The sequence below is a fragment of the Nocardia spongicola genome, from assembly GCF_047200775.1.
Classification (GTDB): Bacteria; Actinomycetota; Actinomycetes; order Mycobacteriales; family Mycobacteriaceae; genus Nocardia.
In genome coordinates this window covers 1-57,671 of sequence record NZ_JBJZOO010000021.1, presented here as the reverse complement: position 1 = coordinate 57,671, position 57,671 = coordinate 1, and the positions used below count along the sequence as shown (strand labels likewise).

General features: G+C 60.8%; 27 protein-coding genes and 1 pseudogene (1 of these 28 running past the window's edge). 20 read left to right on the top strand and 8 right to left on the bottom strand.

Features of this window, described 5'->3' with window-relative positions:
- The 6 genes from mobF to ACL02S_RS22280 form a co-directional block, all read left to right on the top strand.
- On the top strand, positions 1 to 5,611 hold the 3' portion of the coding sequence (mobF, locus tag ACL02S_RS22305) for a MobF family relaxase (protein ID WP_412804442.1). Its footprint begins 341 nt before the window's first position; the window shows 5,611 of its 5,952 coding nt (coding positions 342-5,952); its start codon lies off the left edge, out of view; it ends in the stop codon at positions 5,609 to 5,611.
- Positions 5,612 to 5,905: 294 nt separating this feature from the next.
- Positions 5,906 to 6,817 (top strand): alpha/beta hydrolase, encoded by a 912-nt coding sequence (locus ACL02S_RS22300; protein WP_412804435.1) that lies wholly within the window; start codon positions 5,906 to 5,908, stop codon positions 6,815 to 6,817.
- A gap of 312 nt (positions 6,818 to 7,129) precedes the next feature.
- Positions 7,130 to 8,662: a hypothetical protein gene (locus tag ACL02S_RS22295; protein WP_412804434.1), complete on the top strand. Its 1,533-nt coding sequence runs from the start codon at positions 7,130 to 7,132 to the stop codon at positions 8,660 to 8,662.
- Positions 8,663 to 8,767: 105 nt separating this feature from the next.
- On the top strand, positions 8,768 to 9,163 hold the full coding sequence (locus ACL02S_RS22290; RefSeq protein ID WP_412804433.1) for a hypothetical protein: 396 nt from the start codon (positions 8,768 to 8,770) through the stop codon (positions 9,161 to 9,163).
- 2,061 nt (positions 9,164 to 11,224) lie between these two features.
- Positions 11,225 to 11,518 carry a helix-turn-helix domain-containing protein gene (locus tag ACL02S_RS22285; protein WP_412804432.1) on the top strand — a complete coding sequence of 98 codons (294 nt, stop codon included), beginning with the start codon at positions 11,225 to 11,227 and terminating at the stop codon, positions 11,516 to 11,518.
- A 695-nt stretch (positions 11,519 to 12,213) separates the two neighbouring features.
- Entirely contained in the window at positions 12,214 to 12,429 is a 216-nt protein-coding gene (locus ACL02S_RS22280; RefSeq protein ID WP_412804431.1) for a hypothetical protein, read from the top strand.
- Between the two features lie 60 nt (positions 12,430 to 12,489).
- Here ACL02S_RS22280 and ACL02S_RS22275 read toward each other — a convergent pair.
- Positions 12,490 to 12,693: pseudogene (locus ACL02S_RS22275) on the bottom strand (IS481 family transposase); the annotation flags it as partial.
- A 97-nt stretch (positions 12,694 to 12,790) separates the two neighbouring features.
- Between ACL02S_RS22275 and ACL02S_RS22270 the strand changes: the two are divergent.
- The 3 genes from ACL02S_RS22270 (at position 12,791) to ACL02S_RS22260 (ending at position 17,570) form a co-directional block, all read left to right on the top strand.
- Positions 12,791 to 13,009 (top strand): hypothetical protein, encoded by a 219-nt coding sequence (locus ACL02S_RS22270; RefSeq protein WP_412804430.1) that lies wholly within the window; start codon positions 12,791 to 12,793, stop codon positions 13,007 to 13,009.
- Between the two features lie 2,731 nt (positions 13,010 to 15,740).
- The gene (locus ACL02S_RS22265; RefSeq protein ID WP_412804429.1) at positions 15,741 to 16,778 is read left to right on the top strand and encodes a ParA family protein; all 1,038 of its coding nucleotides are present in this window, start codon (positions 15,741 to 15,743) and stop codon (positions 16,776 to 16,778) included.
- On the top strand, positions 16,779 to 17,570 hold the full coding sequence (locus ACL02S_RS22260; protein WP_412804428.1) for a hypothetical protein: 792 nt from the start codon (positions 16,779 to 16,781) through the stop codon (positions 17,568 to 17,570).
- Positions 17,571 to 17,600: 30 nt separating this feature from the next.
- Here ACL02S_RS22260 and ACL02S_RS22255 read toward each other — a convergent pair whose 3' ends face one another.
- Both ACL02S_RS22255 and ACL02S_RS22250 read right to left on the bottom strand, forming a co-directional pair.
- Positions 17,601 to 19,511 carry a hypothetical protein gene (locus ACL02S_RS22255; protein WP_412804427.1) on the bottom strand — a complete coding sequence of 637 codons (1,911 nt, stop codon included), beginning with the start codon at positions 19,509 to 19,511 and terminating at the stop codon, positions 17,601 to 17,603.
- A gap of 357 nt (positions 19,512 to 19,868) precedes the next feature.
- Positions 19,869 to 20,645 (bottom strand): hypothetical protein, encoded by a 777-nt coding sequence (locus ACL02S_RS22250; RefSeq protein WP_412804426.1) that lies wholly within the window; start codon positions 20,643 to 20,645, stop codon positions 19,869 to 19,871.
- Between the two features lie 488 nt (positions 20,646 to 21,133).
- On the opposite strand from ACL02S_RS22250, the gene ACL02S_RS22245 reads away from it, so the two are divergent.
- The 3 genes from ACL02S_RS22245 to ACL02S_RS22235 all read left to right on the top strand — a co-directional run bounded on the left by ACL02S_RS22245 (position 21,134) and on the right by ACL02S_RS22235 (position 43,245).
- Positions 21,134 to 21,430: a hypothetical protein gene (locus ACL02S_RS22245; RefSeq protein WP_412804425.1), complete on the top strand. Its 297-nt coding sequence runs from the start codon at positions 21,134 to 21,136 to the stop codon at positions 21,428 to 21,430.
- 314 nt (positions 21,431 to 21,744) lie between these two features.
- On the top strand, positions 21,745 to 41,235 hold the full coding sequence (locus tag ACL02S_RS22240) for a helicase-like domain-containing protein (protein WP_412804424.1): 19,491 nt from the start codon (positions 21,745 to 21,747) through the stop codon (positions 41,233 to 41,235).
- A 390-nt stretch (positions 41,236 to 41,625) separates the two neighbouring features.
- The gene (locus tag ACL02S_RS22235) at positions 41,626 to 43,245 is read left to right on the top strand and encodes a hypothetical protein (protein WP_412804423.1); all 1,620 of its coding nucleotides are present in this window, start codon (positions 41,626 to 41,628) and stop codon (positions 43,243 to 43,245) included.
- Positions 43,246 to 43,330: 85 nt separating this feature from the next.
- On the opposite strand, the gene ACL02S_RS22230 is transcribed toward ACL02S_RS22235, so the two are convergent.
- Complete coding sequence (locus tag ACL02S_RS22230; protein ID WP_412804422.1) at positions 43,331 to 44,965, bottom strand: serine/threonine-protein kinase; 1,635 nt, start codon at positions 44,963 to 44,965, stop codon at positions 43,331 to 43,333.
- 371 nt (positions 44,966 to 45,336) lie between these two features.
- Here ACL02S_RS22230 and ACL02S_RS22225 point away from each other — a divergent pair, with 371 nt between their 5' ends.
- A complete protein-coding gene (locus tag ACL02S_RS22225; protein WP_412804421.1) occupies positions 45,337 to 45,834 on the top strand; it encodes a hypothetical protein in 498 nt (165 codons plus the stop codon).
- Positions 45,835 to 45,901: 67 nt separating this feature from the next.
- On the top strand, positions 45,902 to 46,111 hold the full coding sequence (locus ACL02S_RS22220) for a hypothetical protein (protein ID WP_412804420.1): 210 nt from the start codon (positions 45,902 to 45,904) through the stop codon (positions 46,109 to 46,111).
- A 54-nt stretch (positions 46,112 to 46,165) separates the two neighbouring features.
- Here ACL02S_RS22220 and ACL02S_RS22215 read toward each other — a convergent pair whose 3' ends face one another.
- Positions 46,166 to 47,005 carry a hypothetical protein gene (locus ACL02S_RS22215; RefSeq protein ID WP_412804419.1) on the bottom strand — a complete coding sequence of 280 codons (840 nt, stop codon included), beginning with the start codon at positions 47,003 to 47,005 and terminating at the stop codon, positions 46,166 to 46,168.
- Positions 47,006 to 47,935: 930 nt separating this feature from the next.
- Between ACL02S_RS22215 and ACL02S_RS22210 the strand changes: the two genes are divergently transcribed.
- From ACL02S_RS22210 to ACL02S_RS22195, 4 genes are all read left to right on the top strand, one after another.
- On the top strand, positions 47,936 to 48,109 hold the full coding sequence (locus ACL02S_RS22210; RefSeq protein ID WP_412804418.1) for a hypothetical protein: 174 nt from the start codon (positions 47,936 to 47,938) through the stop codon (positions 48,107 to 48,109).
- Between the two features lie 219 nt (positions 48,110 to 48,328).
- Positions 48,329 to 49,510 (top strand): NAD(P)-dependent oxidoreductase, encoded by a 1,182-nt coding sequence (locus ACL02S_RS22205; protein ID WP_412804417.1) that lies wholly within the window; start codon positions 48,329 to 48,331, stop codon positions 49,508 to 49,510.
- Entirely contained in the window at positions 49,507 to 50,286 is a 780-nt protein-coding gene (locus ACL02S_RS22200) for a 1-acyl-sn-glycerol-3-phosphate acyltransferase (RefSeq protein WP_412804416.1), read from the top strand. Before ACL02S_RS22205 ends, ACL02S_RS22200 begins: the two co-directional genes overlap by 4 nt.
- Complete coding sequence (locus tag ACL02S_RS22195) at positions 50,283 to 50,954, top strand: HD domain-containing protein (protein ID WP_412804415.1); 672 nt, start codon at positions 50,283 to 50,285, stop codon at positions 50,952 to 50,954. Before ACL02S_RS22200 ends, ACL02S_RS22195 begins: the two co-directional genes overlap by 4 nt.
- Positions 50,955 to 51,810: 856 nt before the next feature.
- Here ACL02S_RS22195 and ACL02S_RS22190 read toward each other — a convergent pair.
- Together ACL02S_RS22190 and ACL02S_RS22185 are read right to left on the bottom strand one after the other, a co-directional pair.
- Complete coding sequence (locus tag ACL02S_RS22190) at positions 51,811 to 52,638, bottom strand: helix-turn-helix domain-containing protein (RefSeq protein ID WP_412804414.1); 828 nt, start codon at positions 52,636 to 52,638, stop codon at positions 51,811 to 51,813.
- Positions 52,639 to 52,671: 33 nt separating this feature from the next.
- Complete coding sequence (locus ACL02S_RS22185; protein WP_412804413.1) at positions 52,672 to 54,135, bottom strand: flavin-containing monooxygenase; 1,464 nt, start codon at positions 54,133 to 54,135, stop codon at positions 52,672 to 52,674.
- Positions 54,136 to 55,566: 1,431 nt separating this feature from the next.
- Between ACL02S_RS22185 and ACL02S_RS22180 the strand changes: the two genes are divergently transcribed.
- Positions 55,567 to 55,926, top strand: coding sequence for a hypothetical protein (locus ACL02S_RS22180; protein WP_412804412.1), 360 nt, complete (start codon positions 55,567 to 55,569; stop codon positions 55,924 to 55,926).
- Here ACL02S_RS22180 and ACL02S_RS22175 read toward each other — a convergent pair.
- Positions 55,918 to 56,850: a helix-turn-helix domain-containing protein gene (locus ACL02S_RS22175; protein ID WP_412804411.1), complete on the bottom strand. Its 933-nt coding sequence runs from the start codon at positions 56,848 to 56,850 to the stop codon at positions 55,918 to 55,920. The two genes, ACL02S_RS22180 and ACL02S_RS22175, sit on opposite strands and share 9 nt — an antisense overlap.
- Positions 56,851 to 57,418: 568 nt before the next feature.
- On the opposite strand from ACL02S_RS22175, the gene ACL02S_RS22170 reads away from it, so the two are divergent.
- Positions 57,419 to 57,631: a transposase gene (locus ACL02S_RS22170; RefSeq protein WP_412804410.1), complete on the top strand. Its 213-nt coding sequence runs from the start codon at positions 57,419 to 57,421 to the stop codon at positions 57,629 to 57,631.
- Positions 57,632 to 57,671: the final 40 nt, after the last annotated feature.

Below are 57,671 nucleotides of genomic sequence, written 5' to 3'. Positions count from 1 at the left end.
GCTGCACCAACAACTGCTCACTGAGTTCGTTGACCACAACCTGCGCGCTCCGACCCGCCAAGAGTGGTCGCGTATGCAGGCAGAGGCAGCGCGGCAGTTCCTGACAGACGCGGCTGGGGTTGTACCGACCGAGCAGCAGATTCAAAAGTCCCTCGCCGCGGAAGGTCGACGCAAGCGCAAACCGGTGTCCGGCTATGACTGCGTATTCACTGCACCCAAAAGCGCGGCGGGGGTGTTGTTCGGGCTCGGTAGCCCCGCTGTGCGCCAGATCGTGTGGCAGGCGCACATGGAATCGGTGCACGAAACACTGTCCTATGGTGAGCAGGCCTTCGCTCTGGCAAAACGCGGGCGGGATGGGGTCCGCACGATCGATACTGCCGGCTGGACGGTTGCGTTGTACACCCATTACGACAATCGATGTGGCGACCCGAACTTGCATACCCATGCGGTGATAAGCACGAAGGTGCTGGGCGTGGACGGGCGTTGGAGTTGCATGGATGCGCGGGCGTTGCACGCAGCAGCGTCGATGCTCTCATGTCGTTACAACGCCACGATCATGGGCAAGCTGTCGCGGCGGCTCGGTGTGCGGGTCGAGGAACGATCACGCGGACGAGGAAAGAAACCTGTACTCGAAATCGCATGCATTCCACAGGAATTGAATGATGAGTTCTCCCGTCGCCGCACCGAGATCCAAACCGTCACCGAGCAGTTGGTGGCTGAATACACCCGACGTCACGGCCGCTCTCCCAGCAAGAATGTACAGATCAGGCTCGCTGAAAAAGCGACATTGGTCACGCGTGGCGGCAAGCCACTGCCCCGGACCTTGACCGAGATGCTGGCAGAGTGGGATCTGCGTGCTACCACATGGCTGGCTTCGATCGGAGATGACCGCAGCGGCAAGCAATTCGTCGCAAATCTGCTGGAGGAACCAGCCGGATCCGAGCGGCCACACCAATTTCATGCTCGTTCAGCGGCACTGGCAGCTGGTGTCACGGCCGGTTATCACGCCGTCTGCGCTCGTGACCGAACGGTGCTGCAGGCAGCGGTCGATAACGAATTACAGGGCTACCACTTTGCGACCGCCACGCAGCGAGGCCGTGCGGGCGAGCAGATGTTGCAGCTGCTGGACCCGGATAACCATGTCGGGGTTGTCGCGCAGGTTCGCGATCACGAGATCGCTGAAGCTCGGGTCCGATTCGATCCGGATACGACCGCCCTGGAGGTGATCGAGACCGTTGCTCGTCACCGCGCGACCTGGACTGAGACCCATATCCGTGCCGCGGTCGAGGATCGGGTCGGGGTCTGCGTGTTCGACAGCGATGACGACCAGCGTGCCGCGGTCGAGCAAGTGGTGGCGTTGGTACGCGATCGACACAGCATGTGCCTATCGGTCGATCCCGACCCGGTACCGGCCGCATTGCAACGCAGCAACGGTGAGAACCAGTTCGATGCTCCAGCGCTGACCACTGTGCGCTACACCAGCGAAGCGGTCCTGGACGCTGAAGCGCGGCTACAGCAGGCAGCACACGAACCCAGCCCCGAATTCCTCACCGCCGCCGAGGTCACCGCGGCGATCGCCGCGGTCGAACACGCGAGATCCACCGCACAGGGCACGGGGCACAGGCTGACTGTCGGGCAGCGGCGGGTGGTCGAGCACTTGTGCACCGTCGGAACCCGGCTTGCTGTGGCGGTCGGCCCGGCTGGTGCAGGCAAGACCACGGCGCTGGCCGCAGCGGTAGCGGCGTGGCGGTCGACCGGGCGGGTAGTGCTCGCATTGAGCCCGCAAAAGAGCGCGGCGCAGGTGCTTTCCACGGAGATCGGGATACCCGCCGACACTATCGCAGCGCTGCTGTGGGCTCATAGGCAAGGTACTGCTGCCCCGATTCCGCGTGGAGCGATGATTCTTATCGACGAAGCCGGAATGGCAGCCACCGCCGACTTGGATGCGGTGCAGCAACTCGCCGACGCCGCCGGAGCGGTGGTGCGGTGGGTAGGCGATCCCTGGCAACTCTCGGCCGTGGAAGCCGGTGGCGCACTGCGGCTGGTCTGCGCTGAGACCCGAGCCCCCGAACTCGATACTGTGGTGCGCTTCACCGATCCCGATGAGGCTGCTGCCAGCCTTCATGTCCGCAACGGCGACCCGACCGAAGCGTGGCGTTTCTACTCCGATCACGACCGGGTCCAGTCTGGGCTGACAAGCGAACTGCGTGCACAAATGCTCGCCGCGCACCTGCATGACCTCGATGACGGGGTGTCGAGCTTGATGATGGCCGCCACCCTCGAGGATGTGTTCCGGCTCAACGGCTCAGCTCAGGCCGCCTATGCCGAGCGTGGCGTCGTCGACCTCACCGGAGCATCGACGTGCCTGTCCGATGGACATCGCGGGTATGTCGGCGACATCATCGTCACCCGCCGTAACAAAGGCAAACTACGTATCCTCGGCGGCTCCCGTGATGGCGGGCCGGTCACCAACGGCGACCGGTGGCAGGTGATGACGGTGCATCAGGACGGGTCGCTGACTGTGCTCGGTGCCGACCACCACGGTCGCGTGCACCTGCCTGCTTGGTATGTCACTGCCGATGTTGAGTTGGGTTACAGCTGCACAGTGCATCGCGCGCAAGGGGTAACCGTCGATCGTGCGCACCTGTTGATGGGTACGAGTCTGGGTCGCGCTCTGGCGTATGTGGGGCTTTCGCGCGGACGGTTGTGGAACGGACTGTATCTGTCCACCGACACATTGCCCGACCCACCTCCACTGGAGCGCACCCCTGACGAACCCGCCATGGCCGCTGAGGTTTTCGCGTCAGTGTGTGCCCGAGAAGACGACAACATCTCCGCAACAGAGGTCATGCGTAGCGAGCAGGCGCGGATCGAGGATCCACAGCGGCTGAATGCGATCTATACCCGGGCCTGCCAACTCCTCGGCCGCTCCCGGGTCGAGCGACTGCTGGACCGAGCGCTACCCACCGTGTTGTATCGACTGGTCCGCGACACCGACGGTTTCGACACCCTCGCCGACACCCTCACCGGCGCCGAGCATCTCGGGGTGAGTGCGGGCTGGCTTATCAACAGGATCGTCACCGACAGCGGTGCTGATGAGCAGGGGTACAGTCTGCTCACAGCCCGCGACGCCGCGGCGGTACTGTGCGCCCGCGCCGACCGTCTCCTTGCCGGGCACCTCGATTCCGCAGCATCGGTCCGTGAGCTCGATGTCGATGCCGCGGCACCGATGCCGCCACGCTATCCCGGCATCGACATCGAGCTCGCCGACTACGCTGAGCGGCTGCGGATCCGGTTGATCGGTGAAACCCCGGTCCGGCCGGATGCTCTGCTCCCCCTCGGTGATGATGTCGGCTTCGACACCGCGAATGATCCCGATGTCTCCGCAGATCGACGCGCCCGGTTGATCGCCGAGTACGACTACTATGCCCACCGGCTGAACCTGGATCATGCCCGTCACCTTCTCGATCGGTCGATGCCGACCGCGGTGGTGCATCAAGTCGTCAGCGGCGACCATTGGCCGCAGCTACTGGAAACGATCGCGCTCGCTCACTCGCACGGGCTGGAACCGGGCCAGCTGGTTGCCGACATCACCCGCGGCGACATGGTGGTACTGCTGTCTGCCCACGATGCAGCGGCACTGTTGTGTGCCCGAGCAGATACCTGGATCGCTGCTCATCTCGGTGTCGCCGAAACAGCACCGGCCGATACCGAGCAGCCATTAGTGTCCGTCGCAGCGGCCACACCCGCTGCCGCGTTCCTCAGCAGCGGGACAATTCGGTTCCGTGCTTTGCGTGATCTCCCACGCCCTTCCGGGCTGTGTCCGATGCCACCTGCTCATCCCGGTGCCGACACTGCCGCTATCGATTACGCCGATGCTTTGCGGCGTGCGCTGCTGGAGCTCGGTGCCGAGACCGGCGGGGCAGCCGATACGAGATCCGACGCCACAGCTGATGCGCACCGCGGATCCGGGGAGGAAGTCGACCCGCCGACAGATCCGTTCTTCTTCTCTTGGGACACAATTCACTTCGACGACGACAGCACCAAATCAGCGCCTGCTGTCGAGGACGTCGAGGACGCTGATTCAGAACAGGACGATACCTGGATTCACGTCGAGGATTCTCGCACCGACCAGCTGTACCCGGGGATGGACCCGATCGCGCGTGTAGTGCGGATACACAGCGACCTTCTCACTGCCCACGCTCGCTATATCGAAGCGCGGGACGCCTACCGAGAAGATCGCAGTGAACACCAGCTCGCCGCCACACCTCTGATCGCGCATTGCCGAGAACGCGTTGATGCCTTGCGGCCCTTAGTGGTGGCCTGGCGCGATGCCCAGCAAGATTACGAAGAGGCGCATGTGCAGGCCGCGGCCGCCGAGGACGCCTACGGGCAGGCACTACGGGCGCAACCTGAGCAAGCCGACGACCAATTCTTGGCGTGGTTGCAAGACAAGGTGAACACCAGTACCAGTGACCCAGGTGTGCGCACCCAACTAGACGCAGTACTCGCAGAGTATCGCCATGCAGTGGCCGACCGTGCCGAAACCGAGGTCGACGCCGATATCGCCCAGGCGCGATTGCTTGCCGAAGATGCGCGGAACTGGGCAGAACAACTACGGGACCGCGCGCTCACCGCCCGCCAGCAACTCGAGGACGCCGCGGGAGCCGACGGCGTGGTCGAGGAGGCTGACGTGCACAATATGCGGCTGCTCGCCGACGACCTGGCCATGGCCGCGATGGTCGAAGCCCGTGAACAGGCCCGGCGACTTCCGCCGTATCTCAACCGCGCACGCTGGGAGGCTGCTGCGGTACTGCAGGCCAGTCGGGCGATCACCCGAGCTGAAGCGATCACCGAGGTCGATCGGATCGCTGGGGTATCGTTCGCGTTTTTCGATGAAATCACCGCGCCAGTGGCCCCCTTCCCGTTCGACGAACCCCAACCAGGCACCGTCGAGCCATCACTGGACCCACACGACGAACAATCGGTCGATGACGAAAAAGTGGCGGCACAGATGAAAGCCGACCCGATCCGGTTGCGCAGCGACGCCGACCTCGACAAGATTGTCCGCACACTGCGCCAAACCAACACCCACATATCCCCGCTGTTCACTCCCTCGGTGTCACGGGTGGAGCAAATTCGTGACGCTCATGAACGGCTAGAGCGCCAGGTCACGGCAATCACCGCAGCGCAACGCGCTATAGCCGCTGCCGACGCGGATCCGGATCAGGCGAGTCTGCGTCACCTCGCCGATCTCGCACTCGACTCTGCTGCAGCAGTGGGTGCACCTTCACATCGATGGGAGGTGCTACTGGCCCGTGCCGCTGACACCGGCGCTCTCGCTGCCGAACTGGCGGCGGCCGAGCATGACGATGCCCGCGATCGCCAGCTCCGTGAACACGCCGAGGCGCATGCTGCCCATGCGGCCAACGACCTCGCGGCGGCGATGCTCGAGCAGCGCCGCCGCCGCACCTTGTCCCCTGCCGACGCCGCCGCCGAACAACGTGTCCGTGCGTCCGCAGCACCGCCAGTGGTAGCGCCCCCGGTCACCGAAACCGGCGAGCCGCTGCCCACCACCAGCGAGCAAGTCGACATGAATCTCGGGCTTTGAGAGGCCATCGATGTATCAACCGGGCTGGTGCGCCGTTCCCTGCGAACGATTCGCGAGACCGCGCATGCGATTACAAGCCACACCCCGGGTGTGATCGGCACAGCAGGATCACGTGAACACCGGATTCAATGATTCGGTAGGCGCCCACGCCGAAGGACGCCTGGCCGCAAGGGGTTTCACGCGGTCATAACCGTCGTCACTTTTTGGAGCTCCACTGTGCAATCGTGGTCGAGTCGAACATCGCAGTGCTGGATCCTGGTTTTCACCGTTGTAATCGCCACAATAATGACGGTCGTGGCCGTACCTGCAGCCGCGGTTCCACGCGATGGATGCCGGATGCCGGCGGGCCGCTTCGAGACGCTGGCGGTGCCCTCGGACATGGGGTTGATCACTGTTCAGGTGCAGTGGGCTCGCCACTGCGGCCCGACAGCGCTATATCTGCTCGATGGCCTGCGCGCACGGCCCGATACCAACGGCTGGGTCGCCGAGACTGCGGCACGTACACTCTTCGCCGAGGATGACATCACCTTGGTCATGCCGGTCGGCGGACCTGGAAGCTGGTATGCCGACTGGTCAGCGCCGACCATGGAGCAAGGGCGCTCGGTCACCTACCGGTGGGAGAGATTCCTGACCGTTGAACTACCCGACTATCTGGCGCGATATGGGGTCTCACCCACCGGCAACGGGATAGTCGGGTTATCGATGAGCGCCAGTTCGGCGTTGACGCTCATCGCGCACCATCGCGACCAATTCGCTGCCGCAGCCGCATTCTCCGGCATCTTGGACTGGCATACCCCCGATATGCGTGAAGCTGTGCGCGCTGTCACCTGGCAAGCCGGGCACGACCCCGATGCCCTCGCTCCTCCGGAAAGTCCTCGATGGAATGACCTCGATCCCTACATGGCTGCCCCGAAATTGGTGGGGGCAGCCCTCTATATCGCGGCAGGACCAGGACTGCCCTCCCCCAGGGATTTCAGCAGTATGTCGGCATCCGCCACAGTAGCGGGGGCAATGGGCCTGGAGGCGGGTGCAGCCCTTACCACTCACCGGTTCAAAGCCCGTTTGGACAGTCTGGGAATCGCGGCTACCTACAGCTTTCCTCCGGTCGGTGCCCACACCTGGCGGAACTGGGACGCCGAGCTTGCCCGCGCCCGTCCTTTCCTGGTGGGGGCACTACTCCCGTCCGACCGATCCTCAGATCGGTGACAGTCTCCCGGCGGTGCAGAACCCTGCACTTCAGCAATGGATGCTGGGGTATCCGGTCAGCGCTCTTCTCCGCAGAGGGTAGCGGCAGCTGGGGTAGCTCTACTCTCCTGGCGGCAGAGCTCGGGGTAGCCGGGGCAGTTCGCCACTGCCCCCACCTCATATGCATAGTGTTAGAATTCTAGAATGCTAGTTTCTGACGTTCCGAGGACCTCCGAAGCGAACTCAGCACACACACCCGCCAGAGTCACCCAGACCCATGCGACCGCGAGCGATGCAAACAACCAGATTGCACTCCCGGAATCAGGTGGACCCTTGACCACATTCGCCGAAGGCCTCGACAACGTTGACACCATCACCAGCGATAGCGGTGGAGCCGAAGATGCGAAGCCCCCGCAACAGCCCGCACCGCTCTCCCCTGGGTCCATCACCACCCACACCTCCCTGAGACTCCCGTATCCAGAGCTGGCAGATGAGCTCGATCCCAGTGGGAAGCATCGCCAAAAGCTGGGGACACTCACCACTCGTGCCGAACGAGTGTTCTACGCATGCACTGTGCTCAGTGCCGATATCCCCGTCGAAGTCCTCGGAAAGGAGAAGGAAGGCCTCACAGCGAAAGTGGTCGCCAATTGGCTCATCGCTTTGACCGGCAACACTGGAGACAAGAACACCAAGGTCTCCGGGCCGATGAACAATCCGTGGAAGAAGTGGGCCATCGCCATCCGGTCAGGAAAGGGGGCACCTCCCGAGATCAAGCCGTATATCGTCACATTGCTCGAGCAGATGCGCACGGAGCACGACGGTGCTACTCCAGTCCGCCCAGAATGGCTCGAAACCTTCTCCTTATGGAGTCATGCGCCGCAGAACACCAACAGCCGAAACGGATCTGCAGCACTCACCCGCACCGAGATGCCCCAGTTGGCCACACCCGATCCAGCTGATAACCCAGACACAGAGCACGAAAACAGCGCTGCCGGTGACACCGCACGGCCGGGACAGCAAGACCAGAGCACAAACACCACCACAGGTGAACTCCGCGCACCGCCACGCGAACTGGTGAAGCGTCAGAGCGCAACTACACCAGCCACAGTCAGCGACATCACGAAACGGGCTGAGGACCTGGACGAGCTGTCGGATGCCGAATGGGCCGAGGAACGCAAGCTGGCCGAGTGGGCTCGCCATCAGCTTCGCGAACAGCGAAAAAAGAACATCGCAGCTGACCTGGAAGCAGAAGACCGCCGCCGAGCTACCGAAGCGAAACTGGCTAAAGCCGACCACCGAGATCGCCGCGATACTCGCAAAGCGCTGTCAGCGCTGCGCCGCAAGGCCAGTCCGGGTGCACCGCTGGCGGCATTGCATCGCCTACAGGTAGCCACCAACTTGGGCGCAGCATTCGCTGTGTTCTGCGGCATGGCATGGTCGGCCAGCAACGTACAGCACAATATCGCCGGTGCAGCCACACCCTCCGATCCGCTGTACTGGTTCAGCTACCTCCTCGAAGCGATGATCTCAATCATGCTGGTGCTCATCATGGTCGGCAAACCCATGCTCGTCGAATGGGATGCTGATCCCGAGCACATCGTCTGGGCCGAAATCGGATTACTGCTGATGACCATCGGACTGAATACCTACCCCTACCTGAAGAACTGGGATGCAACAGAAGCAGCGGTCCACAGTGTTGCACCGGTCATGGTCGGTATCGCCCTCGCGATCCACCACAAGATGTCCGAGGGGATAGGTAAAGCGATCAATCGTGCAGCCAAAGAACTCTCCGCAGACACCAACCCCTCGCCAGGAGCCGAGGCGGACTCCCCCACACCCTCGCTACCGGAACTCCGCCAAACCTGACACAGCCCTCCTCAGCCAGATCGAAGGGACAACCATGAGATTTGCGCAATCAGATTGCGGCGTGTCGGTTTGTTGCAATCCGATCACACAGGCAGGATGTGACACATGGGGCAGACACAGAAACACGGCGGCGAGCGAGTGCTAGCTCAGCCACGTCTCGCACCGGGTGTGCATCGGACGATAAAAGGAACAGCGGACGCCGTTTACACCAAGAGCATGGTTGGACCGCTGGTCGCTGACTTGATCGCGTTGTGGTGCGAACGTCCCGCAGACGCGATCGACTTTCACGATGTCGGTGCACTCCCAGCCTCCCGCGCCGTGTACGACGCGCTGTGGCAAGAAGCGTCTGACCGTGGAGTCTCCCTGGAACAGTTGGTCGCGACGATGACCGCGCAGTGGTTACAACGTCCCGACCTGCTCGATCCCTCACATGCCATCAAGAGGCAGCGAACCTTGTCTGAACAGGAGGTCCTGCCGATCGGCGACGACGCTGCAGCGTAACGACACACCACGCGACAACTACAAGACATAGCAACGCCCCCCTGAATAGCTTTTCCGGGCAAAGCAGGGGGGCGGTGCACAACCTCCAGAAGGGTTCTGCAAGTTGAGCAGATCTCACGGTAGCGGTTTGTCCGATGCGATTCAACCTCGACACGCGACTGCCACCACTACCACATTCGAACCAGAGCTGCCCTCGACCATCGGAACTAACCGATCGGCTCATCGAAACAGGCAGCAATCCCCCGGCCAGATCACAGCTGCTGTCCGGCTTCCCCACAGAGCAGGTTGTACAACCACCAGCAGTGGGGCGTGTACAGATTCTCCGACCTCCGGTTCCAGGCAGCGGCTAGACAGCTTCGCTGGACAACTCGCATCTCCAGGAGGTGGCTACATGCGCTGATAGTTCAGCGCCAGAAACCAAACTTCATATCCATCACGGCGACACCCGCCGTGGACACCAGGAAACCCCTTCTGATCCGAGGGGCTTCGCTGGCGAGGGGCCCAGGAAACCCCTCGATCGTCCGACGGGAATCGATTAGGAGTCGATCCCGGGTGTTGCTGTTGTCCCATGAAAGGACTGCCAGGAATGGGCAGCTCTAAGGGTAGCGCATGCCTTGCGGACACTGCGGCAGATAATGATCCGCAACCGGAGGTTTGTGATCAATCCGTCATCACCAGGTCCGGAAAACCCCGCCGGACCGAGCACCTCAACATCGACCAGCGCGGCCGATCGTGGTCAATCCCGGTCGCCTCGAATACCCTCGCGCGTATTCCCGCGTGGACAAGCCGCGACCGGTGGCTGGAGCAATTGCGGTTAGCAGTCCGCAGCGAACACGGCCAACAGCTGTGTGCCGCTCAGAAGTTGTCAGAGAAGCGTGCGGTTGCGGTAGCAGTTGCGTTGTCTAAGGTCGCGTCCAGTGCCACAGGCCGCGACGTCACTGCCTCCAACCGCACCCTGGCGCGCAAAGCGGGCGTCAGCGAACGTGTCGTGTCACGCGCACGACGTGTCTTCAGCGACTTGGGAATGGCCGTAGAGGTAGCACGGGGCAGGATCCTGTCTCCCGCAGAGCGCCGCGCAGCGATGGCACACCATGGCAGCTGGCAAACTCACGCCAGCTCGGTGTGGGTCCTGACTACTCCGCGAAACGTGGCACCATTACGTGCGACTTCCGTTCATCAACGCCGGACGCTCGAACACAGGACCGGCCTCGAGAAGTACACGGTGAACAATCCCCAGGTCAGTGGCCGTGGCGAGCTACCCCCCTTCAGGGGGGTTAGTAGTTCATCTCCTGATAGAAAGTACTCACCAAAGCGCACGCAGGCGCGTAGAGGACAAAATTCCACCAAGAAAACAGCGAGAGCTACCCCTCGACCGCTGAATCTTCAACGAGCCGCTGCTGAACTCGTCCACCACAGCCACGGGCTGACCCATGGCCACATCGGAGCGATCGCCGACGCAATCGCGGCCGCGGGCATCGACGTGACCCGCTACAACGGGCGCGATATCGCCAAGCGACTGACACTCGACACCCAAACTCGTGGCTGGAACTGGCCGAATAGCATCAAAAAGCCTCAGGCATTCCTTCTGTCGCGCTTAACGAAGATGGACTGGACCGCGCCCTCCCCCAGCGAAGAGGCTATCCAGCGAGCAGAAGCAGCTACTACACGCCGCCGCATCACTGTTGCACGGCCACGCTCCTACACCGCTGCAGATGCCACCAGTCGAGCACACCACATGGACGTTATACGCAGAATGTTGAACCGCGAACGAGTTCATCACCGAAGCCGATTCATATGCTCGTAATAACTTGAAGTCGTTGGACATGTCCCTTTGCCAGCGGTCCCTCTCTGCGCGCCATGCGCGTACGACTCGTTCGATCTACTCCCTCTGTTCCGGTGGTAGCTCATCAATCGCAACGGGATCGCGATTGATGTCCAGAACGACCCGTATCGAGAGATACATAGTGTGTCAGACACTTTCGCGTACGTGCCAGCGGCGCTGCGGTCAGCGTGAGGCATCGTATAGCAGAGCCCTACCCTCTACCACCGAGAATGAGCCATATGGATACCTCACTCACAGCTGACAAGCAACGCACCCCGGACACCATCACCCGCGTAAAACCGATCGACATCAACAAGGCCCTCGGTGCTCAGATCCGCGCCCACCGCCGCCGACGCCGATGGAGCCGAAAACGGCTGGCCAAGCAGACCCGATCCAGCAAGAAAGCCATCATGCGGATGGAATCCGGTGCGTACCGCATTACTGTGCGTCGACTCTACGTCGTCTGCAAGGTGCTGCGTGTGGAACCCCGCGACCTGGTTGCCGCGGCGCAAGCCGAAACGGAAATCGGATAAACAGGATGCATGTCGCATAAGTCACGATATTCGGTCACTGTTCCTCAAGTAGGAACTCGATGCAGGACAGCCCGGCGAATCCCACAGAGTTCCCTCGACGTCGCCCGATGGACCATGACGGTCAGACGCCGTGCATCCATGCCTACCACGCTCCTCTACCATCGATAGGGCCACGTCGGTGCCGGGCTCCCTTGGCCCGGCTACTGCGACAATGCGGCTTCCGTCGCACCGAATAGTAAGTAAGAGATCTCCGAATGGCCTCTCCGACAGGGTTCGACTCCCGCGCCATGCAGGAAATCCCGACCACCTATTACACGATAGAGGGCATCCCCGAGCAAGACTGACTCGCTGTGGCTGTAGTGTTCGTGCGAGCAGTGACCCCGATCGCATGCATCGCCCGGTGCTGCCCGCGGGACCTGGGTTGGCCGTTCTCGACACGGAGCCTGTCGAAACTACGCGAAGTACTGATCAACAACGGAATCGCCGAGATCAGCCGCGAAACTCTGCATCAGACCCTTGAAGCCGAGGGGTGTCGTGGCAGGCGGTCAAGACGTGGAGAGCCGGTACCGATCCCAAGTTCACCACGAAGATGAACCAGGTTCTGGATCTCTACAACCATCTGCCTGCCAGCGGGCGAGTGGTCTGTGTGGACGAGTGCTGTTCGTGGTTGGTTTTCTCGCCGGAGTCCGAAACGGTTGCGGGCGACCTACCAGCGCACCCAGGGCGTGCGGCACCTACTCGGTGCTCTGGATCTGGCGACCGGAAAGCTCCACTATCGGATCCGGGATCGTAAACGGTGGCAGGAGTTCCTGTCGCTGCTGAAGTCGCTGCAGGCGCGCTGGCCTGGCGACAGGCTCTACGTCATCGTCGACAACTTCTCCCCGCACAAGCTAGCCGAGGTCCGCACCTAGGCCGTAGTCAACGACGTGGAACTGGTTTTCCTACCGACTTATTCATCGTGGTTGAACTGGACGGGCGACGGCCTTGGTCTGTGCCGAGCCCGCGCCGTGGGCGCGCCAGCCGCCACCATTGGGGATCTTGCCAACCTCCTTGATGTCGACATGCACCATGTGCCCTGGCCAACGGGCGATGATGGGTCGTGGTGCCCGGTTGCCGGCACCGGTCGAGTCGATGAACCTGAGTCGACTGAGCCCCAGATGTGCCAGGTGTCTGGTATTGCCAGCGGCCTACCAGCGCGAATGCCGTCAGCTCACCCAAGCCCGCAAGGCTGCCTTCGATGGCGAGCCCACAGGACCGAATCAGATGTGGTAGTTGGACTTCAGCGAGTTCGAGACCACTACCGGAGGCACGTGGCGGATCGTCGGCTGTAGGGGCTACTGGTTGAAGTACGAGCACCACTGGCATATCTCACCGACGGTGAATCAGCATGATGCGATCGGCGCGATCGAGCTCGCTCTGGCCGCCACCGAGGTCCACCTCGGTGCTGCCGATCTGGACTGCGTCCGCAAGTTGTTCGGGAAGGTTTCTTAGCTCGTCAAGAAATTGCAGGTCAGGACATATGCATTGGCTAGATGCCGCGTAGCGTGAAGATCTACGGATTTGAAGGGGAGAGCCCCGGATCGACCCTCTGGCCGCTCTACGGGCCAATGAGGCCTCAAAACGGCTTTCGGTAGGCAACTTTAGGGGTCTAATCCCGCCTAATCGGACATGTGGCGCCAAGTTATGGCAACTTATGAGCAATGTAGATGCTCAGCATGCTGGCCTCCAGGTTGCAGCCTACGGACTGTTCGTTCTGCTTCAGTCTGTGCACCTGCGTGCAGCGTTACATGTACTGCAAGCAAGTTCAGTTGAGCGCTCTCACGACACGCAGAAATGTCTTCATAGCAGCAGGTGTTCGATGCTGATGTGAACATGCTGAGGCTTATGCGAGTCGGCTAATGCGCTAGACAGAGGGCGTATGTGTCTGCGGACTATCACTGGTAGAGGTCTATGCAGCACGAGACCTTAGGGTAGACCATGTGCTGGCGACGAAGATGCCTTTGGCATCCCAGCAGTATGACGTTAGGTGGAGATAAGCAGGGCAGCTGGACTGAGGAACTCGTCCATGGATGCCAGGAGATTTACTGGTACGGCATTCCCTGAACCGAACTCGTCAATCGACTCGGTCGTAGTTGTAACTGCTAGTGGTAAGTCCGCGAAGAGTTCGCAGTAGTTGGTTCACTGGTTTAGCGTGAATCTGCTGTAGCGATTTGCGCATGTGTGGCCCTCTGGCATGGCGTTGTCCCTCCCTGGGTTGAGTGTATCTCCGTCTCCAGGTTCTCTGTACTCGGCAGCATCGTGGTTCAGGGGTGACAGCTCAGACCTATAGCTCTGACGTGAGTGAGCCAGGAAGGAGTGGCGCGTCTGTCGCACTGGGTTCGCTCGGATGCTCAAGCTGCATCTTAATCTACCTTCTCTGTACAGGTTATAACTGTTGGTTGGGAGTGTGTTCATACTTTGTGAAGTGCACGATGATCACTATCAATACTCTAAGTAGTCCCGCAGTGGATCTGTGTCGCGATGTCGCCGTATGTTTCCGCCAGAACATCCTGGTCGTGGGCTCCCGCCTATGCCTCCTAAGTGGTGCGTCCGAACTTCACGGAGGCCGCTCAGATCAGGAGTGGTCTCCTCGCGCAACGGGCAGGTCATACCTCATCCGCTATAGCAACGCTAGTTATAGAAAGTCCGTGGCCTGCTTCCTTTTACTTGCCGGTGCGTAGTGATGACTCATGTGTTGCCCTCACCGAGATCCCTGGAGTCTGTGGAGTGGCCGATCTTTGATCAGGGCACCGTAGTTCGCTCGAGATCTTCTGATCTCGTAGGATCGGATGATCCTGCCAAGGTATCCGATCTACAGAGTCGACAAAGGAGTGAGCAGATGGTTGGTGTAACGCTCTCTTCGCCAAGTGCACTCGTACCATCCATGATGTCTTGGGCACGATGCGGTGTACTGCCAGTTAGATCCTCACAGCCGTTGGCGGTGAGAGAGGGATTGCTGAGTAGATCTACGGCACCAGCCTGGGAACTTTCCGTTAAGTCCGTGAACAGGGACTTAACCAAGCCTCGGCCTAAGGGGGGCCGCAACGTCGAGTGTGCGACCTTGTATACGACAGTAGATACGACAGTAGATACGACAGTAGGCGTGACGGTAAGAACTCCTATCCATCTCCCCCATTCTGCGGGTATTTGCATGGAAGTCCGTAGAGTCACTCAATGGTCCCGTTCGGGGAACTTTGAATCAACCATTGCAATGGTTGACATGAGCCCACAATACTTGGCATGCTATTCGGTCTACCGAAGGGATGATACTAAAGTCATATGGATGCCCTTGCATAAAGCACGAGTGAAGGGGCATTCGAATAGCTTTAACACTTCAGCATATAAGATATTTTGCTTGACATTTAAATATGACGAAAGCAAGGTATTCGCATTAGCTCTAATTAGGAGCGTTCCAAAGCGGAATTCTGATACAATCTCAGCCGTCTTATATTCCATCTATGCGAAGGGTGCATGTACTGACTTCTGTAAAACATTGTTTACCACCTTCCGGGTGGTCCATAAGTCGTTCACATGAATGGGGTGTGAGTCTCCCGGACTATCCATCCAATCAAATGTATGCAGATGAGCAGATGATTAGTTCATATAAACGTCCCTGATGATTGGGATAAAGTAGGGTTGCAGGTGTATACGCTATAAGAACTATTAGTATGCCTTTTTGAACTCCTATAAGAGGGTGGTCACTATTCCCCCGCGAATGCACCTTAAGTGCAGCTATGCAACGGGTTATGCGATGGTTGCCTATTTCATCTTTGAATCGGCCATAACAGATAACAGCCTAACTGTCTTTAATAGACTAACGCTTAGGGCCTTTGGGAGCGGTTTCAGTAGGGGTTTGTTCACTACCTATCGCAATGCCTCACTGTGTATCTAATGTTATGTCATAACAATGACTTGTCGACATGTCATATCGAAGCACTTGGGAGTAGCCCAATCAAATCCCATAGCAATTATCACTGATAATGACAGATTGATGATCTTACTTATATCCTTAAATTAGATCCATAAAACAGCCTTCAAAGAACCCATATTGAACGCCACTGAATACACCTGTATGATTATCTTAATTTTGTACCCATGAGCGAACAGGCGGATTGTCGACTTCAATCCCCACGTGAAGACCCTCTCTAAGGACTGCTTTAATCCATCGTGAAGTACCAAATGTATGCTGGGTCAAAAGGTAAGTTATCAAGTAGATCTCGTGACATTTTTGGCTACCGAAACACGCGCCAAGCTAGCGGTTGGCTGCATGCGCATAGATCAGGTAACCTCCCTGAGCGTGACAGTTCAAGGGTTGCGCGGTGTTGTCCACGCCGTGAGACGAACGATTCTGGTGGCGAACCGAAAAGGGGGAGTGGGCAAGTCGTCGATCGTGGCCGCGATCGCCGTGTTGGTTGCGAAGGCAGGCAAACGTGTGCTTGTCATCGACGCTGACCCTCAAGGCAACTGCACACAGCGAGACCTTGGCGTAAGGGATGGCGACAACGGCAAGTCGTTGGCTATGGCAATTCAGTATGGTCAGGTGTTGGAGCCGGTACGCGATGTTCGTCCGGGCCTCGACGTAATCGCTGGCGGAAACCTTCTCTCCTTGGCGACGACGATCATCACCAGCAGCAGTGACCATGGAATAGATCCAGTGGCCAACTTGTCGACCTCTCTGACTTCGCTGGTTGACACTGAAGGGTATGACCTGGTTCTGATCGACTCGGCGCCGGGTGAGCTGCAGTTGCTGGATGTCCTCTTGGAGATCGCGACTTGGCTCATAGTTCCCACCAAGGAGGATGAGGCCAGCCTGGACGGAGCTGAGAAGCTCGCTGAGCGATATCTGCGGGCACGGAAGCTTGGAGCGATCGTCGAGTTGATGGGGATGGTGCTATTCGACTGTGATCCGCGAGCGACGAGGCGTAACGCGTCTACGTTCCAGACTGTTCATGAACTTCTCGAAGGTACTGGCATTGCGCCGTTCAAGAGCACGATTCGACATGACAAGGCCACCTCGGTCGATGCGCGTCGGTTGCACTTGACCCCGGCCGAACTTGCCACCCCTCAGCGCAAGGTCGAAGAGGTGTCTGATGAGGATAACGACGAGCCCAAGAAAATGTGGTCAAGAAACCCTGGACCCTTGGCAGCGGATCACAAGCAGTTAACTCGAGAGGTGATCGGGCGCTTGGCGTCCGGCGAGCGTGCGAAAGAGGAAGCGTAGATGGGTAGAAGAGGATTCGCTAATACCGAGGGAGCTTCCGATAACCTCGATGACATTAGCGAGCTGCTGGGTCAGACCCCGAAATCTGCTGCCCCACTGAAGTCTTTAGCTGTTGAGTCAACCCCGCGGCATGTGCCTTCCGCAGTGGATGTTAACGATGATGCTGGTGTCAACGGGGAGGTTGAGGCCACCGACCGCGGCATCGGGTCGGACAAGCTCGATAAAGGGAAGCGGCAGACGCGAGGTGCGACTGATGGCGTAGCTGTCAGCAAACGTAGCAAGCCATCTGCGGCGAAAGCGAAGACGAAGGCCGCATCGACGCCATCCACGCCTGAAGCGCATGTCGACCCTGTGGTAGCAAAAGCTATTCGTCGAGTCACCCACGCGGAGAAAGGTCGTCGGGGTGAGGGGCGAAGTTTCGGTGAAGTGGTCATGGATGCGATCGAAGAGCATGTTGACGAAATCACAAACCACTTCAAGACTCGAGCAGAAACCAAGCGCAAAGGTGGACTGTTCAAGAGGGTCGACACGTCACGGCCTCGTCGGCGCCGACATTCTGAGGCGCAAGTCAAAATTCCGTTGAGTGGAATCATCAACGAAGATGTTGAGTTGATCGACAAACTCGCTGTCGAGTGGGGTGCGGGCAGTCGCAGCGCACTCGTAGACCAGGCATTGAAGATCGAACTGGCTGACACTATCGAGGCCATACATATAGAGGAAGCCGCGGAAGCGGCAACTATCTTGGACGGAGCTGTCCAAGACGCCGAGGATGCAGCCTCCACCGCCATCTGACCTCGTTGAACGAACGTGCCTGCCCTCCTGTCAGCCTAGGACCGTAGCACCGAGCTCGGTGATTAGGAGTTGGAGGGCAAGCATGTCCGTCAAGACGGGAGGAGGTGCAGGACCACCAGGTTCTTCAGACAGGACCGAGCACCACATCGCCTCGTGATCATCCGGCCAGTGCTGCCACGGCGGCACGTGAGTCCTGGGAAGAAGATATTCAGCCGTGATGTCGGGCGGGGCCGTTTCATGTGCTAACAGCCAGTTTCGCCATTCGGCCCGTTCGCGCTGGTAGCTTTCGACGAGTTCGATGCGTGTGTGTTCGAGGCCGTGGATGGTTGCGAGGTCGTCGAGACTGATCGAACCAGAGGTGACTTCGTTGTGGGTGCGAGTGATTAATCCTGCGGTGGCGAGGGTGTCGAGGATGTCGTAGCCGCTGCTGGGAGTGGTGTGGGCAGCGGCGAAGAGGTCAGCGGGGCAGGTGAGGCCTGTGGTGATGAGTTCGTAGATGCGGCGACAGCGCAGGCCGAGGATCTGCCAGCTGTCGTGGATGGGTACCACCCGGATCCGTGACATCGGGGTAGGGGAGAGGGCGCGCCCTTCAAGGCGAGGTGTGACCAGGGCGTATCGGTCGGCGAATGATCCAGAGGCTCGTCGGATACGCAGGATGGGTGCGCCGGGTAGGTCGCGGAGCTCAGCGAGGGTGTCGGCGACGGTAGTGCGTGGCATGAGCCCAGCGGCTAGGGAGATGGATCGGATCCCGAATTCCACAGTCGGTGTGCCTGCGGTTGCGGTGCTGGATAGAGATGCAGCGTATGCGAGGGCCTGCAGTACCGCGAGCACCGTCGAGCGGCGTGCGGGTTTGAACGGATGAGCATCGGCCCAGGCTGTGGCGTATGCGAGCCAGCGCGCGTAGATCGAAGGGCTGGCGTGGTTTTCGTGCTTGGAAGCAGGGTCCCCCCCTGTGTGCTTGTTCTTGTGTCCGGTAACTCGGAATAGGGGTGCGGTTTGTGAGGTCCAGTGGCAGGCGGCGGTCCAATCGCGTAGGAGTTGGCGTTCAGCGTTGATGCCGTATTTGGAGTAGGAGTTGGCGAATCCATGCCAGTTCCCTCCTGCGTAGGGCAGTTGGGTGCGGATGTCGGTGAGGGAGAACCCGCGTAAAGCAGCTGCGGTCAACAGACTTTGGCGAGCTTCGCTGCGGGAAGGCCAACGCCCGTCTACCGGGAGAGTGCCGGTGGTGGCGAACAACTGTTGGGGGGAGGGGATCGGAGAGCGCAGCTGCCAGCATGAGCGCAGATATGCGCTGTCCCCGTGTCCTTCCCAGAGATCGCTGCGTGTACCGATCTTTACAGAGGTGTGGGGATCGCTGTGGCGCAACGGATTGGTTGGGGCTTGGATGCCGCCGAGGTGTTCGATCAGTCTGGTGATCAGCCGGGGATGGCTGCGGTCCAGGAAGGCCTGTTCGGCGTCGGCGAGGCTTCCGTCGAGTACGCGGTAGCCTCCTTCACGGCAGGCCGATCCGGGGACGGTGAGGCAGCCGGTGTCGGGGTTGAGTGCGTGGGTGATGTCCAGAGTGGGGCAGCGTGTTGCAAGCAGTCGCAGGAGCGGTTTCAGCAGTCGTGGTGTCACCGATTCACCATGGGCAAGAGGCACATACATGTGTGCGCCGCCACTGGTGCTGGTGTCGGTGACCGCACGGCCACCGCATGTGCTCATCCATTCCAGGACGCGGGTGATATCCGCGGTTACTGCGGTGGGTCCGTGGGTCTTGGCGTCGAAGTCCAGCGATAGGACCCGGGTACGCCCGACACGGTCGAACAGTGTGACTGCGCCGGGCTGAGCGGGGGGATGTTTGCTCAGACGCGTGGCCCGGGTGTATTTACCGGTGATCATGTCGAGCAACCGCATGGAGCGGCGGCCGGCGATCAGTGGGGCCAGAGCACGCCAGACCATGGCGGGGGAGTCAGTGCCTTCGGTATCAGTTGAGGCGCTGTCGGGTGTATCTCTGTGGCCGCGAGTAAGTACGGGAAAAGGTGCACAGGGGGATGCGTCCGAAGCAGCCCATGCGCTATCCTGAGACTTAGATTCCACTCCAGTCCCTTCGGGATGCGGGATGCCCTCGGACCACCACTTCCGGGGGCTTTTCCGTTTCTATTCGGTTGTCGTGTGTGTATGTGTCGTTTCTATGTCGTTGTCAGCCCTGTCCTTCTGGTTGCACCGTTGACGTTCGGTGGTCCTTGAACTGCGTGCTGCAGATGCACACTCGGTGGTGTGACGTCCCTGCAGCACACAGTTGAGTTCTGCCCTGGCTCAAGTGGATCGGTTACGCGGCGCCCTCTGGGGAATCTGTGCGGCCAAATAGGTCCGAACTTGCGGCCCGTACCAGATGTAGGTGCCGCCGCGCATGATCACCCGCAACGAACGTGCCTCAGGGTGTGTGCGGCAGTGCCGATGCCAGTCGTAGGCATTACGCATTCCTGACTCTTCGGCGCAGCGCCGTGCGGTCCACTCCTCTGGACCAAGCTGAGCGTCGTCGAGTCGCTTGGTCTGCCGGTTGCCCTTACCGGGCTTGTTCGACAACCACTTTCGGTACTCTGCAGTTCGGAACCATCGCATCTGCAGGAACTCCAGCGGAACCTGTGCATCGATGAGTTCGTCAAATGTGATTGGATCGGGCGCGGGGTTGGTGCGTGTCTTCCTCGACACTGCGATCCGGAACGCGTTCACCGAGAACTTCTCGAGTTCAGGCAACTCGGGTTCGCCGCGGGCCGCGCGAGCCTGGTCATCGCGATGCCTGGCTGCTTCGACACACTGCAGTTCTGTCATCAATCCGTGCTGTTCACCCCACTGGGCGGCTTCGGTCTCGAGCCGATCGGCTGGCTGCTTCATCTTCCCGAATGCATGCGCTACCGATGCCGGCCATTTGAGTAGCTGATCTGCACCGATGACAGGTTTGAAGCGATGGTCTTTGGCTCGGCTCATCGCTGACCGGAATGTGATCTCACCGATGTGTTCGCCAGCGATCTCGGAGGCCACCGCGGCGGCCTCCTTGGCTGTCAGTAGATTCTTCCGATCGGTGTAGCCCACTTGCGCATTATATGCACACCCTTTCGTTATGGCGTAAATGCGCTGTGGTGATTTTCTCGCACACCATGTGCTAATTGTTTCGTCATTTTGACATCGATCGTCTTTCGTTGATCGATGCTGTAGCCTGTGCCGGATCGACTGCTAATCAACAGATCTCGCGTGATGAGGATGAGGGGGCGGGTGTATTCGAGTAGGTGATCACACTGGCTGTGATCAGCAGGTATCACGTTATTGTGACTGGCTACTATCTGATGCTGGCGTTTCTGTCGGGTAATGGCACACCAAATGTGTGTTCGCCCCTGCTCCTGAAGGGCTGATTCTCATATCGTCGGGCACCAATATGCCGAGGCCTCATACCCGAAGTCTCCGGTCGAGGTGTTCGTTCGAAGAGGAGTGACCTGTGGCCGAGGTGGAACCAGGCCCAGATGAGCATCGGGCAGAACTCACCAGCAGTGAGCACGTCGATTCAACAGGGAGAAAGTCACCGCGTGAATCAATCCCGGAGCACCAGCGACGCCATCGCGGCGACACAATGGGCAGACCAGCAGCGGTGGCGTCGTTGCCAGGTGCCGGACAACCCATTGGCTGGGGAGATCGTCGTGCGAGTGTGGGGGAGAGTCCCCGATCTGTATTGGCAGATGTTGGCGACAGCGTTGATCGCGCAGCGTCTCGAGGACGGCCAGGCGACGCCGAGGACAGCAGCCGATCCGGTGGCCGTGGAGTTAGAAGTGCAGATCGACCAGGCGTTTCAGGCCCTGAACAGGAACTCGAGCTCAACGAGCTGATCTATCAATGGTCGCAGACCGTGCAAGAGCTGGATCGGATCCGCGCTGACGGTCACGCGTTGCTGGCCAACAGTTCAGCACAGTCGCGACCGAACCCCGAGTTGGCTGTGTTGCGCGGCCACTGGGCTCAGCTACACACACAGCTGCGAGAGCTCGAAGATCATCTGCGGTCGGTCGGGTTGGCTCCTGAGTACATCAATCCCAAGGCTGTGTTGCGGATGGGCAGACCATCCTCTGAGTCTGCTGTGTCCAGTGATCAAACACAGCGGACCATGCTGCGAGCGACCATGGTTCACCGTGATGGTCCTGTCACTATGACCGGCGGCAGGGGCATCGGTGATCTCCCCGAACCGGGACCCGGCGACACGAGCGCCACGGGTAGCAGAAGTTTCGAGGATGCACCGGATCTGTCTGCGGTCGTTGTCGCACCAGAAGAGCTGAAGGTGGATGCCCGGTTGCGGCTGACCGGGGGTATCGAGGAGGCGCTAAGGGAGATCGCCGATCAGCGCCGCAGCGGTGGCGCAATGGGCGCCAGCTTTGTTCAACACGTCAGCCACGTCGTTCACGCGGCCCGCACCACTCCGCATCTGCCGCCTCGGAAGCTAGCGCGGCTCGAGCGCGTCGTGGCTGCGCTACACGCTGGCGAAGCCGTCGAACTCGTCAACGAGACCGGCGTGGTGACCAGCAACGTTGTCGATATCATCTCCGATGAGGCAACTTATCGTGAGTGGTTGTCCAGCCGAAGCGTTCCGGCCCCGCAAGCTGTTTCCTCGTCGGCCGGGCAGCTCAGTGAGCCTGAGGCCGCGGACTCCGCTGCGGTGATCGTGGCGGATGAAGTGGCCCGTACGGAACTGTTTGCTGCCATCGTCGCCGAGGTAGTCGCTGAGGCTACTGTCGCCGACCAGGCGGCGCCCCGCGCGGACCGTGAGCAGTTCCTCACCCAAGCGCTGCCGATCGTTGAAGATTTGATCACTGCGCATCTGCGTGGAATCGGTGCAGGCAACCACCAGATGCAACGTGTTGCTGGTGCGGTGCTCGATAACTTCGAGGCGCACCGCTGGGTGGTGCGTGAAGCCACTGAACAACTATGGCACAACCAAGGCCACTCGTATGCTCGGCATCGGCGGTTGGTCGGTGAACTGGTCGACGGGATCGCTTCCGTCGGTACCGCGGCACCGGCATCAGCGGTGCAGTCGATCATTGACGAGGCAACCGCATTGTCCGCTCTTCCTGAGATCGAACAGCAAGAAGTCGTCCAGGCCGCACTCGATGCTATCGGTACCGCGACGAGCCTCGACTACCACACCCGGGGGTACGCAGCCTTCAACCCTCTCGTACCTGACGAGCTGGCCGACCCGGCCATGGACCCTGGTGTCGCCGAAGCACTCTGGGAATGCACCGGCACCACGGCCGTGGAAGAGATCCGACGAAAATTCAGCGAGGGATGGTCGGCGGCACGCGCTGATCACCTCGACAGCATTGCCGGTGCCGGTGCCGGTGCCGGTCACAGCGAACAGGGTCATGAAAACCTGAATCTTGGTCGTGTCGACACTGACCCCACGAACCCGGTAGATGCGGCTGACGCAACCATACCGATGGGCGAAGGTAGCCAGCGCGCTCCTGAGGATGGAGACGACCCACCCTCAGGTGGGTCGCAAATCGGATCCGTTGGTGACATCCCGGAACTTTCGCCGGTTGCCGAGCAACCCTCCGGGACCGGGCAAGGTGACGATGTTCCTGGCTCCCACACTGATTCTGGGAGCACATCGCAAAACCGTTCTCGTGAGACGGGTATCGACCAGCAAAGTAGCCGGTTGCTGCCACCCCGCAAGGGCGACGAACCGCTCCTGGGACCCCCACAACTTCCCGGTCGAAGCATCAACCCCAGCGACGGTGGTACCACGGTGACCGTCATTGACGAACCTCACCGTAAACCACCACAAGCGGCCCTGGACAAAGCATCCGCCGCGCACGCTGTGGGATGGGGTGCCGAGCACATTCGCCATCTCGACACCGACTTCTTCCCGTATGAGCTGATACTGACTTCTCCGGACGACCCTGCTCGCATACTCAAGTTGACCTGGCTACTTGATCCAGGTACCGAACAGTACAACTACGACCGGTGGCGATCGGGATTCGTGATCGACAGCGAACTACATGCCGGGCTCCCACTGACTGAAGTCACACGACTGTTCGACACACTGCACACTCAGGCAACGATGCCCGCTCTGTTCAATTCTGACGGCAGCATCGTCGACGAACTGCGCACGAATTGGACCCAAACAGCTCCACCCGTCATCTCAGAGGATGCCGCCGGGCTGCTCTCTCCGGCGCCCGACAAGCCCTCCACCATTGATGCGACCTTCGCCGATAGTGAGCACCCCAGAGAAGAGGTCGCTGAGCTCGACGCAGCAGAGATCGATCCAGCAGCAGACGACGTTTTCCGCTATCCACAGGTATGGCGGCCGCTGCTGTTCCCGCTGCCCGCGCAGATCCCCGCGGATCTGATTGCCGCGACCGCTCTAGCAGACGAAGCCAGCGGCAATGGCTGGACGGTGACCAGCCGCTTCCTGCCTGCTGTCCGTGCGAGCTTGGTCTTCGAACTGCGCATGATCGGACAACAGGATTCCCACATCCAAGATGTCACATTGCGATGGAAACAGCGCGGTGGCGTGTGGGAATTCGACGCCGAGGACTCTTCATCGACAAACAGCCGCGCTGACCTGGACACGATCGCACAGCTGGCCACGACACCGGTCACACGCCTCCGTGGCAGCACCGCGCAAATCCTCGACGAGATCACCGCCGAGGTGCTGGCACAGGCCCCGACACGCATCTCCAGCGGCGAGTCCTACGAAAACTACCGCGACCGCGCCACTTCGCAGGTCACCGCCACAGTCACCGCCACACTCGACCGGTTCATCGCCGACTACGACGACCACGGACCCACCCCCGACCCTCAACGCTGCGCAGCAGCTGTGGCCGTGCGCGAGAATCGGTTGGCCGTGCGCGCACTGAGTGCTGCGATCACCAACCGCATATGGGTCGATGGCGACTTCGCCTTGAGTGATCTCGCCGAAATACGATGCGCGGTAGAAGATCACGCACACAAGTATGCCTGGGCGTTAGGGGAAGAGGGCGCAGTCCGCTACACCACGGAGGGACACCTGCATGCGGTGTGTGCCCGCGCCGGTAACCGACCCGTGTGGCTCGCTGTCGAAGCCGAGGTCGCCTCACGTCGAGAAGAGTTGCTGCCCGGCACCGAGCGGCAGCACACGGAGTGCGTCGCCGCCCGCCGCGCCGCCCGAGACGCTACGACGCACCGGTTGCGTGAACAGGCCCAGCAACTGTTGTTCACGGGTGAAGCGCCTCAGGCGCAGCGCCTGCTGGTGGCTGCTGCACAGATATCGGCCGCGGATCCGCTCACAGCTGCCTTGCAGCAGGTCCTCGACGAACACTTCCCCTTGACACGGCAATCCCCCCCCAGTGCGGTTGGGCCGGAGCCGGTGAACGCGCCCCTGCGCTACGCCCAAGACTGTGGGTGGCAGGTCGAACAGGTCGTCGATCCTGAACATGTCGCGGTGTATGTGTTGCGCCACCATGACATCCAGACCGGAAACCGTCATTATCTGCGGCTGGTGTGGGACGGCCACGACAGCGAACCTGTATACAACCCGAACGCGTGCAGCGGTAGCCGGATCAGCCGCACCCACAACTCGGTCAATCATGTGGCAGGGGCACTTCCGCTGAGCAAGGCGCGGCGGCTGATCGAATCTGTAGCCGGACATGAGGTAGCTGCGCCCGCTGTGTCGAATGCCCCTGTGGCCGGGGAGGAGTTGTCACCGGATCAGCGGCTGCTGCTGTGGCTGATGACCGAGCAAAATCACCCGAACGAGCAGCTCATCAATACACTGGCTGATCCCGGCTACTACATGCCGGCCCTCTTCGAGGATGACGGATTATTCGGTCCGGTCGATCAGAGCACGATCGAGCAGACACGCCCACAATGGGCCGGGAAGAACTTGAATTATCGGATCCGGGCAGACCTCATCGAGCTGTGCCCGGCCAGCGACCACTCCTCAGCCCTGGGATCGGCCGCGGTGGTAACGGTCACCCGCGCCGAACTCACTGCTTTCGCTGACTCGATGTCCTCCGACCAACGGGCAACGCTCGACCATCATGGCGGCATACAAGGACGTCAACAGTTGCTGCGAGAGCTCCTGCGCATCGACGACCTGCTCAACACCGCAAGTGCATCCGAAACACCCGCCGCGGAAAGAGGTTTCGCGCAGATATCGCATGGCCTCGATGAGTCCGCGGGCGGCGAAACGATATCGGGCGTAGACCAGCACACGGCACCGGAAACATTCCCCACAGCCGCAGCTGTTGACCCCGACTCCGGGACAACGCTCATCGAAGATGAGTTCGCAGTCCTCGCCGCCGCCAGCCACCACGTGATCCGCGTCGAACGCACCAGTTCGACCATCGCAGGGTTCCCGCTCGGTGAGCCGGGTGTGCTGACACCGGTCGCAGCCGGCATCAACACGGTCACCTCGCTGCTCGAGGCGCAACTGCTGCAAATCAATGAGACAAAAGACGGAGAAGAAGTTTCGTGCACCCCTGCCGGTGATGCACGTCTTCGCGTGCTTCAACGCACCTCGCGGACAGACCCTATGGTCGGCGACCGCGTCCTCAACGTTGTCACCGGCGGCTATGGAGTTGTGTGCGGGTACAACGAACTCGACGATACGCTGCGCTGGGCTGAGATCGTGTGGGAGCCCGCAGGGGCGGACAACAGGTGGAACGACGACGTCGAACCGGCCGATCTGGTGGTGATCCAGGCCAGTGTGATGACCGCCGAGGCAGCTACCGAGCTGTATCGCAGCATCACCCTGCCCCCTCCCGCGAGTCCGGTCACCGCAGAATCACTCCCCCACACCAACAGCACAGCATTCGAAGAGACAGAATCCGGACCGGGCAGCAGCACTACAGCCGGGGTGCCCGCGCGCGGGCACCCCGGTGCCGACGCCTCCGACCAGGCAGCTGCTTCTGATACTGCGCCGTCTGCACCAGTCATATCCGACGACGATTTCGCGGCGCTATGCGCCGCACACTCAGGGCGGCTGGTGATCGACCGCGATGCGGCAGTGATGCTGCGTGACAACGGCACTGTGGGCGCGCAACTACACCCAGCCACTGTCGACTGGTGGCTGGGCGAAGGACACCTGCAGGCTGCAGAGAACACCTACATCCTGACCCGTCAGGGACAGCGTTGGGTCCAGCAGCAAGAACGTATCCTGCATCAGCATCAACCCCCCGACGTGGGAGACCAAGTGCTGGCGTTGGCCAGCGGCAGGGTCGGCGTTGTTTGCGGCTTCCAACATGAACCAGACGGTGGCCGTGTGGCTGTGGAGATCGTATTCGACCACGACAGCCCCACCCCCACCCGCGCAATGATCCCACCGCGCTATCTAACGACCGTGGCCCCGGCTGCCGTGGCACCGGACATCGTCGCTGACCTGGTCGCCGCAGCCGCACCCGCTGCCCCCGAACCGGTACCGCTGTTTCCCGACCCGCCCTACCGAGTCGCGGCACGCCCCCCCGCAGATCCTGGAACGTTGTTCACCACCGCACCAACTCGCCGCGGTGAGAAGAAAAAGAAGGACAGGCGAAGTGCGGATCTGACACCGACGCAACGACTGCTGCTGTACGCCCATGGCGGCTGGCCGGTGGCAGCGGCACTCGGTAACAATCCCCATGCCCCCGCCCAACACCTCTTCCAGTGCGATTACTGGGACAGCATCCCAGACGATGTTCTGCGAATGCGACCCGACTGGGCCAGATGCCGGATCACCGTCGCACGTGTGGAAGGTTGTATACGTCTCTATTTTGCCGGGGCACTGCCTGATGACCACCACGCAGCAACCGTCACGCGAAGTCAACTCACCCAGTTCGCCAAGACTCTTCCCAGTGACCTGCGTGAGGAACTCGCTCGATGCAACATGTTGCCTGTCAGCAACAAGCCATCTGGGCCTCGCCCCACTCAGGAAGAACAACGGCAGCTACTGCGCCGCGCGCTGCGTATCGACGACTACGAAGCTGCGTTCACCGCAGCCACCGAGGCGTACCTACACGCTGAGCTCGCCGACCATCCCAAAGATCCAACGCCCACACCCCAGATCCGGCCTCCCGTGCCGTTGAACGAGGATCAACGTCTGCTGCTGTATGGGGTGAATTCATGGCAGCTGGCGGCGGCACTAGGTGCCCGGGAAGAAAACCAGATCACCGCGCTGTGTCAACAAGGATTCTCGGGGAAACTCCACCAGCGGGTCCTGGAATATCGGCCTGAATGGGCCGGCTTGTCATACACGTTCGGTCCCGAGAGCCTGGGGTGGGTAGAGACAGCCGAGCTGCCCGCCAGCGCTGCCGCTGCCTCGATCACTCGGGTGGCTCTGCAGCGATACGCGCAATCGCTCGATCCGGACCTGCGGTCACGTCTCGCCGACCCCGACTCCCTAGGCCATGATGATGAGCGCGTCCACCAGATGCGGCACATACTGCAGGTCGATGACATCACCCAACCGCACGCCTATATCGGCCCCGAGCTACCGTCGACGCACTCCGATGCACCAGTTCTGATCACTCGTGATGAACAGCATACCGGGCAGGCCGACACCAGTGCTCCCGTAGACGAGAACGAATCCCGCCTGCGGTCATCAGGTATCGGCACGGCAGGTGAAACCGCAGTCAGTTGGGCCGGTGTCCAAAAAGAAACCGAGCAGCAGGTCCCTGCATCGGACAGTGCACAACCTTCATCGTCGCGGACCGCTGCCTCCGAGGACACCTTCACCGAGGATGCACCGACATCAGAAGACGACGCCGATGCAGCAGCCGAAGCGATTCGCGATCAGCTGACCGAGCTCATCATCGAAGGGCAGGAATTCAGTAACCTCGACGGCGATCAGATCGGCGATTTATTCAGCGCTGCCGAGGCAGCCATGGTCGGCGGATCCAGCGACACTTCCAGTGCAGATCGGCGACGGCTCGACGACATGCTCGCCGCGATGGAATTGTCCGCCCAGGCTAGAGAAGCAGTACTGAGTCTCGTCTCTGTGCATCTCGCGCAGACCACCCACGAAACCGCGCCCTCACCCATATCAGAGAACCCGTTCGACATAACCGGTGGTGGCCAGGTGAGTGTTGCCTCGCCTGCAGTAAACCAATCCCGAAACGATGACCTTTCCGCAGCCGAGGAGAACCCCAACCCTACCCACGGCATACAGGATCCCGCGGGTAGCGATCCCGAAAAACACCTCCACCTCACCGAGGTTTCAACCTCACCGCACCGGCGGCATTCAACTCTCTCGGATGACCAACGACTGCTGCTGTTCGCGATCGCTGCCTCGACCTCCGGCGCCGGACGGCTGATAGCTGCTCTTCGAAACAGTGACGCAGTAGCCGCACTCGTGAGCGATCCGAGCTGGCGGGTCTCGATGCCGCCGTTGGTGCGGGCACGGCGCCCGCAGTGGGAGGGATGCTCGGTTCAGGCTGTGGGACAGCAGTTGCGACTGGGCAAGTTCGGGCAGCCTTTGCCCGACGAGATCGCCCCAGTAATTGTGACCCGCAGCGAACTCGAAGACTTCGTCACATCCGTTGCTGTCCCCGAGCCGCCGCCGAGCGCTCTCGATGAGATCGAGACCCTGATGCAGGGACTGCTCGACCTCGATGCGATCGAACCTCACATCTTCGACATCGACAGCATCCCCACCGCCACATTTCCTGTCACTGTGACGAAACGGCCTGGGGTTTCTGCAACCAGTCTGCCCGAAGCTGCAGCGGCCACGACGCTGGTCTCTGCTGCCGCGCAGGACCCGTTCCTCGTGAGACTGGCCGGGCTCGGGTATCCGGACCTATATCAGGTGTTCGGCGCTGTGGTTGCTGAACAGGTCATTACCGAAGCGGTTGCCGACCAACGGATCGCGTCGACCGGTATGGATCTGTGGGCCCTCGCGCAGGCCGCCGCGCAACAAACCTTGTCAGAATCCTCACCTGCGGCTGCCGAGGAAACGGAATTTACTGCTACGCGGTTCAACCCGGCGTTCGAACGGTTCGAGTACGGCATTGCTGATGCTGACACCGATGACGAACACGTTCGTTACGAGCTCGACATGACGATCGCCGACCGCACCTACACGATCAGGGTGCCTGAGCAATCCGGCGACAGATACGAAATCATTTTCCATCCCACCGACGAAGAAATAGCCAATGGAAGTGGCGCCACTGAATGGGATGTCTTGGGTGAGGCGGAAAATGCAGCGCAGATCATGCCGATCATTCACGAGTTCAGCTACACGACAACCGAGGAGTACGCTGCTTGGCTCGCCCCCCAACTGTGGCCCGCAGCCGCCATCACTATTGTCGAAGCGGCACCTGGACATGGCTTGACAGTTGCCGAGTCGACAGGCGACAAGCCCACAACCACCCGCGGTAAGAAGAAGAATAGGAACAAGCCACAGGTTGTGGAACCTCCGCACCTGCAGCTGATCTTGACCCGCAACCAGGGCTTGCCCGGCTCTGCCAGAAGCACTGCACAAGTGCGGTTGTGGTGGGACTTTGCGGCCCCATACGGTCCGTACACCTACAATGAGAGCCGTTCGGAGTGCCCACCCGGCCTGCTGCCCGGCCCCGGCATGCACTTGGCCGACGCCGACAGATTTCTCAGCGATATCACCGACCATCTCCTGACGGTGCCAGCACCCTCTCCGGGCAACCCACCGACACCTGCGGCACCAATCCCGGTCGGCGACCTCGATACGTCGGCGACCCTATTCGAAATACCCCCCACCGGTGCTGTTTTCGACGAAACAGATCCACCGGAGAGGTCTTCGGGCGCTGCGGAAGTCCCCACGCCCGAAGACTCCTCGATGGCTTCTGTTGATGTCGCAGAGACCAAGCAAGCGGAGATGGTTGCGGTCACAGCCAGCACATCACCGCCTGTGATGCTCGAGGGAGAGAAGTTCCCACCAACCGGGCAGCAGCAAGCGGTGTACGACGCGGTCCTGTCCGGTCGGGACGTGAAAGTACAGGCTGGGGCAGGAGCTGGGAAGACCTCGACGTTGGAAGGGTTGGCCCGCCGCATCGGCAACTCCGATCCAAGCGCCCGTATCGCCTATATCGCGTTCAATAAATCCGTCCAAGTAGAAGCTGGGCACCGAATGCCCGGCAACGTCGAACCACGCACTGGGCACTCGATCGCATACAGGTGGGCGCCCAGGCATGTGCGGGATCGGACCAAACAGGATGATGCGTTGCGCCGACCGAATGATGTGGCGCGGCATCTGGGAATCGTGGAGGACATACCTGCCGGGAGCGGTGAACCGTTTCTACCGGAAGAGCAGGCGTTGGCTGTGCAGCGCGCAGTGGATACTTATGCCACCAGTGCCGCCGATGAAATCGGCCGCCAGCACCTTCCGTCGCGACTGCGAGAGCTTCCCGCGGCCAGCCAGGATCGCGTGGTGGAATTCGCGCGCGCGGCGTGGGATGACCTGACCGACAAGGACGGGCAACTGCGGTTGACCCTCGACCATATCCGCAAGATGTGGGCCTTGTCGCGCCCGGACCTCTCCCGACCCGGGTCCGGACTCAAACGCCCCGCCACTGTCCTGTTTTTCGATGAAGCGCAAGACACCCCGCCCGTGCTGGCCCGTGTCATCGCAGATCAAGACCTGCCCAAAGTCATAGTGGGAGATCAAGATCAGGCGATCTACGCCTTCACCGGTGCAGTGGATTTCCTCACCACCGCGCAAGCAGACATCGAATTGCCCTTGACGAAGTCCTGGCGGTTCGGCCCCGAGATCGCCGATATCGGTAACCGATTCCTGCAGATGCTCGGTTCGGGCAAACGGATCGAAGGTGGTGGTCCACCCTCGACGATCACCGAACCCGGCGCGCTGCGCACACCTGATGCGATCTTGGTGCGCTCCAATGGTGGAGCGATCGCCGAGATCGTGAAGGAACTCGATGCCGGTCGCACCGTCGGGGTACCCAAGGGCACCAAAGCCGATCTGATCGCATTGATAGAGACCGCCCGCTACCTCAAGGGGCAAAAACGGCCACCACACCGTATGCACGAAGATCTCGCCCCCTACCGCACCTGGGATGAGGTCATCACTGAGAGCGACAAAGGTGACGATCCGAAACTAGCGATGCTAGTGCGCATCGTCGACCAGAGCGGTATCGACGAGCTCGAGACGCTTGTGCGCCGTGTCTACGAGCCCGACGAGGAAGTGTCGGAGGACGCGTCGTCGGATCAGCCCGTTGTGGAGTTCCGTGACACCTCGGCAGGACTCATCGCAGAAGGCGATACATACCCGGTCAAGGATGCGCTGAAGGAAGCTGGGTTTCGGTACAGAAAACACCCTGATGGCGGCACCCACCCGGCGGGTAAGAACAAGGGCCGTCCGATCATGGCTTGGATTGCCGTCGGCAGTCCTTCTCGGCGGCAGAGTGTGCTGGAGGAAGCTCGTAAGCTACTCACCAACGTGCAGCCGGATGCCGAACCAGCACTGGATGTGCTGGTGTCCACCGCACACAAGGCGAAAGGTCTCGAGTGGGACCGGGTCCGTATCGGAGACGATTTCAAAGGCCCCACGAAGGACCCGGACAGCGACGAACTGGTAATGCCGTCGCCGGAAGAGCTGCGCTTGGCATATGTGGCGGTGACACGAGCACGCGCGGAACTCGATCCCGGGGCACTGGCATACGTTTTCGATTACACCGACATCAACGGCGGTATCCCCGGGCAGGCCCTGTCACAGACCGGTGTCGAGGCACCTCCAACACGGCTGCCACATCAGGAAGTAGTTACCGGCGACCATTCCGGGCCGGTGAATGTCCCCGGCAACGAACCTGCCGCTTCAGGATCCGATTCCGACACGGTTGTCGCGGATGTTCCGACTCACCCTGCTGCGCCTGAGCAAACCACCGTCACCAGCGTGACAGAAACTCCGGGTAGCTGGATTTCGGTGGTGGAGGTATTCGCATCATGGTCGCCCGGTCAGGTGGTGCGCCCCGAGGTCGACCAGGCAGTGAACGCCATCACCCCGGACTGGATCCGCGCAGTACTACGCCACCGTGGCTACCGGCCGTTCACAGTGTCAGGTGGCGGCACCGAGTCGTGGTTCCATCCGCAGAACCCCGCAAAAATGCTCGCTATCCCCGCAGGACCTCGGCATGCCGAGCACTTCGGTCAGGTCACGACAATCCTCGAGCATCTCGCCGGTGGGATAACCGTCCTACACGATTGGCGTGCGCGGGTAGACGCCGAGAAGTGGCAGACGCTGGTAGCAGACCTCGCCGCAGCGGCCCGCTTCACCGAAGTCGAACTGGCTGTTCTACGGGTCGTCGCTGAGGATCACGCCCACGAATACCTTCACTTCGGTGCCACCGCACCCGCTCGGGAACTCGCAGACGGCGATCATCTCGCGTCACTGCGCATCCGACACGGACGCGACGCGGTGCGGCACGCACTGGTGTCCTATCTCGCCGTCCATCGCGGTGAACCGGTACTGAGCTGGGACATCGACGGGATCAACTATCGGCAGGACGTGCGGGAAACACGCGAAACGCAGGCCGCCGACTACCGCAACCAGGCGGAGCAGCAGCTGCAGGCGCTGCGCTTCGGTCTCGCCCGCGACCTGCTGGTTTCCGCTGAACTCACCGATCCACTGTGGAGCCGCAGCGACTGCACCTACGCCAGCCTGCGGGCAGCAGTCGACGCCACCGAAACAGCCACCACCGAACTGGTCGAACACGCCTGCGCTGCCCCGCAACTGACGCTTTTCGCCACCCATGCACCATGGTCTACCTACCAGGCGTTCGCAGCTACCGCCGCCGTCCAAGCGTTGACCGACCTGACCACGCAGCCACCCGACCCCACACACCCGCAGCTGCGGGGTGAACTATTGACCGCGGTCGCTGAATCACACTCTCAAGGTAGAGAGCTGGTTTACCTCGTCGCCGAACACGCCAGAGGTCGTGGAAACGTCAGCCCACCCAACCGGGACTACTCCGAACCACTACATCTGGTCGACTGGTTCGAACGCTTCGTCGGGATCCTCGGGTACACCGGGGACGGCACACCGATACTCGGCGTGCATGTCGGTGGACAGCCATACTGCCTGCTCCGGCAAGGTTCCGGCGACACGGTGGAGGTGTATCACCAGGACGGCCCGGACCTGATCGTGCTCGGTCATGTCAGAGCTGTTGACGGGATCACCGATGTGATGACACCGATACGGGCCCACCAGCAGGAACTCGCCGCCGAAGAAGCCGAACTCGAAACCGCCTTCCGTGCCGGGGCGGCGGTGCAGTATTCCCCACGTCCGGGTCCGATGATCTACCGGCATCGCCGCGATTACCAGGCCTTGACCTACCCGCTGCGGGACCTGGCCGCGGCCGCCGCAGCCTGTGGATTCGATACAAGTGCCCACGCCGACGCCAACACCACACGGCTGCATCTGGCCAAGATGATGGACGAGCGTGAACACGTGGAACTGTATCTTTCCTGGCCCACCGCCACTATCGGCACGCTCTGCCAACCAACCAGCATCCACGGCCGGTTCAGCTACAACGGTGTTGGTGACTCCAGTTATGACCTGACCTTGGTTCACGTACTCAGGGTCATTCAGAGCGCTGACCCTGCGCAGGACGTGGCGACATATTTCCGTAGCCGATATGCTGCCGCTGTCCGGCAACTGCGTGACTTCGACGGCAACGACCGCTTCCGTGGTCCCGACCGCGACGGCTTCCGCATCGCCGCCTGGCAGACCGCAGGATTGCGTTGGTGCGCAGAATTAGCCGTCAATCCCACCGCCAACAGTGATAGCGACCACGAATTCCACACATACCTAGGTCGCGCTGAATCCGAGCTCGTCGCCGCACATCGTGTCGCTGCTGCCCGTACCCTGGTTCTGCACGCTATCAGCGCCGACACAACCACAGATCCTGTTGCTTCTGTTGCGCAAGTTCCGGTCGAACTCGACAACGCGATCGAAACGGCTGTGCACCCGATGGGCTACGGCAGCCAACCCGCTACGTGGCGGGAAGACTTCACCACCGCCCTCACCGCCCTCGGTGTCACCGAAACACGGTGTGCCACTGCGATCACCGCCCTCGACGCCTTCTTCAACGATCAGCCCCTCACACCAGCGGACGCTGATTCCTCCGCATCCTCGCCGCCGACACTGCCCAATCCGCGTGGGCAGAAGTATCCCGCCGACCTGACCGAACTGGTTGCTACCGCCCACGACAACGGGTGGCGGATGAGATTTCAATGGACGCACGGCCTGGATCGACCCGCTAACAGTCTTCCGATACGGCTATTTCGCGGCGGCGAGGAAGACTTCACCCGCATCAAAGCAGTGTGGATACGCCGCGGCGACCACTATGTCTACGACCATGACCAGGCATCGATCCAACACGACGATGACCGAGAGCCGTTGCAGGGATTCAGCCTCACCGACCTCACCCACATGATTGTCGGCTCTGAGCCAGTCGATGCTGAGGAAACTCACCGCGACCTACCCCACACAGTCGAGCAACCAGCACTCTCCGAACTCTCCGATGACACCACCACATCCTCACCGACAGCCGCAGCCACCGGTATTGGTGAGCAGGGCACAGCAACCCAGGCCACCGAAACTTCTGGTGACGTTGTCGATGGTGGTGATACCAGCAGAATCAGCTCTGTCCCACAGCCTCCGACGACATTCGAGGAACTGCTCGACCAAACCGTGATCGCGATCACCAGAGAGCCTCGACTGGCCCAGATCGCCGCGACCAACGGCTACGCCCGGTTCGCTGAAACCGCCGACTCGATCATCTCCGAGTTCGTTCACGACTATCTGTTCGACCGGATGAAGAAAGCAGAGCAGGACGGTGACCACACCACTGTCGACTTCGTCACACGGATATACAGCAAAGACACCAACCGGGTACCCGAGCTAGCCAACCGCATCGTCGAAGAGGTATGGAACCGGTTGCCGATGGCACCGACCTACCGCATCGGCCACGCGACCTCCGCGCTGCAGCCGGACATCGCTACCGCATCAGCTGATCAGTCACGCGAAGCGGCAGCCTCGTCCGAAGCCGCAAATACTGGCGATAGTACGGTCTCAGAGAATCAGAAGACAGCAGACCTTGAGTGGCCGGGGAGTCCGCTCAAGGCCCCTGATGGTCACCCCGACAGCGGAAGGGAACTCGATGCAGATCGGCAAGCACGGTCGCCTCGTGTGGGAGTACTGGAAAACTTACCGGCCGCAGGCGTTGAGCGAGCTGCCGAATCCGCAAACCCACTTCCACGCCGCCGATTTGAGGATCCGCGAACTGATCGGGACGCTGACCGACCGGTTGTTGCGCCAATACCCGCCGACCGAACGCATGCACATGAGGTCGGCGACGCACGCCCAAGCGCAAGAGATCGTGTACGAACAGGAAATCTACAGCCTGCCGCAGGAGTCAGGAACCGAGGACCGGGAGATGTAACCGACCACCAACCACCGGTCACCGCGGCGTCGGTGGCACTGACTCCTCAGCAGCGTGCACAGGACAATCTCGCGGCGTTGCGGGTACTGCGACGGCTACAAATCCAGAAACGCTCCGCTACCGCCGCTGAACGCGCCGCGCTCGATCGCTGGCACGGATGGGGAGCGCTGTCAGCGCTATTCATCGACGAGCCCATACGCAACGCCTACGGCTCCAGCACTGATTTCGACCGCGCCCACCAACAGTGGCAGAAGCTGGCCAGCGAACGCACCCAGATACGTCAACTGCTCACCGCCAAGCAATGGCAGGCAGCTAGCAGCAGCATCCGCACTTCCTATTACACCGATCCCGCCCTGGTAAAGATCATGTGGGATGGAGTTCAGGCGCTGGGGTTCGACGGCGGCGAGTTCCTTGAACCCGGTTGCGGTAGCGGCCGCTTCATCGAAGCCGCGCCGACCGACACCACGATCCCGACTACCGCCGTCGGTGTCGACAACGAAACGGTTTCCGCGGCGATCGCCGCACACCGATTCCCCGACGCCACCATCGTCCCCCAGGGCATCGAGAAGTACTCGGCAAAAACTGGCCGCTTCGCTCTGGCGATCGGCAATGTGCCCTGGGTCGATGTGAGGCCCTACAGCAAGGACGACAACCCGCAACGCAAACATGCCCTCCACAACCTCGCCATCATCACATCGACCCGCGCAGTCCGGCCTGGCGGAATCGTCGCGCTCATCACCACCCGCCACACCCTCGACAACACCGACCCGACATCCCGCGAAGCCATCCACCGCTACGGCGACCTGATCGGCGCAGTGCGGTTGCCGGTGCATATCCACCGCGCCAGCTCCGACGCCGAAGTCGTCACCGACGTACTGTTTCTGCGGCGCCGCAGCCAGGATGCGGAGCCCGCTGATGATACGTGGCTACGATCCCAAGAGGTCTTGCTGCCCGGAGGGGACCAGCCGCAATCGGTGAACTCCTATTTCCTCAACCACCCTGAACAGGTTGTGGGGGAGATGCGCCTCGGGCCAGGAAGATTCGGTCCTGCTCTGACCGTCACCACCGCGCCTGATGTCGATGTCTTCGCCGCCATCGACGCGGCAGTGCAACAGATCACCGACCCCGTCCTAGCTATCGAGGAAGACACCGGTGATGAAGCAGAACCGGTCGCCGATGGCACTCTCGATCTCGATGAACACGGTAACCCCACGATCGCCGAAGACGGTCAACCGGTCGCGCTGAACATCCACCCTGATCACCGTGATCAGCTTATCGCTCTGATCCGGATCAAGAACCAGACCAACGGTCTGTATGCCGCCGAAACCGCCACCACAGTGGCCGGAGAGACCCCTGAGCTGGCGGCGCTGCGCACCGAACTGCGTGAAACCTACCGCACATACCGGCGCAGCTATCCGCCGCTGAACAAGCCCGGCCAGCACCGCATCTACACCCCCAAAGAAGCCCGCGCCCGCGCCAAACGTGATGGGATCCGGACGGTCCCCGCGGAGTGGAAAGTCCCCACCGCCTTCAGCTACCTCGAAGACGACCCCACTGCGGCACTGATATTCGGGCTCGAATCCTACGACGAGACAACCGGAAAAACCGCCGAGCAGCAGATACTGCACGGACGCATCCTCGAACGCCGTGAACTGCCCACCCACGCTGATTCCATCGAGGACGCAGTCGCGATCGCGTTCGACACCGATGCGCTGCTCAACCTCGATCGTGTCGCGGACTTGTTGAAAGTCAGCCGACTCGAAGCCGCCGTCAAAATGGAGCGCGCCGAGCTGGCCTACCGTTGCCCGGACTCACCCGGCACATGGATTCCGCGTCACTTGTACCTGTCAGGCAATGTGCGGGCCAAACTTGTCCACGCTCGCGAAGCAGCCGAACGTGATCGCACCTACGAGGTCAATGTCGCCGCACTCGAAGCGGTTCAACCAGTCGACCTGGACTATAGAGACATCCGGTTGCGTGTCGGGGCGACCTGGGTCCCGGCCGAAGTGTATGCGGAGTTCCTGCACGATATCGGGTTCACGCAAGTGATCGTTGAACATGCCGGTGGCACAGTGTGGGAGGTGCGTGGCGCAAAACAGGGGACGTTGGCCACTCTCACGTGGGGCACTGAACACCGGCCCGCCCAAGATCTCTTCCAGGCGCTACTGGGCAAAAGGGACTCCGCGATTCGAGTCACGCACACCACCGCAACGGGCGAAGTCGTCGAAGACCGCCCAGCCACCGCCGCCGCCCAAGAGAAAGCACAACGGCTAGCACAAGCTTTCGATAACTGGGTATGGAAAGATCCTGAGCGCCGAGAGCGGTTGGCGCGCATCTACAACGACACGATCAACTGCCTGGTCGAGACCCGCCACCCAGACACTCCACTGGTACTGCCCGGCCTGGCCAGTGACTGGACCATGCGTCCACATCAGAACTCCACGATCCGACGCATCCTTCATGGATCGACGTTGCTGGACCACGGGACCGGCTTCGGTAAGACGGCGATATTCGCTGCAGCCGCGATGGAACTACGGAGAACCAAACTAGCCACCAAACCGGTGATCGTCGTCCAGAAAAACAAGCTCGTAGGCTGGGTCAAAGACTTCCGCCGCCTCTACCCGAACGCGAAACTGCTCGCCGCCAACGCCAGCGATCTCGGAGCACGGCGAGCCAAATTCATGGCCCGTGCTGCTGGCGGCGACTGGGACGCAGTCATCATGACCCACAGCGCCTTCGAGCGGCTACCTCTGCGGAAACAGGCACAAGAGGCCTACATCGACCGCGAACTATCAGGCATCCGCACACAAATCATCGCCGCCAAAAACAACAAGATGGATGCAGCCACGCTGCGGCGGGTGCAAAACGCGATGGACACCGCCGAACAACAGCTCAAACAACGCATCGCAACCGATATCGATGACGCTGTGTCATTCGAAGACCTCGGCATCGACTACATCCTCTACGACGAGCCCCACGAAAGCATCAAGAACCTACTTACGCCTTCGGTGATACCTGGCGCTGCCATCACAGGGTCGGCGAGAGCCACCAAGGCGCACATGCTGATCGACTACGTGCGCCGCACCAGCCACACCGGTCACGTTGTGAGTTTCGCGACCGCGACGCCAATCACCAATTCAATGACCGAGATCTACATACAGATGCGGTATCTGGCCCCTGAGATACTCGAGGAAACGGGTTTGACCACCTTCGACACGTTCGTGGGGGTGTTCGGCGAGGTGAAAACGTCACTGGAACCGGATCCGCGGGGCAACGGTTACATCGAGAAAGCGCGACTGGCAAAGTTCTTGAACGTTCCGGAACTTGTGACGATGTACCGCGGCTTCGCCGATGTCCGAACCGAGGACGACCTCGAGCTGCCACTCCCAGTCATCCGTGTCGGCGCCGACGGGCAACCAGGCGAAAAGATCGTCATCCCTGCCACCGAAAACCAGCTCGACTACCTCCGATCGATGATCCACGAACCCTGGATCATGAAGCAAGCCGGCACGATCAAGGCACTCGGCATGGGGTTGCGAGCCAGTACCGATATGCGTCTGGTCGACTGCGACCTCGAGGACGGTAGCAAACTACCGACAGTGATAGACAACCTCCTCGCCCTCTACCATGAAACCAAGAACATCATCTATCCAGTCTCGGCGGAAGACCTCACCCCGCAACCGCTGCCAGGTGCCTTTCACGGGGTGTTCCTCAACGACGGCACACCGGGCTCTGACGCGAAGGTTTCCGTCAACCTCTACGAATACATCCGCGAACAACTTGTTTCAGGCCAAGACGGCCGGTGGGGCGGGGTGCCGCGCGAAAAGATCCGGTTCATCCACGAAGCCAGAACCGACGCACAGAAAGAAAAGTTGTATACCAGCTGCCGCAATGGTGAAGTACTGTTCCTGATCGGCAGTGACAAGATGATGGGAACCGGTCTCAACATCCAGGACCGCTTCTACTCACTGCATCACGTCAGTTTCCCCTGGACACCGGCAGCCCTCGACCAAGATTTGGGCCGGATGAAACGACAAGGAAACCTCAACCATCCAGATGTGCCCGGGACACCCCACGAAGTCCGTCGATTCTTCTACATTGTTGAAGAAACCTTCGACGAGTTCCGCCTGACCACCCTGCTGCGGAAATCACACTTCATCGAACAACTGAAGAAGCGCAGCGGCGACTTGCGAGAACTCGAGGACCTGAGCGAGGACACTGTCATGCTGTCCACTCTCAACGGACTGGCCTCCGGTGACCCCACGATCAAACAGCGAGCAGACGCGACCGCCGCACGGGGGCGCTATGAAAGTTTGGCCCGCACACACGACGAGGAGGCAGCCACGCGAGCCCGTAAATTGGACCTCTTCGAATCGACCCTGGCCGCCGCCGTCCCCGACGCCGCGGCGATGCGTGTCGCTGCTGACCGACGCCAATCCACGCTCGGCGAAGAGTTCATGATGACTGTCGATGGCCGTGAATTCCGTGATCGTACTAAAGCAGGGGCAGCGCTACGGGCGCAGCTGAAACAGTACACACACGAGGACTTCGCTGCTGGTCCGATTGTGATCGGAGTCCTCGGAGCACTCCCGGTGCAGGTTGACTCGACCTCGTTGGCGGGCATGTATCTGGGTTTCGGTTGGGAGAGTGGGCGCTGTCCGGCGTGGGATCTGTGGGGGGAGCTGCCGAAGGGGCGCAGCCTCGTATTGGCGCTGGAACGTGTGTTATCGAAGCTGGATATCGACATAGCCGATCTTGACAAACGCATTGCACACATAACGAGGGAACGAGACCTCCTTGCCGCTGAAAAGACTGGTGATAACCACTATCGGCTGCTTGCACAGTCGAAGGAACGCGAAGAAACTCTGCTCGGCGAGTTGATCATCGCCAACCAGTCCGCCGCAGAGTTGAGACGAGTCTCCGCCGCACTTGCCAGAACCACCCCCAGTGCAAACGATGCACAATCCACTGCTTCTCAGCAGCAGCTGAACAGACATGAAGAACTCGAACTGCTGTGCGCAAAGATTGAGCAACTGAAATCCGCAGTGTCCGAAGAGCATGCTCGACAACAGCGGTTGATGACCTCCATCGGTTCAGGCTCGGCAACGACTGTAGGCAACATACCGGTGGGGATCTCGGCGGCAGCCGCAGGACATTGCGTCCACTCCGACCGTCCGGCAACCGACCCGCTCGCTCTACTCGAGATAGATCCAGCAACAGCTGAACTCACATCGAGCGAACCGGTGAACACCGGCCTATAGACCCATCCACACAATCACATGGTGGAGATGCTGGAGATCGTTGGTTACCTCTTCGGACCTCTCCGCCCGGATTGTAAAGGCTCACACCTATGGCTATCTCGGCGAAGGTCAGGCTGGGTGTGATTAAGGACAAGCCCGCCCAACTCAGCGAACTGGACTTGCTCGAAGCTGGCACATTACACAGACCACCGCATAGGTCTTGCGGTCCTCACCGAAAAGTTCCACTATACGGCTGGGATTCTACCCACACCGGAGGTGTGAATAGACAGTGGTGCACGCTATGACCTGCATTAACGTCGATCAAGTCAACGTTTGTCCATCTCACCCCCATCGTCTGGTAGTGCAGTAGAGGGGGCGGCCGGTTTCCCGTTTCGTCCACCAGGAGAGGTCATGTCCGAGGTGCCCATGCTGTTGGCTGATAATCCAGGCCGGCAACAGATTGTCGATGCCGTACACGAGCTGGAGTTGCTGTACAGCGCGTACCGAATTCTGCACCCGCTGACCAACTCGACTGGCAGGTCGATGGACCCTGACTTGTTAGGTGAGACCCTCATACTGCGCGATACGATCCGCGACAGCGGTCACTTCACTGCCGGGGAAGTCGGACGGGGGGTGCGCTGGCTCGAGGACCTGATCGATGGTGGTCACGAGTACGGTTTGTGGCCACGGATCCGCCGGGAAGACCTCGATCAGCAATGGAGTGACCGCATCCGTATCGGAGATATCCCCGTGAACTGGCGCTCGCCGTATTATTTTCCCGACGCCGAACTGCTGCCGAACATCGGATTCGCGACCTCACCGACCAATGAGAGCCCGGTGACAGAGAACCAGTTCGACCGAATGTTCTCTCGCCTGGCTGCGCACGTGGCTACAGGGCCATCCACTCCTGAGAAGGAGGCTGCATGGCGCAAAGCCGGCATGGTTGCGGCCGAGGAAATCAATGGGCTACTGCGGGAGGGTCTTGCAGGGCTGAACGCTGGACAAACGTATCGAGCGTCGCTAGCTTTGTCCGCGCTGTATCAGCAGGAACGATTGATCGACACGAGCGGTACGCTGATATCACCGAAAGAAGTGATCAACAGCGACACCGTGTGCAGCGACTGGCTCACCGCTCGTCATGCGCGACTCATCTCAGGAGACACGACAGCCACCGGGAACTCAATTTCGATGAACCGGAGCGAGTTCCGATCTATCGTGCAGCTGATAGATCAACAGATCACCGAACAGCCGCTATCGAACGGAGCGTTGACTGAGCGCGTCGAGTTCTGGGATTCGATGACCAGCACTGTCTCGCACTTGCAACATGCCGCTCTTATCCCTGGGTTGCTGCGCGACGACGCAGAACGTGAACGTGCCAGCATCTGGCTACAAGGACTGGCCGATGGTGGCGGTCTGCCCACCGCAGCTTGGAGCCTGATCGCCGACGCCACCGAATCCGGGTACGTCGAGCCCGATCTGGCCACCAAGAAGCTGTCCCAGCTCAACAACAAACCCCACGCCTACCTGATCGACGTGTTACGTGATCTGAGCTACCACGCGACCCGACACCGTGCGACAAACCCTGACCAGCCACTGCCGTCCGCGTTGACGATAGAGACTAAGCAAATACTGGCCACAGCCCGAAACCGCCTCGACTACGACACCACCCACACTGCCGAGTTACAGAACATCACGGTTGTCGTCGAATCGATGCTCAGCGGCGGCGACCCACGATATATGGCCGAACGTGTCCAACATGAGCCGCTGATGCGGGCATGGCGCGAAACCACGCCCGGCGACAGTGACTGGGTTTCGCGACTCACACAACCCGGGATGCTTCTCGCCGCACCGCACCCGACGACGATACCCACCAGCCCTGAACCAGTAAGCGATTTGGAGGTCGCCGGCTACTGCAGGCCTACCCGTACCGAGCCTGCTCCCGCGGTCGGTGGAAAACCACGCCCGCTGGAACTTCCACCTGCTCAGCCGCACCAAAACACTTCAGCCGCCGACACCGGGACAGGCATCTGATCCGGTAACCACACCTGTCACCCATCAAGAGTGAGACACGGTTGCTATGCGGCCGAGACAAATAGCTCTGACAAGCATTGCCAGCTTACAACGGCAGGCCAGCGAACCACCGTATCGAGGACTGTTCCGCAGGAGAGGCCGAACCTCCGATGCGCGCTAAGCGATACCCATAGAACAGGTATCTGGCTCGTTCGGGCTGGCCCTGGAAGCCGGTGAGCACAGCCACATGGTTCCATGTATCGTCCGCCGGCGCTATCCACCGGTGGGTTGTATAGGTACGCCCAGCAGCGAACTCGGTGGCGATTCTGTTCGGGGGCAGCCCGCTCTCGGCCGCTGCCGCTGCTGCAGGCGAGTCATAGGCGAAGATGACATAGCCGTTGAGCGGTTCGCGTGTGCCGTTGATCACGCAGTCCGCGGCAGCGATCCAATCGTTATTCGACCACGATCGGAGGGCATTGCCGACGCGCAGATCACCACCCGGCTTCCGCCAGGAACAGTCGTTGTTGCGGACCCGGCCATGATCGGTGCCATCGGGGGTGGGCACCAAACTCGTGAAAGCCTGGTGCATCGCAACCTGCTCCTGGTCCAACGGCGCCGATAGTGTCGCCGAATTCTCAGTGGAGGAATCGATGCTGCGCGTCGTAATGTTGCCCGCTGCAACAATACCGACCACCACCACTGCCGAGCAGATCAAAGCCCAACTCGTATGCCCACCCCGTCGGTGTGAACCAGACCTTGTGCCGGAGCGGCGGACCGGCGACACCACCCCCGGCGGGCGGTCAACAATCGCTGGTCGAGCTCTACGGCTGCTGCTCGGATCCAGGTTGCCCCGCACATCGGTCCGCACGCGGCGCACCGTTGGTGCCGTGCGTCGGGCGAGTGCCGCTGATTCAGTGGCTGCGCCGGCCAGCGCCGCGGCGAAATCTCGGCAGGATCCGAACCGGTCACCGGGGTGTTTTGCCAGCGCCCGGGCCAGAACATTGTCAATAGAGGCAGGTAGCTCGCTGCATAACGTGCTCACCGGCGGCGGAGCGAACTGCAGATGTCCAGCGATCACTGCGGCGGAATGATCGGAGTCGAACGGTCCTTTTCCCGTCAATAGCCAGTACAGAGTGCACGCCAGCGAATACTGATCAGACGCTGGACTGACCGCACCGCCGGTAAGTTGCTCGGGCGATGCGAAACCGATGGTGGCGGTGAAAGTCCCGGTGGCCGTCAGTTTCGAGGTGTCCTGTCGCAGCCGCGCGATACCGAAATCGGTGAGCATCACCTGCTCATCGCGACCAGGTGTCGCGGGCCGCAGCATGATATTGGCCGGCTTCACATCGCGATGCAGGATGCCTTCCGCGTGCGCGTAGTCCAGTGCCGCAGCGATGCATCCGATGATGCGCACGGCATGTGAGAGGGGTATCTTCGCCGGATCGAGAACCGAGAGGTCGGCTCCGTCGATGTAGGGCATGCTGATCCACGGTTGACCACCCTCGGTGCCGCGGTCATAGACAGCCACGATGTTTGGGTGATCAAGCTTCGCAACCAGATCTGCTTCTCGTTCGAAGCGTGCGCGAACCTCGGCATCGGTGAACATATCCGGATTCAGCAGCTTCAATGCGATCCGCCGTGGCAGTCGAGGATGCCGCGCCAGATACACCGACCCCATCCCGCCCCGGCCGAGCTGTCGTTCGATCCGGTAGCCAGCGAATTCGTCACCTGGTGCCAGCAATGTCCGCCCCTCTACTACATGCCCTATGTCAAATGCCGAGCCTACCGAGCACGTCGCGCAGTAACAGGGGCTTCTGCACGCCTGGCGTTTCCCTGGACTTTCGGGTCGAATCTTTGATGACTAGCGCTGTCGTCGAGAAGGATGCCTCCGGTCTGGACTCGACCGGCGGTGCGGCGAGCAGCTCCGCCACGGACACAGGTCGACCCCCTCTCAGCACCGGTGATCACCCTCATGTCTACCTCGCTGACCGGCAACGCAGCCAGCTCACCACGCTGACAGACATCGATCAGCGATCGCTGCGAGCGATCCAGCACAGAATCCGGTTGCACGGTAATAGCGGACGCTGCGACATCGGCGCTACTGTCGCATTCATGAGCACGAGACAGTCCCTCACTCTCGAGGAGAGGCGCGCGTACATGGATGCGTGCTCGCAGCTGCTCCGTGCCGTCCAGCGCATCGACAACGACGCTGAGTTACAGCGGAAGATGACCTATCTCCGGATACGGAGTCTGGAGGCATCGAGGCTGCCCACCAGCGTCGACGCGGTGCGCGTGCTACAACATCGGATCGAGTCCGAGCGGCTACTGCGTGTGCTCGAGACCGTTTTCGAGCGCCGGATGCTGGCCTCGCGCTGGTGGCTGCACGATGCCATCGACCCGGCCTCCCCGTCGGTGGTTCGTGGACTTCCGGAGGCGCTTCCCGAGCGCCGGAAACAGATCGACGAACAAGCCGAGGCCGGTGAGCAGACCCGTGCGGGCCTGCGCTACCAGCAGCGCTGCACTGCGGACTCTCCAGGCCGACTCGTCACCGCGCGCCGCCGAGTTCCCCGTGGCCCGAACCCCCGCCTGTTGACCGAAAACAGTCAATAGGCGGGATAACGTGTGCGCACAATCGCGCACGCAGTCTCGCCTCTACTCAAAGAGCGAGATGAACATATTGAACACTTCTCTGTACACACTGCTCGGTACGGCCGGGCCAGGGCTGTCAGTCCTCGTGGTCACCGCGATGCTCCTCGTCGGGACCCTCGCCGTCTTGATTGGGTTGGCTACGGTCGTCGCAATTTTCGGCGATCCGGAGCGGGGCGAACGCGCCCGCAAGGTGCTATGCCACCTGCTCGAGATCGTCGGCCGCAGCGGTCGGCAGTGAACGCCCGGCGCCTCGGCGAGACTGCTCACCCGATCAGTGATCAGACACACTTCGCTATGCGAGGCCGTACTCACGAGCCGCCCGGATGGTCGGCACGACCACTTCGTCGAGATACGAGGTGGAGTCCCTGGTACCCCAATTCTGGGTTCCGTTGGGCACAGACGGGTGGGTGAACTTCGCCCACAGGATCAGAGAGCCACCGACCTCGACGAGGTCCAGATTATCTGTGATGGGAACCCGATCGGCCAGTAGCTTTTCGAGGATCCGGACAGACTGGGATGACTGGACAATGCAGAGCTGAGGCTGAAGTATCCGCATCGTCGCTTCGAGATGGTGGAAACAGTTCCTCGCCATCGCCTCGGTCCCGTAGGAAGTCGTTCGGTCTGGTTGCTTGACCGTGCACATCCGCACATTCGCGAGCACGTAAGCCTGCATGAGGTGAACCTGCTCCGGTACATTCACCAGACTCAACATCTCCCCCTCGCGGTCGCGGCCGGGGCTACCGCCATAGGCGACCCGCAACGCACTGGTCGTCCCCCGCATATGCCCTCTCCTGGACATGAATCTCTGCTGCATGACTTCGTCCTGCTGTGCGCTTCTGCGTGAAAGGCTTACGTGCGCATCGGCACGCCCTGTATCCATGCCGAGGCACATGACGCGCCACGGCCTGTCGTCCTCGAAAAGGTCGTAGTGCGGTCCGACGTGGAGCAACTGAGCTTCGTAGAACTCCAACGCCGAGCGATCTACCCTTCTGGGTTGATCAGTAATCGCTGATAGCCGGCACGCGTCTGCGTACCCGCACGTGAACACCTGCCCATCCAAGACATTCGTGGTCATGTACACCCCGAGCGCCGAGAACCGCCGCGAAGTGGCCTCTGGATCAGAGATCAGCATCCAAGCATTGTCCCGCCAGAGCACCGACATCAGGAGCTGCGCGGCGCCGCAAACAAACTCGGCACCGTCACACCGTCTACGGAGCCAGCACCGTCCGGGGATCGCGGCTGCTGTCGGCACCGGGGTCGCGGTGGTGTTGGGTACCGGTCGCACGGCCCTGGCGACCATCCCGTTTCTCGGCGAACTCGGCATCAGGTCGGGTCGGGCGATCTGACATGTAGGAACTCAAAGCGTTGCGAGCCACCGTCGATCAGGTCAAAGCACCGGTTCCGATCGTCCACCGCCTCAGTTCCCGCAAGCAGCGGTGTCGGCTCGGCGAACACTTCCTTCCAACCCGCTGAAACTCCCAGCCCACCAGCGCACACACCTGCGCGGTCACCTCGAACGCTTCGACGTCACTGTCCTCGATCCGGTCGTCTACGCGCACATCGATCACCAGTCCGGTCCCGTCCGCTCGCCGGGCGAAGTAGTCCGGAGTGTGTCGCCGACGGCCGTTCTCACCCTCTCAATGCAGGCAGAATGGTTGGGAAGCGACACCGACAACGGACCGATCGAAATCGAGCGCTCGGAGGTGATCTCGAACCGCACGCCCATGCACGCCGGCAGCCTCTGGCCGCGGCGACCAGGGCAACGGCGTCGGTGGCCCCCGCTAGCCTCGCTGTATCCACCACGCCGCCACCGATTTCTCAGGGGGAGCACCCGTGACCGACCACCCGAACCCGCCCGCGCCCGCCGCACCCCTGTTCCGCATGGCCGACCGTCACAGGGACGCCCCCGCGTCACCCTCCGCCGACACCCGCCCCGTCCCGCGGCCGCTCTTCCAGGCCGCCTCCCGCCGCCCCGGCACCGAGACCGACGACTGACCGACCCGATGTCCTGTCTCGTTCGACCCGGTCCGGCCACGCCCTCTCGCCCCTCCTCCTGCCCGCGGTGCGTCGCTGGCTCCACGAAGTCGGCGACGACGTGATGGAGCCGGTGGATGCGGTAGGGGAGGAGTACACGCCGCTGGTCGAGCGGTTCTGCGCCCAAGCCGGTATCCCGACCGAGGCGGGTGAGCGGGTGGGCGTAGCGGGCTCGGCCTGTTCACTGTCGCTTATTGCCTAGTGGCACAACAGTATCCACTCAGCGCCACCATCGCCGTGAAAAGGTGGGCTCATCTCGGAGGTTGGACGGGCACCGTTGTTTCGACTACCTTGATCAAGATCGATTCGGCGGTCGGGGAAGCCCTCTTCGAGTATCCGCGGTGCGCCGCACCGCGGGGACGCTTCTGCGCCAGGGGTACCCCGATCGCCCGTGCACTGCAGGGGAAGTAGGGGTTTTTCAATGTTCTTGTCGTCAACAGTTGCTGGGCTACCGCTGCTGTCGCGGTATCGGGAGGAGCTCGGCGCGGTCCGACACCGGATGCCGTTGATACTGGTCACGCACGTTCTGCCGACCGCGGTCCCGTTCATTCGGGCGCTCGCACGCGACTTCGACCTCAAAGCTGTTGTGGCTATCCCATATTCGTATGTCGAGTCGGCGCGTGCGGAGGTCGCCGATGTGCCGGTGGTCGTGCCGGAGGATGCCGCCGGGGTCGAGAGGGCGTTACTGGATCTGGTGTTGCTCCAGGACCGTATGGGCCTGCCGTTCGTCGTGCAGGAGATCGGCGGTTACCTCGCCCCGGCACTCGTGGCGGGGCACCGGTTCGAGAACCTGATCGGGGTTGTCGAAGACACCCGCCAGGGTCACTGGCGCTATCGGGATATCGCGGAGTCACTGCCCGTCCCGGTCCTGTCGGTGGCCGAAAGCCCGCTCAAGGCCCTGGAACATCATCAGATCGGTCGTGCGATCGTCTACTCGCTCGAACGGCAATTGCGGCAGCACTTCTACCGGTCGCTGAGTGGCGAGTCGGTCGCGGTCATCGGATTCGGCGATATCGGGTCGGCGGCCGCGCGGGCGCTGCGGGGTCGCGACGCACATGTCGTCGTGCATGACGTGGATCCGCTGCGTCAGGCCTCGGCATGGCTGCAGGGATTCCGGGTGGCCGGCATGGAAGAGGCGGTACGGACCTCGAACCTGATTCTGGGATGCAGCGGCTATCGGTCCCTGAACGCCGATATCCTCTCCTGCGCACCGGACGGAGCGGTATTCGCCAGCGGAAGCTCCAAACAGGTCGAGATCGATGTGTCCTTCTTCTTCGGGCCCGACGGGGAACTGAGCTCACGCGACGAACTGAGCATCTGCCACTGCGAGGGCCGCCGCTACTTCTTGCTCAACGCCGGTAAGCCCATCAACTTTCTCGATGGCAGCGCCATCGGCTCGACCCTCGACCTCGTCTATACCGAGCTGTACGCGTGCACGGTCGCTCTCGCCACACGACGGATCACCACACCCGGATTGCTCGGCCTATCCGGAGACGAACGGCGCGCGCTGGCGGTCATGTGGCTCGACGAGTACGCACACGCACACCGCCCCGGCTTGGTCGAATCCAGCGACGCCGGAGCCAGGAACGTGATCAGCGCGTGAAGACCACCACTCAATTCCCTCTCGACGAGCGACGCTACGACCAATTCATCGCCGTCGCCGAGCTGTATTCGCGCTGGCTCCGGTTCCGCGTATCGGGCCTGGAACACGTGCCGGCCGAGGGACCGGCGCTGCTCATCGGTAACCACACGGGGCTGCGGTTACACGACGGTCTAGCGACGGCTGTCGCGTTGCGAAACCGGCACCCCGCCCGCCGGATCGTGCGCACACTCGCACACACCGGAATCGCCGCGCTGCCCCGTGTCGCGAACACGCAGACGAACTACATGGGCGCGGTGATCGGCACGCGCCCGAACACCCTCGCCCTTCTCGACGAAGGCTGGCTGGTGATGACCTATCCCGAGGGAGCGAAGTCCACCGCGAAACCGTTCGGCGAGCGGGACCGTGTCATGCCGATCGAGGCATGGGGACGCGGCTGGGCCGACCTCGCCGCCCAAACCGGCGTGCCAGTCATCCCGATCGGGGTGTCGGGCGTGGAGGCCGCCATTCCGACATTGTGGCGCTCGACGTTCCTGGGCCGCAGGTTCGGGATGAAAGACGACCTGTATCCGGTCTCACCCCAAGCAGCGCTCATCGGTTTCCAGCCGTTCCTGACTCCGCTGCTGCCCTTTCCCGTCCGATGCGGACTGTCGTTCGGGCCACCTATCCTACCCAGTGACCACGGCAACGACACCGAAAAAATCTGCGCGGCAACCCATCACGCCGTTGCGCAAGCCATCGACCGTGCACGCCACCGTAGCCGAGGAGTATATTCGTGAATTCCTTTACCGAACAACAGCTTTCGACACTAAGGGATACCGTCGCTCGGCATTTCGCCGACGCCGACCGCGCCCACGACATCGACCACCTGCACCGGGTGGAACGCATGGCCGCCCGCCTGGCGCGCGTCGAAGGACTCGACGAGACGCTGGCGCGCGCCGCGGCACTCGTGCACGACTACCACCGGCTCGACGGCGCGCATGGACTCGAAACCAGCGGCGCCGGCGGGGCGCACCATGTGCGTGAGGTCCTCGCCGGCTGCGGCGCCGCCGCCGAGGCGATCGAGCGCGTCGAGGAATGCGTCAACTACACCGACCAGTACGCCATGTCCGGCGACACCCTCGCCGCGCCGTCACGGGAAGCCGAAGTCGTCCGCGACGCCGACAACCTCGACGCGATGGGCGCGATCGGCATCGCGCGGGCTTTCGCATTCGGAGCGACCATCGACGAACCGATGTGGAACCCCGCCGCCGCAATCCGGGACCACTACGACCGCGGCCGCGCCCCGTCGGTGATCCACCATTTCCACGAAAAACTGCTCAACCTCCGTCACGAGTTGACCACACCGACCGCCAAAGCCATCGGCGAAGCCCGCCACGAACAGCTACAACAATTCGTGACGACCTTCTGTGCCGAGTGGGATGCCGCCGACAACATCCCGGTCTGATCGCACAACGCCACGAAAGCGACACCGTCATCGGAAGAGCCCGTTGTCTGCGCGACTGATCCAAATCTTGTCCGGCGCGGCTGTTCATAGGTGAACACCTATGAACAGCCGCGCCGGCCGATAGCCGTGCAGGGTATTCCCCGTGACCAGTCCCCGATAACGCGACCACCTGAGCGGGGGCCAGATCAGTCAGCTGGTCGCATTCACGGGGAGCGGGTCACCCGTTTCACGTACACAGCGACACACTATGTGCGGTCTTGATTGATCCCCGCCTACAAGGAATCGCTCGGTTGCGTGCCGTTGTGGCTGGCTGGTGGCCATCGACATCGCTTCGTGCACCGAGATAATGCGGATCGCAGCGAAGAGCTGCTCAAGGATCTACCAGCCGACAAGGGCGGTCACCGGCCGCTGCGCGATCCGGGTGCCCCCGTCGTCGACGACGGGGGCACCCACGGTGACAAAGTGCTCATCCGGCTGGGCACGCCACCGCTACCGGTCCCCGAACCACTCGCCGGGATGCTGCTGGAACTTGTCGCTACCCGACAGAACATGACTACGGTCAACCCGGCTCGATACCTTGGCTCAGCCACCTCCGTGACGACCTCGGCTTGCCACCTCAAGCCACGAAATCAGCGACCCTCCGCCAGTTCGTTCTCCAAGCCCCAGCACCCGTCGTCGCCGAGGCACTCGGCTTCTCCACCAAGCACATGACCCGGATCTAGGGTGAGGTAAGATGATCCGCGGGAATACAGACCAGTCCAATACGGGTCCCAAGTCGTCACTACCTCCGGTCATGCGCGGTGCGCAGAACCTCATGGCTACGTCCTTGGAACACTTCTGCTGTCGACGGGTCAGGTCAGGATGATGAGGCGCCCGACAGGTACCGGTCAGAGCTGTCACAGTGGGGAGGTATGTCATCGTTGGGTGTGGATTCGGGTGGCGTGAGCATCAGACACCGTTCGTCTCGTGATAGGTGGAAGAGCATCTCACGTATCTTGCCGGAACCGGGGTCGGATATTCGCAGGATCTCCCGCGTCACAACAGTTTCGGCAGCACGAGTGTTCCACATCTCGTCGAAGGAAGGGTGGCGGCGTAGACGAGTCTTGATCGCTTCGATATCGGAGATGGGAACGAACCCGGTCAATGCTTCACGGCAAGCCCGCACCCATAGATGGGTTTCGTTTTCCCACTCGGGCAGAACAGCTTTAGCCCATGGACTGAACAAGTGCCATTCGACAAGACTTTCACCTACCTGCAGACCGGGATAGGCGCTACTGAACGCTGTGTTCGCGGCGACGACCACCTTCAGGCCGGGTGTGAGGTAGCAGGCCGGATGAGAGATGTTGTCGAGCAGGTTGAGCTCACGTCGTGTCAAGGTTGGCGGTGCTGTACTCAGCTTCTGTAGGTGTGGATCGATCAGCCGTATCAATCGCTCCTGGCTGAGGGCGTTGAGCCCTAGCGCCGGTGCGATTTTGGCGATGGTATCGGAGTTCACAGCGCGCTGGCATACCTCGATCTTCGAGATCAGTGATGTGGAGAGCTCAGATTTACGTGCTAGCGCTCCTTGGGTCAGCCCGATCTCACGACGGTAATCGCGCAGGATGTGCCCGACAGGTGTGTGGTCTGTGTCTGCAGATGCGGTTGGATTCTCAGGTGGTATCTGGTGTGTCTGAGCTTTGAGCATGTTGTCCCTCACCTTTGGCTTCGATGCCCAGATTTAGGAAGCATCGGGCCGGACAATGTCTACGTCTACTTCAGTAACCGGTACGAACACCGTGTCGGGAGAATGCCGGGTCATGCGATCGAAGTCGCGGTTCGTCGCCGGCCATGGGTTGGTGACTTTTCCGGAGTCGGTCTTGTACCAGCTGCTGACACCGCTCGGCCAAACTGTGCGTTCCATAGCGACATCCATCCACTGTTGGTAGGAGCGCATCGCTACAGAGCTGACTTCGATTGCAGTGCCCAACTGCATGCGCTGGCGGATGCCGCGAACGATAACGCGGTTTTGGAACTCTTTGATCGTCGGGTTCGAGCCTGAAGCGCTGAACGAGTTGGGTCCGGCGAGAATCCACATGGAGGGGAATCTGGGCACGGCCAGGCCATAGTATGCGCTGGCGCCGTCCGCCCATTGCTGACTCAACAGCACACCATCGCGTCCACGGATCTGGATCGGGGCAAGGAACTCGCTGGCACGGAATCCGGTCGCGAAAACGATCACATCGGCAGGGTGAACGGTGCGGTCATCGGTGCGGATACCCGTCGTGGTGATCTCTGTGATGGGATCGGTGATCAACCTGACGTTGGAACGAGTAAGGGCGCGATAGAAATCGTTGTCTATCAAGATGCGCTTCTCACCGATCCGATATCCGGGAGTGAGCTGAGCCCGCAAGGCGGGGTCGCGGACGCTGCGGCGCAAGTGTGCGTTAGCGACCCACTGAGTCGGGCGCGCAGTCCATCCTCCCGTCATGACGGGAGACAGGATGAAATCGGCACCGTAGTAGATCGCCTTGCGATAGACCCTGTGCAGCGCCGGGAGGCGCCGCAATGCCCACCGGGTGGTGGGGCCGAACTCGGCCGCGGGTTTGGGCAGGATCCATGCCGGAGTACGCTGGAAAACATCGACTTTCGCTGCGTCACGGGCTAGATGTGGGACCATCTGCACGGCACTGGATCCTGTTCCGATCACCGCGACATTCCGACCCGCTGTCGTGGTGGTGTGGTCCCATTGTGCAGAGTGAAAGGCTCTACCTCGGAATACTTCTCGGCCACGGATGGCGGGGATATAGGGGCGGTGCAGCTGGCCTACTGCCCAAACGAGTGAATCGGCAGTGTAGTGCTCACCCGAACTGGTACTCAGTCTCCACCGTCCGTCGTCGCCGTAGGTTGCTGCGATGACGCAGGAGTTCAGCCGCAGATGTTTGTGCAACCCATAGCTGTCAGCAGTGGCACGGAGGTAATTCTGGATGCCTTGCTGATCAGGGTATCGGATTTCCGAGTCACTATAGGGGGCGAAGCTGAACGAGTACAGATGAGAAGGAATGTCGCAAGTACATCCGGGATAGGTGTTGTCGCGCCAGACGCCACCCAGATCATCGGCCTCCTCGAGAATGAGGAACCGGGTGATACCTTCCCGCACGAGCTCGGCACCAATGCCGAGGCCACCGAATCCGGCGCCGACCACTACCACATCCAGATCCCATGCCTGGTTCATCGCATGGTCACGGAGTCGATAAGGGAAGTGGTGACAAGACCGTGTCCCGAGATTACGCGCTGTGATAGCGGCTGCCGCCATGTCATGGACTTCCCCTCGTCGAGCAAATACGTGCCACTGAGCCTATCCCATGCGTGTGGGATGAGATCGAGGTATCGACCAGGGTATCTCTATGCCTTCATTTCTCGTCGAATTACTCATAGTCGGTAGATGTCCCTTACACATTGAGTGTTAATTTCTAAAAATTACACACTTGAAGTGCTACTGGATGAATAGATCGGCGAGATAATGGCACAGACTGCGTTGCCGCATGGTGAAGTTGACGGGTCGAGACAAGAATGTGAGAACTCCTCATTTTTGGCACATCAGGTGCGAGTCGGAGGCAGTTCTGGTACTTCGTGTGCTAGTGAGTCTTGCATTTTTTGACAAATCGCTCATTCAGGATGAAGCTGTTCGCTGGTTTCGGTACTCACAGGGCGCAAGGCTAACCACCACAAATCAGCCCCGCCGACCCTGTGAGTACCGGGCTGGACCCTATTGAGAAAGTGATTCAGTCATCCTATGAGTGGTCTTCAGGCGTCGGTGGTAATGCCACAGCGTATCGATAGCGCTGGATGGACTCTCTGGGCGCGATACTCAGCGCTGATCGACTTATTCTCTCTACGAGAACAGGCTACCGATCTTTTGGCGTGTATTCCGACCGCTTCAACCAGTGTGCAGCTGAAGCCTAACTGCAGGGGCCTCTTACTGTACGGACCGCATTACGTCACCAACTTGCGATGACCAACCAATATCTCATCAGTTCGACCAACGGGTGACACCAATAGGAGTGCCGATGCCGCCATATCACCCTCTCTTGATCATTGCCCTCATCGTTATGGTGAATGTGGTCATATGCCTCATTGCTCCCGAGCCTGGGGAGAACCCCGCCTGGGCGCGACCATGCTCAGGGCGTGCAGTTTTGTTGCGGGTAGGACTGCTGTTGGTAGCGCCTATATCGGTGCCAGTACGTTTATTCTCACTCGCACGGAGAGCCCGCGCACGTGATGTCCAAATGACCCGCGTCAGCTCTGACGTGTTGCTGCCTGATTCGACATGGTCGCGCCCTTCTTCGCCAGCGGTTTCCGAAATCCGGAGCCAGTCATCTTCAAGCTCCGAACTAACTGTCAAGTAGTGATAGCCAAGAATTCTGCACGAGCACGGATGGGTGCTGAAGTGATGCTAACCGTCCTCGATCCCATGCTCCGTGGAATCGGTGGTCTAGCGTTGGATGCTGAATACACGGATCGGCTCGTTCATCGACCAACCCCCGGCCTGTAAAGACTCGCAATGTCTTGGTTGAGGGGGGCTTGCTGCTTCGGGCAGACAGCCCTCCTGAAGCCCTTGACTTAATGAGAGTAGATGAGTCAGCTGGTGTACAGAGTTGGGAAGAAAGTGCTGGTACACACAGAGATCCGCGGCATCCATGAGTTCGTCGTCTACTGCCTGCGCGGCAGGTGTGAGTATTCGCTTGGGTTAACTATCACCGATGCGATGGTCAAGGCGGTAAAGCAGGTCCATATGTCGGAACATATCTGGGGAATCCCGCCTACAACGCCGCCGGAGAAGGCAGCGACGAAACGAGGGGTACCGAATCACCGGAGCGGTCGTTGGCAGCCCGGAATGCGGCTGATCGTGCATAAGAAGACTGCATCCGGCGCGCGTAGCTTCGGTTGCCGAAGGCATCGATTAAAACCTGCTCAAGTCAGCGCATCAGTGTGAGGAAACCATCTTCTCAGGTATGTGCGGAGAGCCCGAATCTGCTGATATGGTTGCGAGGATCTCATAATCGTCCTGTAGGTAGTACGGGACCCATGAGCGCAAAATATAGTGGTCGGCCTCTGCATTCAACGCTAGCTTACGTCGAACACTAATTCTGTTGTTTCCGAATGATGGTGGTGGGTCGGTGTGCCACATATGGTCGAATTCGGGCACTTGGCTGCAGGTCTCCACGATCTGCGTAAGTCGTTCGGAGATCACGCCATGTGACCACAGCTTCAGCACGTACACCATACGGTGAGCAATATCCTGCCAATCGACGAAGATCACACGTGACCTCCAGTCGGTCAGCAGAATTTCTATTACGTTCGTCGGTCTCGGAGAGTTGTAGGGAGAAGGCGCAAAAAACGGGTAGGTATCAAGGCAAGCCTGGTTGGAGTACAGTATGTCGTACTGTGGTGTCCTGTAGAGGGCTGGGAATAAAAACTCATCGATAATTCCGATGTCCTCAGGGGTGATTTTCGGTGGCCGCACATCAGGATTATCAGGAAGGGTGAGTGACATCATCTTTCGGACAAGCCACTTCTCGGCACCCAGGACGTTACAGAGCTTCGTGAGGTTCTCTTTCAGCGGTCGACGGGTACCTTCCTCCCACTTCGAATATGCCGACACAGAAACTCCTGCCAGTTCGGCGGCCTGCACTTGTGTCAATCCTCTAGATTTTCGTAGATTTTGAATCAGTGGGCCAACCCCTTCTGTGGGTGGCTCAGTGGCTGTTTTATTGGTCTTTCCCCCGCTCACAGCTTCCCCTTTCTGTGCATCTTTCGTGGCATCCGGGATATGTCCGTAGCCCTGGGGCTTCGAGTCGACTACAGGGCTACGGACAGATCCGTTGTGATAGTTGCGGCAGCGCAGGGTCCCTGACATAGCCGACGTGTTCAACACGAACTATTGCAGCGTTGCGAAGTAGTGCGATTCTATTCACATAGGCGATCTTATTGGCTATCAGTGCTTGCGGAGAACGACAACTCCAGATCCTGAGAGCTGCACCGAGTTATCCACAACATCCGGACACACGGTTTCATTGGTCTTCTTCCGGTCTGCTTGGGACCAAAGCTCGTCCCCCTTCTCATTGAAGTTGTAGATCGTTTACCGCACATAGCCTTCCGGCATCCGTATCGGCTTGCGATCAATCCCACCGATGCAATTGCACCGACATCACTACCGAGATTGGCTGCCGAGTTCACGTCAGTCGCTTGCCGGTCTCGCGATCCGGTTGTACGTGGCGCTGCCTCCCGCCCTCTCAGCGGTAGAGAATAGGGATTATCAGAGCATGTCAAGATCGTTGTAGTCCAGGCATTGAACTAACGCTGGCCAGCGGTACCGCTGGCCAGCGTTAGTTCACTTGAATTCGTGGTGCCGGTCGGTTGCTGCTCAGAAAGCCGCTTGATGGAGGTTATACGCTTGAATCACCTTCAAGGGTGTCGATACAGGCATGTCTCCAGTCGCCCGCGCCAAGACCGGATCGAAACACCACATCCTGAACTGCGACAACGGCTTCCCGCTCGTGGTGACACTGTCCGCAGCCAACGCCAACGATCACGTGGTGCTGCCCGATCTGCTCGACCGCGTTCAGTTGTTGCGCGGATGCCCCGGAAGGCCACGCCAGTGCATCCGGAACCTGATTGCAGACAGGGACTACGGCTAGGTGTATGAGGCCGCGACGTTGGTGACGCCGGAGGGGAGGT

Bases quoted from the DNA above. Each gene is read 5' to 3' on its own strand.
- ACL02S_RS22265 (WP_412804429.1), top strand. From the start codon at position 15,741: ATGCTGGGTCAAAAGGTAAGTTATCAAGTAGATCTCGTGACATTTTTG.
- ACL02S_RS22205 (WP_412804417.1), top strand. From the start codon at position 48,329: ATGTTCTTGTCGTCAACAGTTGCTGGGCTACCGCTGCTGTCGCGGTAT.
- ACL02S_RS22255 (WP_412804427.1), bottom strand. From the start codon at position 19,511: ATGGTCTGGCGTGCTCTGGCCCCACTGATCGCCGGCCGCCGCTCCATG.
- ACL02S_RS22190 (WP_412804414.1), bottom strand. From the start codon at position 52,638: ATGCTCAAAGCTCAGACACACCAGATACCACCTGAGAATCCAACCGCA.
- ACL02S_RS22175 (WP_412804411.1), bottom strand. From the start codon at position 56,850: ATGTCAGGGACCCTGCGCTGCCGCAACTATCACAACGGATCTGTCCGT.
- ACL02S_RS22170 (WP_412804410.1), top strand. From the start codon at position 57,419: ATGTCTCCAGTCGCCCGCGCCAAGACCGGATCGAAACACCACATCCTG.
- ACL02S_RS22290 (WP_412804433.1), top strand. From the start codon at position 8,768: ATGGGGCAGACACAGAAACACGGCGGCGAGCGAGTGCTAGCTCAGCCA.
- ACL02S_RS22225 (WP_412804421.1), top strand. From the start codon at position 45,337: ATGAGCACGAGACAGTCCCTCACTCTCGAGGAGAGGCGCGCGTACATG.
- ACL02S_RS22215 (WP_412804419.1), bottom strand. From the start codon at position 47,005: ATGCTGATCTCTGATCCAGAGGCCACTTCGCGGCGGTTCTCGGCGCTC.
- ACL02S_RS22285 (WP_412804432.1), top strand. From the start codon at position 11,225: ATGGATACCTCACTCACAGCTGACAAGCAACGCACCCCGGACACCATC.
- ACL02S_RS22260 (WP_412804428.1), top strand. From the start codon at position 16,779: ATGGGTAGAAGAGGATTCGCTAATACCGAGGGAGCTTCCGATAACCTC.
- ACL02S_RS22240 (WP_412804424.1), top strand. From the start codon at position 21,745: ATGACCGGCGGCAGGGGCATCGGTGATCTCCCCGAACCGGGACCCGGC.
- ACL02S_RS22180 (WP_412804412.1), top strand. From the start codon at position 55,567: ATGAGTCAGCTGGTGTACAGAGTTGGGAAGAAAGTGCTGGTACACACA.
- ACL02S_RS22235 (WP_412804423.1), top strand. From the start codon at position 41,626: ATGTCCGAGGTGCCCATGCTGTTGGCTGATAATCCAGGCCGGCAACAG.